Source organism: Phreatobacter sp. AB_2022a (assembly GCF_026847585.1).
Lineage (GTDB): Bacteria > Pseudomonadota > Alphaproteobacteria > Rhizobiales > Phreatobacteraceae > Phreatobacter.
The window spans coordinates 1-53,934 of sequence record NZ_JAPSET010000044.1 but is presented as its reverse complement, the minus strand read 5'-3'; the positions used below and the strand labels follow the sequence as shown (position 1 = coordinate 53,934).

The window sequence follows — 53,934 nt, the reverse complement described above, 5'->3', positions numbered from 1 at the left end:
ATGCGGGTCGGCGAGCGAGCGCCAGACCAGGACGGGCAGGATCAGGGTGAAGACGATGACCTCCTTCATGTCGCTGGCGAAGAACGAGGCGAGCGCCTCGACCACGCCGACCACGATGGCCGCCGCCGCGGTCAGCGGATAGCTGACGAGGCCGCCGATGATCGCGGCGACGAAGCCCTTCAGGCCGACCAGGAAGCCGGTATCGTAATAGAGCGTGGTCATCGGCACGATGAGGATGCCGGAGACGGCGCCGATCACCGCCGCCAGCGTGAAGGCGACCCGGCCCGACAGCGCGAGGCGGATGCCGACGAGCCTTGCGCCGACGCGGTTGATGGCGGTGGCGCGCAGCGCCTTGCCGGTCAGGGTCTGGCCGAAGAACAGGTAGAGCCCGACGATCAGCAGCACGGTGACCGCGTAGATCGCAAGACTCTGGCCGGTCGCGACGATCGGGCCGAGCGGCACGGCCGCGGCCGACAGCGGCGGCGCGCGCAGGCCCTCGGCGCCGAAGAAGACCAGGCCGAGCCCGGTCATGGCAAGGTGCACGCCGACGGCCGTGATCAGCAGCACCAGCACCGAGGCATCGGCGATCGGCGCGAAGGCGACGCGATAGAGATAGGGGCCGATGGGTGCGATGATGGCGATCGTCAGGACGACATTGATAAGCGTGCCCGAGCCGGCGCGTACCGCGACGAGGGTGATGGCAAGAATGACCAGTGGCAGAAGCAGCTTGGCGGCGACCTCGCGGGCCGTGGCCGCGAGCGTCAGGGCGCGCCGGCGCTGGGCGAGTTCGAGCGCCAGCGCGGCGATGCCGAACACGACCACCATATAGGCCGTGCCGGGGACCTTGCCGGCCTGCAGGAGCGCGAAGGTCATGCCGCCATAGGCGACGAATTCACCCTGGGGCACGAAGATGACGCGGGTCACCGCGAAGACGAGCACCAGGGCAAGCCCGAGCAGGGCATAGATCGCGCCGTTGGTGATGCCGTCCTGCAGGAGGAACAGGAGAATGGTGCTGTCCATTCAGACAGGGCTCCGGCCGGCCTTCGGCGCGGATCCGCGCCGGCCTGCGCCTCTTGGATGCCTCTGCATGGTCCCCTCCCGTGCCACCCGACCCGTTCCCGGTCGTTGGACAAGCTCTACAATCATTTGCAAGGTCGAGACAATTGCGCGGCTCGGACTGCATCCCGCCCCGGCACGCCGCGGCCGTTGACCCCTGGCGCTCTGGCGCTTAACTCAGGCGCGACACTTCCATCCGCCGTGGCGACGTCGTTCTCCTGCGGCTCCTCCGGTTGAAACGACACATTCATGGCCATTCGCACGATCATTTCCATTCCCGATCCGCGCCTCAGGCAGGTCAGCGAGCCGGTCGGGGAGATCGACGACGAGATCCGCACGCTCGTCGCCGACATGCTGGAAACCATGTACGCCGCGCCCGGCATCGGCCTCGCGGCGATCCAGGTCGCCGTGCCGAAGCGCATCGTCACCATCGATCTCGCCCGCAAGGACGAGGAGAAGAAGCCGATCGTGCTGATCAATCCGGAGATCACCTTCACGTCCGAGGACCATGCGGTCTACGAGGAGGGCTGCCTGTCGATCCCGGAATATTACGAGGAGGTGGAGCGCCCCGCCCAGTGTGGCGTGCGCTATCTCGACCTTGAGGGTCGGACTGTCGAAATGATGTGCGAAGGCCTGCTCGCGACCTGCGTCCAGCACGAATTCGACCATCTGAACGGCGTCCTGTTCATCGACTACCTGTCGCGGTTGAAGCGCGACCGGGTGATCAAGAAGTTCACCAAGCAGGCCAAGCGCGAGGCGATCGGGTGAGTTTGCGCGTCGTCTTCATGGGCACGCCGGATTTCGCCGTGCCGACCTTCTCCGAGATCATCGGCCAGGGCCACGAGGTGGTCGCCGCCTATAGCCGCGCGCCGAAGCCCGCCGGTCGCGGCATGGAGGAGCAGAAGACGCCGGTGCACCGGCTCGCCGACCGTTTCGGCATTCCGGTCTTCACGCCGAAGACCCTGAAGGATCCGGCGGCCCAGGCGGATTTCGCCAGCCTGGACGCCGATGTCGCCGTGGTCGTCGCCTACGGCCTGCTGCTGCCGCCGGCGGTGCTCGCCGCACCGAAGCTCGGCTGCCTCAATCTCCATGGCTCGCTCCTGCCGCGCTGGCGCGGCGCCGCGCCGATCCAGCGTGCCATCATGGCGGGGGATGCCGAGACCGGCGTCATGGTCATGAAGATGGAGGAGGGGCTGGATACCGGCCCCGTCGCCATGGTCGAGCGCATCCCGATTGCGCCCGACATGACCGCGCAGGAGCTGCACGACCGGATGGCGACGCTCGGCGCCGACCTGATGGTGCGGGCGCTTGCCGCCCTCGACCGCGGCTCGCTCGGCTTCTCGCCGCAGGCCGAGACCGGCGTCACCTATGCCGCCAAGATCGACAAGGCCGAGGCGCGCATCGACTGGTCGCGGCCGGCCGTCGACGTGCACAACCTGATCCGCGGCCTCTCGCCCTTCCCCGGCGCATGGTTCGAGGCCGATCTCGGCAAGGGACCGGAGCGGGTGAAGGTGCTGCGCGCAACGCTTGCCGACGGTGCCGGCGCGCCGGGCGCGGTCATCGACGCCGGGCTCGCCATCGCCTGCGGCTCCGGCGCGGTCCGGCTCCTCGAGGTGCAGCGTGCCGGCGCCAAGGCCATGCGCGCCGCGGATTTCCTGCGCGGCGCGCGACTCGACCCCGGCGCCCGGATCGGCTGATGCCGCGCTACAAGCTGACCATCGAATATGATGGCGGGCCCTATATCGGCTGGCAGATCCAGAGCGCGAGCTTCGGCAAGTCCGTGCAGGGCGCGCTGGTCCAGGCCATCGCCGCCTTTTGCGGCGAAGAGGTCAAGGTCAACGGCGCCGGCCGCACCGATGCCGGCGTCCATGCCCTCGGCCAGGTCGCCCATATCGATCTGACGCGCGACTGGCCGAACCGGGTGGTGCGCGACGCGATCAACCGGCACCTGAAGGACGAGGCGGTGGCGGTGCTCGCGGCCGAGCGCATGCCGGACGATTTCGACGCGCGCTTCTCCGCCATCCGCCGGCATTATCTCTACCGGATCGTCGATCGCCGTCCGCCGCTGACGCTGGAGGCGAGACGGGCCTGGTGGTCGCCGCGCCGGCTCGACCTGGCGGCGATGCAGGAAGCCGCGCGCCGGCTGGTCGGCCGGCATGATTTCACCACCTTCCGGGCGACCGAATGCCAGGCCAAGTCGCCGGTGAAGAACCTCGACCGGTTCGACATCGAGCGCCGGGCGGACGGCATTGCCTGCATCCTGTCGGCGCGCTCCTTCCTGCACAACCAGGTGCGCTCCATGGTCGGCACGGTGAAGCTGGTCGGCGAAGGCTTCTGGACGCCCGACGACGTCACCGCCGCGCTCGCGGCGCGCGACCGCAAGGCCTGCGGCACGGTCGGCCCGGCGCATGCGCTCTACCTGACGCAGGTGGATTATGCCGAGGAGTGGCGGCCCTTGCCGGATTTGGAGCGGGGCAAATAGCAAGTGGCGAATAGGGAGCAGGGATGAGGCGGCACGCTTGGCTGCATCCCCATTCGTCATTCGCCGTTCGCTACTCGCTCTTCGCAAAATACCGATCGATGATGCGCCGGTAGACGGCGGTCAGCGCCACCAGATCGGCCACCGGCACGCGTTCGTCCACCGCATGCATGGTCTCGCCGACGAGGCCGAATTCGACCACCGGGCAGTAGTTCTTGATGAAGCGCGCGTCCGACGTGCCGCCCGACGTGGAGAGCTGCGGCCGCGTGCCGGTCACCTCGGCGATGGCGCCGGCGACCATGTCGACGAAGGCGCCGGGCCGGGTCAGGAAGGATTCGGAATTGCCGCGGGCATAGCCGATCTCCGTGGTGATCGCCTCCGTCGCCGCCTTCGCCACCACGCCCTCGATCCAGGCCTTGAGGCTTGCGAGGCTGTGCTGGTCGTTGAAGCGGATATTGAGCCGGGCGACCGCCCGCTGCGGGATCACATTGGTGGCGCCGTTGCCGACGTCGATCGACGTGATCTCGAGGTTCGACCGGTCGAAATGGTCGGTGCCGGCATCGAGCGGCTTCGCCGTCAGCGCGGCGAGCACGGCAATGAGCGGCGGGATCGGATTGGCGGCGAGATGCGGATAGGCGACATGGCCCTGGCGGCCGGTGACGGTGATCACCGCCGACAGCGAGCCGCGCCGGCCGATCTTGATCATGTCGCCGAGCCGCGCCGGGTTGGTCGGCTCGCCCAGGATGCAATGGTCGAAGCGCTCGCCGCGCGCCGCGGCCCAGGCGATGAGCTTTTCGGTGCCGTTCACCGACGGTCCTTCCTCGTCGCCGGTGATCAGGAAGCTGATCGAGCCCTTCGGCCTGCCGCCCTGGGCCGCGAGATGGTCGAGAGCGGCCGCCATGAAGCAGCCGATGCCGCCTTTCATGTCGACGGCGCCGCGGCCGTAGAGTTGGCCCTCGTCGATGGTCCCGCTGAACGGATCGTGGCGCCAGGCGGCGGTCTCGCCCGGCGGCACCACGTCGGTATGGCCGGCGAACATCAGGTGAGGGCCGCCGGAACCGATGCGCGCATAGAGGTTCTCCACGTCCGGCGTGCCGGGCTCGGAGAAGGTGATCCGATGAACGGTGAAGCCGCCGGCTTCGAGCGTCCTTTCGATGACGGTGAGCGCGCCGCCCTCTGCCGGGGTGACCGAAGGACAGGCGATGAGGCGGGCGGTCAGTTCGATCGGATCTGCGGTCATGCGTTCTGCATTGTCAGCGGGTCGGGGCCATAGCGGTTCGGGCCGTTGGTGCCCTGGACGAAGCCGAGAAGGACCAGCGCGGCGACGGAGGCGAGGAGCATCACCGGCCAGAGCACCCAGAGCAGGAAGCCGGCCTGCGTCGCGAACATGAAGGCGATCGAGATCGCGACCAGCACCTGCACATAGATCTGCGGGTAGTCGAGATCGTTCGAGCGTTTCAGGCTGACGCAATAGACGGGATAGTAGAGCACCAGCATGACCAGCCAGGACAGGAACGAGCTGATCCAGCCGAGAATGCCGCCGACCACCAGATTGACGACGGCGATGGTGATCATGCCGATCCAGAAATCCTGGCGTCCGATCCGCCCCTCGAAGGTCAGGAGCAGCTTCTGGAACTGCGGGATGAGTTTCTGCGGGTCGAGATTCTGGAAGTCCATGCCGATCTCCTTGGCTCCGAGTCGCCCGGCGGGACACTCGCAACCGCGCGACGTTAGGTCAACGGCTCATTGCACTTCTGATTGTTTCAGTCGCGCCGGGCGCCGCCGCGATCCTTGTTTCATTCCAGCGGATTGCGGCCGAATCGGTTGGTTCCGGGCTCGCCCGGCAGCAGGCCGAGATCGATGACGAGGACGATCATCGCGGCCAGCACGGCGATGCCGAGCATGACGAGGGCCGCCCGCATATGGCCGGCCTCGTCCATATAGCCGAGCACCTGCAGGAAGCTGGTCAGGAAGGCCGGCAGGAAAAAGACCAGAAGATAGCTTTCCGAGCGGCCGCGATCGTGGCCGCGCTTGGCCGCCAGCGCCAGCGAAGGATAGAGGAAGGCGAGGCCGATGACCGCGGAGGCCGGATTGCCGCCGAAATCGAAGGCCAGCCGGTCCGCGACATAGGCGAAGATGTTGAGGACGACGGCGGCGATCCAGAACGGCAGGCGCGAGATCCGGCCCTCGAACGAGAACAGGAGATAGTGCCACGCCGCCGGCTGCAGCCAGATCCGCCTTTGGGTCCAGTCGACCTTCGCCATCAGCGCGGCGCCACCCTGTCGCCGGCCATCAATCGCGCAGCAGCTCGTTGATGGCGGTCTTTGAGCGGGTCTGCGCGTCGACCTTCTTGACGATCACGGCGCAGTAGGTCGACGGGCCCCAGTTCTCGCCCGGCAGCGCCTTGCCGGGCAGGTTGCCGGACACGACCACGGAATAGGGCGGCACCTTGCCGACATGGATCTCGCCGGTCGCCCGGTCGACGATCTTGGTGGAAGCACCAATGAACACACCCATGGAGATGACCGAGCCCTCGCCGACCACGACGCCCTCGACCACCTCGGAGCGGGCGCCGATGAAGCAATTGTCCTCGATGATAACCGGGCCCGCCTGCAGCGGTTCCAGGACGCCGCCGATGCCGACGCCGCCGGACAGGTGCACGTTCTTGCCGATCTGGGCGCAGGAGCCGACGGTAGCCCAGGTGTCGACCATCGTGCCTTCGTCGACATAGGCGCCGAGATTGACGAAGGACGGCATCAGCACGACGCCCTTGGCGATATAGGCCGAGCGGCGCACGACGCAGTTCGGCACGGCGCGGAAGCCGGCCGGGCCGAACTCGGCCGCGGTCCAGCCCTCGAACTTGGACGGCACCTTGTCCCACCAGGTGGCGCCGCCGGGGCCGCCGGAAATGGCGGTCATGTCGTTGAGGCGGAAGGACAGCAGCACGGCCTTCTTCAGCCACTGGTGCACGGTCCAGCCGTCCGGCCCTTTCGACGCGACGCGCGCCTCGCCGCGGTCGAGCAGCATCAGCGCGGTGTCGACCGCCTCGCGCACCTCGCCCTTGGTCGTCGCATCGATCGCGGCGCGATTGTCGAAAGCGGCCTCGATGACCGACTGGAGCTGTGCATGCGACATGGCGGTTTCCGTGCTCGAACAGGGATGGATTGATCGCGGTTGTCCCCGCGCGCTCAGGTCCTGTCAAGCCGCGCGTCCGCGCTCTCCCTTGCGCCGACGGCCGGCCGGGTTGCTCCGGCTCCCTTGCACCGGCGCACGAATAGCCTTGCCGGGCTCGCACTGGCGCAAAAGCCGGACCATCTTCTGCATCGACGCCGTTCCGGCAGGGTGCCGGTCGCTGGAGGAGTGTGACATGTCCGCCGACAAGATCGTCATGGCCGAGCCCGCCCGCGCGCCCGTCGCGGCCGGTACCCGCATCGGCCATGTCCACCTGAAAGTCGCCGATCTCGACCGCGCTCTCGCCTTCTATCGCGATGTGCTCGGCTTTTCGGTGACCCAGCGCTACGGCAGCCAGGCGGTCTTCCTGTCGGCCGACGGCTATCATCACGACCTCGGCCTCAACACCTGGGAGAGCAAGGGCGGCCACCCGCCGCCGCCGGGCTCGACCGGTCTCTACCACACGGCGATCCTCTATCCGGATCGGGGGTCACTCGGCGATGCCCTGCGCCGCCTCGTCGAGGCCGGCATCCGGCTCGACGGCGCCGCCGACCATGGGGTGAGCGAAGCGCTATACCTCACCGATCCCGACGGCAACGGCGTCGAGCTCTACCGCGATCGGCCGGAGGCCGAATGGCCGCGCAATCCCGACGGCACGCTCGCCATGTCGAACCGCCATCTCGATCTCGAGGCGCTGCTGCGCGACGCGAAGCCGAGGGCCGCCTGACCGTCAGGCGTGCAGGCGGATGAGCCGCTTGCCCCGGTTCTCGCCGCGATAGAGCCCGGCAATGGCGTCGGGCGCCGCCTCGATACCGTCGAGAATGTCCTCGGCATAGGCGAGGCGCCCCTCGCGCACCCAGGCGGCGAGCCGCGCGATCGCCTCGCCGTAGCGGGCCTGATAGTCGAAGACGAGAAGGCCCTGCATGCGCGCGCGCTTGACCAGGAGATGCCGCTCGACCCGCGGCCCCGTCGGCCAGGTCTCCCAGCTCGATACCGAGGCCGTGCCGCAGATCACGACACGCGCCCGCATGGCCAGATGCGGCAGCACCGCGTCGCTGACCCGTCCCGCCGTATTGTCGAAATAGACATCGACGCCGCCGGGGCAGGCCGCGGCGATCGCCGCGCCGAGATCGCCCGCAGCCTTGTAGTCGATCGCCGCGTCGAAGCCGAAGGCATCGCAGCACTGGGCCGCCTTGGCCGCGCCGCCCGCTATGCCGACCGTGCGGCAGCCGGCGATCTTGGCGATCTGGCCGACCGCCGAGCCGACCGCGCCGGCGGCGGTCGACACCACCACCGTGTCGCCGGCGCGCGGTTCGCCGACCTCGGTGAGGCCGAAATAGGCGGTGACACCGTTGAGGCCGAGCACGCCGAGCGAAAGCGACAGCGGCAGGTCCGTCTCGGTCACCTTGCGCGTCACCGCCGCGGGCGTCACCACGGCATAGTCCTGCCAGCCGAACAGGCCCGTCACCTTGTCGCCCGGGGCAAAGTCGCGGTGGCGCGAGGCGATGACCTCACCGCTTGCAAAGGCGCGCATGACCTCGCCGAGCCCGACCGGCGCGGAATAGTTGGCGACCGCGCTGACCCAGCCGCGCATGGCGGGCTCGACCGAAAGGAACTGGTTGCGGACGACGATTTCGCCCTCGCCGGGATCTGGCACGGCCGCCTCGGCCAGCACGAAATGTTCAGCCTGCGGGATGTCGGCCGGGCGTGCGCCGAGCCGGACCTGGCGGTTGACGAGGTTCTGCATGGGCGGGTGTCCTTCAGCTGGGGTGGGCGGGGATCAAAGCATGCGCGCCCCGCTCCGGGCAGGCTTAGATTGCGGCCTTTTCGTCCGGGCCGCGCAGAATGGCCTCGAACAGGCTCTCCTGCGTCGCGCCCTCGGGCGCATGCGCCACGATCTGGTCGAAGCGCCCGTCGAGCGAGAGCACGGCAAAGCCGTGCACCAGCGACCAGGCGGCCATGATCTGCGCCGCCTGCGCTTCCGTCAGCCTCGGACCGATCGCCTCCTCGCGCCTCTCGCCGACGGTGCCGGCGAGCACCAGATAGGCGCCGCGCATGGCGGCGGCGAGCGCTGGCCTCTGCGGGTCGAGCCGCTCGCTGCGGAACATCAGCTGGAACAGGCCGGGATGTGTACGGGCGAACCGCACATAGGCGCGGCCGATCGCGCTCATCCGCGCCTGCGGTCCGCGGCTCGCATCGAGGCCCGCCTGCATCGCGGCGCGGAAGCGCTCGAATCCGAGCGCGGCGAGCTCGCTGAGAAGGCCGGTGAGATCGCCGAAATGGTTCATCGGCGCGGCATGGGATACGCCGGCTTCGCGGGCGGCCGCCCTCAGGGTCAGGCCCTGGACCCCGTCGCGTTCCAGGATCCGTTCGGCCGAAGCGAGCAGAGCCTCGCGCAGGGCGCCGTGGTGGTAGCGCCCGCCGCGCGGCGCCTGCTTCTCCGGCTTGTCGCTGTCGTTCATGCCGTCCTCGATAGGCGAAGATATTGACGGTGTAAATATTTCGCTTGACCGCATGCCGCCCGGCGCGATACCGATATTGACATTGTCAATATGGCCGTGGGAGGTGGACATGGCAGATCCGGCGGAAGCCATGGCGGGGCTGAGCAATTTCGACCCGATCCATATCGAATGCGATGTCGAGGACCTCAGGATCAATGGCGCCCTGCCGCGCGAGCTGAACGGCAGCCTGATCCGCAACGGGCCCAATCCGCAATTCGACACGCCGGGCGCGCATTGGTTCGTCGGAGACGGCATGCTGCATGCCTTCACCCTCGCCGAGGGGCGGGCGAGCTACCGCAACCGCTGGGTCCGGACGCCGAAATTCCTCGCCGAGCACGATGCCGGACGGGCGATCTTTTCAGGCTTCGGCGGCCGCAGGCTGCCCGACGCGCCGCCGAGCCCGGTCACCGATACCGGCGTCGCCAATACCAATATCGTCTGGCATGCCGGCCGGCTGCTGGCGCTCGAGGAAGCGCATCTGCCGACCGAGATCGACCGCCGGACTCTTGCGACGCTCGGCTACCAGGATTTCGGCGGCGGCCTGCCGGGCGCCTTCACGGCCCATCCCAAGGTCGATCCCGTCACCGGCGAGATGATCTTTTTCGGCTACAACGCTTCGGGCCCGTTCTCCGCCGGCATGACCTGCGGCACGCTCGATGCCGCCGGCATCGTCACGCGGCTCGACCGGTTCGACGCCCCCTATGCCAGCATGGTCCACGACTTCATCGTCACCGAGCGGCACATCCTGTTTCCGATCCTGCCGCTGACCGGCAGCATGGAGCGCGCCCGCACGGGGCGGCCGGCCTATGCATGGGAGCCGGAAAAGGGCTCCCATATCGGCGTGATGAGACGTGGCGGCGCGGCGTCCGACATGGTCTGGTTCCGCGGCGAGGCGGTCTATGTCTTCCATGTCATGAATGCCTGGGAGGAGGGCGACCTGATCATCGCCGACGTCATGCAGACCGAGGAGGCACCGCTGTTCCCCCATGCCGACGGCTCGCCGCCGGATCCGGCCAAGGCGCGCGCCAGGCTCTGCCGCTGGACCTTCGACATGTCGGGCCGCACCGACCGTTTCGACAGCCGCTATCTCGACGATCTCGACGGCGAGTTCCCCCGCATCGACGATCGCCGCGCCGGGCTGGCACACCGCCACGGCTGGATCGCCTGCGCCAATCCGGCTTTCGAGCGGATCGGCATGTTCGGCGCCATCGCGCATTTCGACCGCCTCGCCGGGAGGCGCACCGTCCACGTGCTGCCGGTGGGCGACGCCACCTCCGAGCCGGTCTTCGTGCCGCGCGGACCGGATGCCGCCGAAGGCGACGGCTGGCTTCTCGCCGTCGTCTGGCGCGCCGCCGAAAACCGCAGCGACCTCGCCGTCTTCGAGGCGACCGATATCAGCGCGGGGCCCATCGCCACCGTCGAGCTCGGCCATCGCGTGCCCTTCGGTTTCCATGGCAACTGGGTCCCGGCCACCTGAGCCGCGGCCGGATCAGCGGGAGTTCGGCATGTCCATCCTCGTCAGCCTGACGCCTTTCATCCTGTTTGCCGTGCTGAGCCGCTTCGTCGCGGTCGAGCCGAGCCTCGTCGCGGCGGCCCTGCTCTCACTCGGCCTCATCGTCTCCGACCGCCTCAGGCGCGGCGGCGCGGTCAAGGTGCTGGAAGCCGGCACGGCAGTCCTGTTCGGCGGCCTCGCCGCCTGCAGCTGGGCGAGCGGCGCGCAGTGGGGCCTCGTCGGCGTGCGCCTCGCCGTCGATGCCGGCCTGTTCGCCATCGCGCTCGGCTCGATCCTGGTCCGCCTGCCCTTCACCCTGCAATTCGCCCGCGAGCAGACGCCCCGGGAGTTCTGGGACCATCCGCAGTTCTGGGCGATCAACTACGCGATCACCGGCGCCTGGACCGCTACCTTCGCCATCCAGGTCCTTGCCGATCTCGCGCTGATCCACGCGCCGGCGGTGCCGGCCTGGATCCCGGTCGCGGCCATTGTCGGATCCTTTGCCGGCGCAGTCTGGTTTACCGGCTGGTACCCCGCATGGCAGCGCCGCCGCGCCGAGGCTGCCGCCGAGGCCGGCAAGGCCTGACGCAGCGGATCGGCCTGCGCCGATCGGCAGCGCCCGTCGGTCGAAGTCCGCTTGGTCTTGGTGTGCCTTCGCGCTTTTCCGGAACAAACGTTTTTTTGATCGGACAGTGGTGCTCTTGTGTTCGCCGGAGCGGCCGATCCGTTTGACGAACCTGTCCTGATTGATGAAACGTCGCAGGCGCCGGGGCACCTTCGTCGCGGCGCCTCATATCCGTGCATTCAGTCACATTCAGCGCGATGCCTGCCGTCTCGCCGCCGAAAGCTTGGGCCGGTCGGACCGGTCCCCGGGGGGCGGCGCCCGGCAGGACTCCGTCAGCAACCCGGAAAGGTTCTCCACTATGCAGTTTCAATGGCTCAGCCCCTGGGCACCGCACATCCTCAGCGTGCTGCGTATCCTCGCCGCTCTGACCTTCCTGACCCACGGCACCATGAAACTGCTCGGCTGGCCTGCACCCTTCCCCTTCCCGCTGAACACCCTGACGACGACGGCCGGCGTCCTGGAGATCGTTGGCGGCGCCCTGCTCGCCGTCGGCCTGTTCTCGCGGCCGGTCGCCTTCATCCTGTCCGGCCTGATGGCCTTCGCCTATTTTCTCGGCCATGCCGGCCGCGGCTTCTTCCCCGTGCTCAATGGTGGCGAGCCGGCGCTGCTGTTCTGCTTCGTCTTCCTCTTCATCGCCGCCTATGGTCCCGGCCCGCTGAGCGTCGACGCCGCCCGCGGCGAGAAGTGACCGGGCGCCCGGAGCGCGGCGCTACCCCCGATTGAACAAGGGTCGCGGCTGCGGGGCCGGCCGTGCCGCGCTGCCGCGACCCATGCCGAATTGTTTGCCGGCGCGTCTCAGGCCGAGAGGCAGAGCCTCACCAGCCGGGCCAGTTCGTTCCGCACCGCCTGATCGCCGAGCATGCCGCGCCGCGCAGCATTGTGCACGACGCCGTCGATCGCATCCGAGACGATCAGGCTGACGGTCTCGTCGGAGGCATCGGTGCTCCGGCTCCGGTAGACCGCCACCGCCCGGGCGAAACACCGCAGATAGTCGGCCTCGAACCGATCGTTCAGGTCGAGATAGCCGTCCGGCACCGGCGCCTGGTCGAGCAGGGCGCGGTGCAGGCCGGGATGGACCTGATGCGCCGCGATGATCGCGTCGACCAGGTCCTCGGCAAAGCGGGCGAGGGATTTTTCCGGAGCGGAAGCGCCGTGCACGGCGGCAAGGCTATCCTCGAGATGCCGGCGCCTGATGGCGTCGACCAGCGCGACCTTGTCCGGAAAATACTGATAGAGCGAGCCGATGCTGACCCCGGCGGCTTCGGCGACCTTGTTCGTCGTGAAGCCGGCCCAGCCGTGGTCGCTGAGGATGCGAGCTCCCGCTTCGATCACGGCCTCGACGGTCGCGCGTGAGCGCGCCTGCCGCGGCGCTTTGCGCATCGCCGCCGGCGATCTGGCAATGCGAGTAGACAAGCCGGTCCTCCGATCCGGAAAATATGAAGAACTTACTCACATTTTCCGGCGACGAGGAATCCGCACGATGACCACCCTGATTCCCATGCTCTGCAGCTACCAGCAATGGGCCAACAATGCCCTGTTCGACAGGATCGAGCGCCTCGATCCGGCGGCACAGGGCGAGGAGCTTCAGGCTTGCTTGCGGCTGATCAACCATGCCTATGTCGTCGCGCGCATCTTTGCGGCGCACCTCACCGGCACTGCGCACGGCTATCGATCAGACACGACGGAGGAGACGCCGGCGCTGGGCGATTTGCGCGCGGCCTTCGCCGCTTCTGATCGCTGGTACGTGGACTATGCCGCCGCACGCTCCGCCGGAGAGCTCGCCGAATCCGTTTCATTCGCTTTCACCGACGGCGACCGCGGCGCCATGACCCGCGCGGAAATGCTGGTCCATGTCGTGGTCCATGCCTGCTATCATCGTGCCGAGGCCGGCCGCATTCTCGCCGCGGCCTCGGTGGCGCCGCCCTGGGACACGCTTGCCGTCTATCTGCACCAGCAGGAGCCCGCGCGCCGCGCGCAGCCGGCCCTTTCCGCGGCGGCGAGGCGGCCAGCCTGAGGCTCGCCGCCCGATCGTCCAGGCCCGCGCCGGGGCGCGGGCCTTGCGAGGCGCTTCGGCCCCCATGCGGCGGGCACGCCGTCAGAGCGAGCGGTTCGACGCCTTCACCGCTTCAGCCTCGACATAGACCTGGCCGCCCATCTCCAGGAACTTCTCGCTCATCGCGGCCATGCCGGCCTCGCGGTCGTTGAGCGTCGCGGCATAGTCGCGTACGTCCTGGGTGATCTTCATCGAGCAGAATTTCGGCCCGCACATCGAGCAGAAATGCGCGACCTTGTGGGCTTCCTTCGGCAGCGTCTCGTCGTGGAAGGCGCGTGCCGTGTCCGGATCGAGGCCGAGATTGAACTGGTCCTCCCAGCGGAAGTCGAAGCGCGCCCGCGACAGCGCGTCGTCGCGCAGCTGCGCCGCCGGATGGCCCTTGCCGAGATCGGCGGCGTGAGCCGCGATCTTGTAGGTGATGACGCCGGTCTTCACGTCGTCGCGGTTGGGCAGGCCGAGATGTTCCTTCGGCGTGACATAGCAGAGCATGGCGCAGCCGAACCAGCCGATCATCGCAGCCCCGATGCCCGAGGTGATGTGGTCGTAGCCGGGCGCGATGTCGGTGGTCAGCGGCCCGAGCGTATAGAAGGGCGCCTCGCCACAGGCCTTCAGCTGCTTCTCCATATTGACCTTGACCTTGTGGATCGGCACGTGGCCGGGTCCCTCGATCATCACCTGGCAGCCCTTGTCCCAGGCGATCCGGGTCAGTTCACCGAGCGTCTCCAGTTCGGCGAACTGCGCCGCGTCGTTGGCGTCGGCGATCGAGCCCGGACGCAGGCCGTCGCCGAGCGAGAACGACACGTCATAGGCGCGCATGATGTCGCAGATCTCGTCGAAATGCGTGTAGAGGAAGCTCTCCTTGTGGTGGGCGAGGCACCACTTGGCCATGATCGAGCCGCCGCGCGAGACGATGCCGGTGACGCGCTTGGCGGTGAGCGGCACATAGGCGAGCCGCACGCCGGCATGGATGGTGAAATAGTCGACGCCCTGCTCGCACTGCTCGATCAGCGTGTCGCGATAGACTTCCCAGGTCAGCTTGACCGGATCGCCATTGACCTTTTCCAGGGCCTGATAGATCGGCACCGTGCCGATCGGCACCGGCGAATTGCGGATGATCCACTCCCGCGTGTTGTGGATGTTGCGGCCGGTCGAGAGGTCCATGACCGTGTCGGCGCCCCAGCGGATTGACCAGACGAGCTTGTCGACCTCCTCCTCGATCGAGGACGACACCGCCGAATTGCCGATATTGGCGTTGATCTTCACCAGGAAGTTGCGGCCGATGATCATCGGCTCGAGCTCGGCATGGTTGATGTTGGCCGGAATGATGGCGCGGCCGCGGGCGATCTCGGAGCGGACGAATTCCGGCGTGATGAAAGCCGGGATGTCGGCGCCGAAGCTCTCGCCGTCGGCGATGGCCGCCTGGGCACGCTCCAGCATCGTCTTGCGGCCGAGATTTTCGCGCTCCGCGACGTAGATCATCTCCTTGGTGATGATGCCGGCGCGGGCGAACTCGTATTGCGTGATCGGCTGGCCGGCAAGGCCGCGCAGCGGCTGATGCGCCACGGGAAAGGCGCGCGCCAGGTGCTTGCCGGCATGGCCGTTGTCTTCCGGCTTGATCGCGCGGCCGGCATAGCGCTCGACTCCGCCGCGCTCCAGCACCCAGGCCTCGCGGGTGCGGGCAAGGCCTTTCTCGACATCGATCACCACGTCGGGATCGGTATAGGCACCGGACGTGTCGTAGACCGGCAGCGGCGGCTCGCCGGAGGCTTCGCTCAGGGCGATTTCGCGCAGCGGCACCCGCAGGTCGGGCGCGCTGTCGGGCGTTGCGAAGATCTTGCGCGAAGCCGGCAGGGGGCCGGTGGTGACCGCCGGCTTGATGGTCTTGACGGGCGCGTTCATGGCGGGGGCTCCCTCCAGGGTGCGAATGTGTTGGCTGCGGTCGGAAGACCGGTCGTCACTGCGACCCGGCGGCACCCGGCTTCGGGCTGGCTCGCCGCGCCGACACAGACCGCCCGCGCGCAGCAATGGCTGCGACGACGGACGCCCTGGCGTTGATACGCATCGTCGGCATGCTTCCCATCCCTCCGCCGGCATGACCCGGATCAGGTTCAAGGGTCGCCACGGTGCTTGGGAATGGGTCCCAGGCGTCGTGGCCTCTCAGCCCCCTCACGGGGCTCCCCTTGGAGCAGTTCCGAATGTGACGCCTCGCACGCGGAAGTCAAGCCGGCACCGCGCGCCGCGATGATCCGCGCGTGCAGGTGCCCCCTGCGGCGCGTGCGCCATCTTGGCCTTTCACCTTGGCCGTCAAATCGGCTAAGACGCGCGCGTCTTGTTGCGCCGGAAAGCCTCCGCGCCAAAATACCCCGCCGCCCGCGGCGACCGCTGGAGCCCCCGCCATGTCCGTTGATTCTCATGACATCGGCCGCGTCCTCAACGAGGCGCTGCCCTATATGCAGAAATACGACGACGAGATCATCGTGGTGAAATATGGCGGCCACGCCATGGGCGACGAGGAGGGCGCGCGGTCGTTCGCGCGCGACATCGTCATGCTCGAGCAGTCCGGCATCAACCCGGTGGTGGTGCACGGCGGCGGCCCGCAGATCGGCCAGATGCTGGCCAAGCTCGGCATCAAGAGCCAGTTCATCGACGGCCTGCGCGTGACCGACAAGCCGACCGTGGAAATCGTCGAGATGATCCTCGCCGGCTCGATCAACAAGCAGATCGTCGGCTTCATCAATGCCGCCGGTGGCAAGGCCATCGGCCTCAGCGGCAAGGATGGCGACATGGTCAAGGCGGTGAAGGTCAGCCGCACCGCGCGCGATCCCGATTCCAATATCGAGCAGGCGGTCGATCTCGGCTTCGTCGGCGAGCCCGACACGGTCGACACCAAGGTGCTCGACACGGTGCTCGGCAAGGAGCTGATCCCGGTGCTCGCGCCGGTCGCGACCTCGCGCGAGGGCGACACCTACAACGTCAACGCCGATACTTTCGCCGGCGCCATCGCCGGTGCGCTCGGTGCGAAGCGGCTGCTGCTCCTGACCGACGTGCCGGGCGTGCTCGACAAGGACAAGAAGCTCATCAAGGACCTTTCGGTGGAGGATTGCCGGCGCCTGATCGCCGACGGCACGGCCACCGGCGGCATGATCCCCAAGATCGAGACCTGCATCTATGCCATCGAGCGCGGCGTCGAAGGCGTCGTCATCCTCGATGGCAAGACGCCGCACGCGGTTCTGGTGGAGCTTCTCACCCATGGCGGCGCGGGCACGCTCATCCACGCCTGAGCCGGCCGGCGCCCGTTTTCGAGCGGCGGCCTGGGTCGCCGCCATGGCGGCGGGCTGGCTCGCCGCCCTCGCCCCGGCCGCCGCCGAAACCCGGCTGTGCAACCGGACGAGCCTCGTCACCGAGGCGGCGATCGGCGTGATCGCCAACGATACCGCCGCGACCCGCGGCTGGTTCCGACTCGATCCCGGCCAGTGCCGGGCGATCCTGACCACAGCCGAGCCCGCCGGAAAGCTGTTTCTGCACACCCGCGCAGTGACCGAGCCCGCCGATGCCGGCCTCGGCCCGGTCGGCGCCGTCAGGCTTTGCGTCGGCGAGGGGGATTTCCTGGTCGCCGCGGCGCTCGCCTGCCGGGATCCCCGCCATCGCCTTGCCGGCTTCACCGAAATGCGCCCGACCGTGGTCGACGGCATTGCCGTGCTGTTCCTGTCGGAGGAGGCCGACTACGACCTGCCGCAGGCGCGGCGGGCCGGCATCCAGCGGCTGCTGACACGCATGGGCTACGATCCCGGACCCATCGACGGCCTCGAAGGGCCGCGCAGCGAGCAGGCGGTGAAGGCTTTCCTCGCCGACCGCCATCTGGCGCCGGAAAGTGCCGGCGCGCCGGACTTTTTCGACATGCTCATCGCCGCGCTGAAGGCCGGCGAGGGACCGGGCTTTGCCTGGTGCAACGACACCGGCTTCCGCGTCATGGCTGCGCTCGGCGTCGAGGAGGGCGGACAGGTCATCACCCGCGGCTGGTACCGTGTCGAACCCGGAGCCTGCCTGAAGCCGCCGGTCGATCCGGCGGCGCAGCGCGTCTATTCCTATGGCGAGGCGGTGGATGCGCAGGGCCGGCCGGTGCTTATCAGCGGCAGGCCGCTGACCTATGGTGGCGAGGTCGGCGCCTGCATACGGCCCGCCGAGTTCGAGATCGCCGGCGCGAGCGATTGCGCCGCCCATGGCGCGACCCGGGCCGCTTTCCTGGAGGTCGGTTTCGACGGCCGCCGCCGCGCCACAGTCCGTTTCCGGGAGCCGCAATGACCGATCAGCAGCAATTGAGCCAAGAATTCGCCCATGTCGAGGCCTGGATCTTCGACCTCGACAACACGCTCTACCCGGCGCATCTGTCGCTGTGGGCGCAGATCGACGGGCGGATCAAGGACTACATATCGACCTTCCTGAAGATCACGCCGGACGAGGCGTTCAAGCTGCAGAAGGACTATTACCGGCGCTATGGCACGTCGCTGCGCGGCCTGATGATCGAGCACGGCATGAGCCCGGACGATTTCCTCGGCTATGTCCACGATATCGATCATTCGCCGCTGCAGGCCAATCCGGAGCTCGGCGCGGCGATCGCCGCCCTGCCGGGACGCAAGTTCGTGTTCACCTCGGGCACCCGCTCGCACGTCGCGGCGGTGACCCGCCGGCTCGGTTTCGAGAACCAGTTCGACGGTGTCTTCGACATCGTCGATGCCGGTCTTCTGCCGAAGCCGCATCACGAGACCTACGAGAAGTTCCTGCGCGATCACGGTGTCGCGCCGGAGCGCGCGGCCATGTTCGAGGATCTCGCCCGCAATCTGGAGGCGCCGCACAGGCTCGGCATGAAGACGGTGCTGGTGGTGCCGGAAAATACCCGGGAACTGTTCCGCGAGAGCTGGGAATTCGAGGGCCGCAACGACGACCACGTCGATTTCGTCACCGACGATCTCACCGCGTTCCTGATCCGGCTCAGGCTCTGATCGCGCGCCGCCAGGAGCGGATCAGAACCCGCCCTTGGTGCTGAAGCCGTCGTCGTCGCGGCCGCCGGACGAGCCGCCACCCCACGAGCCTCCGCCCGAGGAGCCTCCGCCGCCCCAGGACCCGCCGCTCGACGAGCCGCCGCCCCATGAGCCTCCGCCGCCCCAGGACCCGCCCCACGAGCCGCCGCCGTCGCCCCACCAGCCGCCACCTCCGGAACTGCCCGTCGGGAACGGCTGGCTCCAGCGCCGGCCCTGCTCCATGCGCGCCCAGTAGTCGGCGCCGCTGAGGGCGCCGGTGACGAGGCCGCGCAGCAGGTGGCCGATCACGTCGTTGTCGAAATAGGAGCCGTCCGTGTCGTAGCGCCGGTTGCGGAAGCCGGTCGCCACCTGCGAGAGTTCGGACCGCCGGCGCGAGATCTCGGCAAGTTCGCCGCGCACGCGCTTCACCATGTCGTCCAGCCGATCCTGGGCATCGCGGGCTGCGCTGATCGTCTGGACGATCCTCTCGTCGTCGGGCGAGGGGGTTGCCCGCGCCTCCTGGTAGAGCCGATTGAGGTCGGTGGCGCGCAGTGCCTCGGCGAGCAGGCTGACGGCCTCGCGGTAGCGCTGGTCCTCGCCGCGGCCGAAGGCCTCGATCTCGGCAGCGATCGCCGCCTGCGTCTTGTCGGCGCTCGCGCGGGTGGCATCGAGCGCCTCCAGGCGCCGCCGGTGATCCTCGATCTCGGCGTTGGCCTTGTCGCCGCCGCCGGCGGCGAAGGCGTTCATTTCCATGGTCTTGACGCGCTCGACCGCCTCGACGGCGAGCGCGGCGCTGCGATTGGCGTGCTCGCGCAGGCGCTGCGGGATCTCGGTCAGCATCGCATAGTTCGGCCGGGCATCCTGATAGCGGATGATCCGCGCCACCCAGCCGTCCAGCATGCGGGCGATATTGCCGGCCTGGTAATCCTGCGTGCCGTAGCCGCGGCGCCAGAGATAGGTGAACAGCGGGTCGTCCTCGTAGGGCTTGCGCTTGGCCTCCAGCTCGTCCTCGGCCGTCTTGGCCTTGCTCTCCGAGGCCTTGGCGACATTCACCGCCTGCTCGGCAGCGGCCTTGGCGGCGGCATAGTCGCCCTGTGCTGCGAGTCCCACCTGCGCCTCGTTCTCGACCGCCCGGCGCTTCTCCTCGGCCTCCGCGAGCTCGGCCGCGAAGGCCTGTCGTTCGGCCGCGATGCGGGCAATATCCGCCTCCGCCGCCGCCAGCCTCTTGTCCAGCGTGGTGCGGTCGTTGGCACGCAGGGCCAGCACCGCTCGGACCTTGGTGGCGATCGTGGTCAGCTGGCCGCCGAGCCCGTCGGCGCTCTTCAGCCGGAACGCGGCGAGGTCGCGATAGCCCTCGGCCTCGTCGGTGCGGGCTTCCGCCATCTTGCGCATGGCTTCGTCGAGGCGGCGATTGGCGTCCGCCTCGGCGGAACGCAGCTGGCCGAGGGCATCCTCGATACCGCCGAGGGCCGAATGTCCCGGGATCATCGTCGGTCCTGCTCCTACCAGCGCGTAATGGCCCCGCCCGGCAGCGGCACGCGCCAGGTGGGCTCGAGCTGGCCACGCGCCTTGCGGCCGAGCGTGGCGTTCTGGATGATACCGTCGTCGGCCTTGTCGCGCCGGATCTCGTCGAACAGGCTTTCCGGCACGCGCACCGCCCATTTGCTGACGACCGCGGTCGAGCCATCCTCCTCGGAGGTGATGCTGCGCGACAGCGGCCGGCCGTCGCGGCCGATCGCCTCGACGACGAGGTAGTAGTTGTTGGCGTTGCGGTTGCGGTTCGGCGCACGGATGATGCCGGTCAGCTCGCCCGGCCGCGACACCACCCTGACGTCATATTCCGACCGGACCTCGTCGCGCAGCAGCTGCAGGTCGGCCACCGCCTTGCGGGCAAGGTCGGCCTTGCCGTCGCGCGCCGCGGTCTGGCCGTCGGTCACGAGGGCGGCCACCCGCGCCTTGATCGCATCGGCGCTCGCGTCGCGGTTGATGTCGGCGGCGATCTGGGTCAGCGCCGCCGGAATGGTCGATGTCAGTTCGGTTCGCGCCGCCTGGTCCTGATAGACCAGCGTGCCGGTGCCGATGCCGAGCGCGGCGAGCGCGCCGAGCGCCCATTTGCCCCAGGCCTGCCGCCGGACATAGAGCCGCGCGAGCTTCACCCGCAGCGTATTGGCCGGCGGCTTGTAGACGAAGCGTTCCTCGCGCAGGGCCTTGACGCCCTGGCGCAGGATTTCGTCGGAAACCGGAATGCCCTGGTTGCGGTAGATCGTCCGCAGCCGCTCGATCAGGTCTTCCTCGCGGTCGCCCGCCGCCAGCTCTCGCTCGGTGAGCTGCTCGCGGTGGCGCAGCGTATCGACGACATCCATGGCGAGCATGACGTCGTCGAGCTGGGCGGGCGGCTTGGCGGGCGCTTGCGGCGCCGTAGGCGCCGCGGCTGCGGTATCGGTCATGGAACGGCGTTCCCCCTGTGGGTGGTCACAGTCCCAGCGCCGCGCCCTTTTCGGCGAGCGCCGCCAGGCGCTTCTTGCCGTCCTCGACCGCGTCGCGGATCTCCTGGCTGTTCTGGGTCGAGAGTTTGCGCATCTCCAGGATGATCTCGCCGGATTTTTCCTGGAACGAGACGACGGAGTCGACGAGCTTCTTGACCGCGTCGGCGCGGATGGTCGGCCCGTAGCCGGCACGCAGCGCTTCCTCCTGCACCTTGTCGCCGATCTCCGAGAGCGTCTCGAGCGATTTCGACACGCCCTCCTTCATCTCGTTCAGCGTCCTGGTCGATTCGTGCAGGCCCTGCAGGCCGGTGAACGAGGCCTTCAGCGCGGTCAGCACCGCGTCGTTGGTCGAGAAGAACGAGATCGCCTGGGCATAGACGCGTTCCTTGGCGGACGTCGTCTGCATCAGGCGCGCCATGATGACCTCGGACGTGTTGTAGCCGATGGTCAGGTTGTCGGAGAGGTCCTTAGCGATCTGGTAGCGCTTCTCCTCGTCCTGCATCTCGCGCAGCTTGGTGTCGCGGATGAGTTCGAGATTGGCCCGCTCGGCCGGCACCGTCCCGGTATAGGCGGCGACAGCGTCGGAGGCCGCCTTCAGCTCATCCTGCTTGGCCTTCAGCTTCTCTTCGGCCTTCTGCAGCACTTCGAGCGCCTGCACTTCGGACTGCTTCAGGGCGCCGCGGAAGTCGCGATAGGCATCGAGAATGGTCACCTCGCGCTGGATCTGGTCCTTGGTGGCCCGGGCGACGTCGAGATAGGTGGTGCGGATGCCGTCGAAGCGGGTGGCGATGTCGCCGCGGCGGACCTTGGTCCAGATGTTCTCCAGGCGCTCGAAGGTGGAGATCTTGCCGTCGGCGAGCTGCTCGACCATGCGCTTGGCATCGTCGCGGATCGAGTTGAACGAGGAGGTGATCTGCTCGTAGCGCTCGCCCACCTCCATGCCGGAAATCTGGTTGCGCACCACTTCGTTGAACACGCCGACCTGGTTCAGCGTCCGGGCGATCACCGTGATGCGCTCCTGGTCGAGGTCGGAAATCTTCTGCAGAAGCGGGATGATCGGCTGCTCGTCGATCTTCGCCGGCATCAGGCCGAGGTCGCGCAGCACGCCGGTTGCGCGGTCCAGATACTGCATCGGGGAGGGGACGACGGTCGTGGTGGTCGTGGGCGCGGGGGTGTTCATCTCAACGCTCGTTCGCCAGAACCGGCCCTCTGCCGGCCGGCACAATGTGATGGCGGCGGCAGGCAAAGGCAAGACGCCCGCCGGTGTATGCCTGCAGATAGTGACGTAGCGGCAGCCTGGCTCAGCGCCGCGCCGTGCCGAGGATGGTGCCGGCGACCTGCTCGGCCATGCAGGCATGACCTGCCGGGGAAAGATGCAGGCCGTCCCATGAGATCAGGCCGTCGAAGGCGCCGCGATTGGTCGTGGCCAGCCGCTGCATGGCGGCGAAGCGGCGGACGACGGGAACACCGTTGCGGGCGCCTTCCTCGGCGATGATCCGCGCCGCGACCGCGGTCGCGTTGCTGCCTTCGGCCCAGCGGGAGAACTGCGGGTCGACCAGCATGGCGTCGGCGCCGCCGGCGCGGATGGCGGCGAGCCCGCCGGCCACGGTCGCCCGCAGGCTTTCCGGCGAGACGCCAAAATTGGCGTCGTTGGTGCCGAGCTGCCAGATCACCAGATTCGGCCGGTGGGCGGCGATCTCCGCCTGCAGGCGCCGGGCCGCGCCGGATGCGGTTTCGGCCGGCACGCCCGACACGACCACCTCGATGCTCGCCTGCGGCACCCGGGCCTTGATCAGCGGGCCGATCTGCGTCGCGAAGCCGGCGCCGGCCGCGCCATATCCGGCCGTCGTCGACGAGCCGATGGCGAGGATCTTCAGGGTCTGATGGGCGCGCAGGCGCTGGGTCGTCTGCGGCAGCGCGCCGCCGGGCGTGGGCGTTGCGATGGAGGCGACAGAGCAGGCGGCCTCGGCGGCGGCGGGCACGAGAGCAGCGACGAGGGCGAGAGCTAATCTGCCGATCATGGAAGGCCTCGAAACATCGGGATACGGTTCACTAGCGGATCACCTGCCGTAAAGGCAATCCCGGCCGGATTCACTCGGCCGGTCCGAGCAGCAGGCGCGCGGCCAGCGGCAGCACCAGCGCGATGCCGACGAAGCGGACGATGTGATGGGCCCCGACGAAGGCCGGATCCATGTCGAGCACGAAGGCGAGGATCGCCATGGCCTCGATGCCGCCGGGCGCATAGGCGAGGATGACCTTGCCGACCGGCAGGCCGGCGGCGACGGCCACGAGGCTGGCGACGACGAGGGTCACGAGGGTCGCGATGACGAAGGCCCCGGTCGCCGGCTTGACCAACTGGCGCAGCTCGGCGAGCGCGGTGCCGCTGAAGCGGGCGGCGATCAGCACGCCCATGACGACGAGCGCGGCGAACATCAGCGCCGGCGGCAGGCCGGCGGTGACGAGGCCAGTGCCATGCAGCACCGCGCTTGCCAGCATGGCGCCGACGGTCGCGCCGCCGGGCACCTTGAGCCGCTCCATGCCGAGGCCGCAGGACACGGCCATGACCGCGAGCAGGGGATAGTCGAACCAGGTGGCGGGGCCGGCCGCGACGGCCGGTCGCGCGGCGGTTCCGCCGAGGCTGGCGAGGACGAGGAAGCTCGGCAGCACCGCGACCAGCAGGACCAGCCTGAGGCTGTGCACCATCACGACGGCGCGGGCATCGGCCTTCGAGCTCATGGTCAGCGCCATGACATAGCTCATCGCGCCCGGGATCGAGGCATAGAAGGCGGTCGGCCGGTCGAACCGCTCGAAGCGGATCAGGTAGATCATGATGGCCGCGACGGTCGCCGGCACCAGCACCAGGAGGCCGCCCATCGAGATCGGCCAGGACAGGGCGAGCCGCAGCGTCTCCGGCGTCACCGCCGAACCCATCACGGTGCCGAGCAGCAGGAACACGGCCGAGGTGATGCCGGTGGGCACGCGCACGTCGAGGCCGGCCAAGGCGGCGATCGACACCGCCACCAGCGAGCCCGACATCCAGGCCGCGGGCAGTCCGGCCCGGTCGAAGATGAAGCCGCCGACCGCCCCGATCAGGCAAGGCAGCAGAAAGGTCCGGGCGAACTTGAGGGCGTCGGCGCGCATCGTCATGGCACGGCTCTGCTGTCGCATGACCGCGCCGTTCCGGCCATGCCGGCCGGCGCATGGCAGCCGAACGGCCGGCCCGGGCGGCAGGTCACGGCTTCAGCTTCGCTTCCAGAGCCTCGATCCGGTCGGCCTCCGCTGGCGGCTTGTCCCAGCGGATGCGCGCGATGCGGGGAAAGCGCATGGCGATGCCGGATTTGTGCCGGGTCGAGCGCTGCAGGCCTTCGAAGGCGATCTCCAGCACCAGCCCTTCGCGCGGACCATGGACCACTTCGCGCACCGGCCCGAACCGGTTGACGGTATTGTTGCGCACGAACCGGTCGAGCTCGCGCAACTCCTCGTCGGTGAAGCCGAAATAGGCCTTGCCGACCGGCACCAGCTCGTCGCCGTCGGCTCCCGCCCGCCAGACGCCGAAGGTGAAGTCCGAATAGAAGCTCGATCGCTTGCCATGGCCGCGCTGGGCGTAGAGCAGCACGCAATCGACCACCATCGGGTCGCGCTTCCACTTGTACCAGAGCCCCTTGGGCCGGCCCGGCAGGTAGGGCGCGTCGCAGCGCTTCAGCATCAATCCTTCGATAGCCTCGGCGTCGCCGCCGACCGAGGCGGGGTCGATGCGCGCGGCGGCGAGCGCCTCCCAGGTCGTGAACGGCACCAGCGGCGACAGGCTGAGCCCCGACCCGGCATGGGCGGCGACGAAGGCCTCGAGGCGCGCGCGCCGCGCCGCGAAGCCGAGCGGGCGCAGATCTGTCTCGCCCTCGAACAGGAGATCGTAGACCCGGATATGGGCGGGGAATTCGGCCAGCATGGCGGCGGAGACCTGCTTGCGGTTCAGCCGCTGCTGCAGCACGTTGAAGCTCTGCACGCGCCCTTCGCGCAGGATCAGGAGCTCGCCGTCCACCGCGCCGTCGAAGGTCATGGCCTCGACGAGATCGGGAAAGCCGCCGGAAATGTCCTCGCCGGTGCGCGAATAGAGCCGGGCGACACGCCGTCCGTCCGGCCTGACGCCGGCGGCGGCCTGCACCCGGATGCCGTCCCATTTCCACTCGGCGGCGAAGTCGGCCGGATCGAGCTTGTCGAAATCGGTTTCTTCCAGCGCATGGGCGAGCATGGGCGGGCGGAACGGCGCGGGGTCGCGCGCCTGCGGCTTCTCGCCCCGTCCCTCGAGCCAGGCGAAGAGCTCCGCATAGGGCGGGGTGAGGCCGGGCCAGATCAGCTCGATCTCGTCGGCGTCGCGGCCGCCGAGCGTGGCGGCGGCGGTCTTGGCAAGGCGCGCGGAGACGCCGATGCGCATGGCGCCGGTGATCAGCTTCAGCAGCGCCCAGCGCCCGGTTTCGTCGAGCGTGTCGAGCCAGCCGGCGATCAGCTTCGGCAGCGCCAGCTTGCCTGAGGTCGCAAGTCCCTCCACCACCTCGGCAAGGCCCGGTCCATGGGCCGCGGCGGGGCTGGCCGCCGCCGGCTCCGTCGCCGGCCGCGGCCAGATCAGCGCGACCGTCTCGGAGAGATCGCCGACATAGTCGTAGGACAGCGCGAACAGAACCGGGTCGACACGTTCGGTGACCAGGGCGCGAATGAGGCTGGGCTTGGCATGCTTGAAGGTGAGTGCTCCGGTCATCGCGGCCAGCGCGAAGCCGCGGTCCGGATCCGGCGTCGCTGCGAGATAGGCCGAGATCAGGCGCAGCTTGCCGTTGCGCCGCGGCTCATAGGCCAGCCGGTCGATGAGGGCGGCGAAACGGTTCATGCCTTGCTCTCCGCCTCCGGGGAGGGGCCCGCGAGACCGGCTTCGTCCTCGTCGCCGTAGCCGACGAGGCGCAGCGGTTTCGCCTTGAGGCCGTTGAGGCCGCACCAGTGGACCAGCGCGTCCTCCTGGCCGTGGGTCACCCAGACCTCGGCCGCGCCGGTGTCGAGAATGGTGCGCCCGAGTTCGTCCCAGTCGGCATGGTCGGAAATGACCAGCGGCAGTTCGATGCCGCCCTGCTTCGCCCGGGCGCGCACCCGCATCCAGCCGGAGGCGAAGGCGGTGACCGGATCGGCGAAACGGCGGGCCCACAGATCCTTGGCTGCGCCCGGCGGGCCGATGACCAGGGCGCCGGCGAGCTCGGCCCGCTCGGCATCGCGGACCAGCCTGATGCTGCCGAAATCGAAACCCTCGCTCGCGTAGAACTGGGTCAGCTTCTCCAGCGCGCCGTGAATGAAGATCGGGCGGTCGTAGCCGGCGGTCCTGGCGAGCGCCATGACGCGCTGCGCCTTGCCGAGCGCATAGGCGCCGACCATGTGGGTGCGCTCGGGAAAGAGGCTGAGCGAGGCCAGCAGCTTGCCCACCTCGCCCTGGGCGTCCGGATGACGGAAGACCGGCAGGCCGAAGGTCGCCTCCGTGATGAAGACGTCGGCCGGCACCACCTCGAACGGCTCGGCGGTCGGATCGGCGGCGCGCTTGTAGTCGCCGGAGACGACGATCCGCAGGCCGCCATGGGCGACGGCGATCTGCGCCGAGCCGTGGATATGGCCGGCCGGATGGAAACTGAACCGGACGCCGTTGACGGCGACCGCCTCGCCCCAGCGCACGGCCTGGGTCGTGCCGGCGAAATCCTCGCCGTAGCGGATCGCCATCACCGCGAGCGTCGGCGCCGTTGCCAGGACGGCGCCGTGACCGGCCCGGGCATGATCGGAATGGCCATGGGTGACGAGCGCCTTGCCGACCGGGCGCAGCGGGTCGATATAGACGTCAGCGGGCGGGCAGTAGAGCCCGCGCGGCGTCGGTTGCAACAGATCCTCGGGGCGCAGACCGGGCAAGGCGATCCTATCCTCGGGTTGGCGCGGCTGGGCCGGCAGATGCCGCCGGGTGATCTCGGCTCCGTGTTTTGCTTCTGCGGCCCGCCTCGCCTAAATTAGAACGCATGAGCTTCGAAACCGCCAGCCCGTCCGTCGAACGGACGCCGCGCCTCGCCCGCTGGGCGACGGCCGGCGCGGTGGCGCTGCTGCTTGCGACCGCTGGCCTCCTGTGGTGGACGCAAGGGGCCAAGGTCTTCCTCGACACGCTGTCGGCGGGTCTGGCCTGGTGTCTCTAGAGGCATTGTCCAAACAGCAACCGACGAGACAAGAGCCGACATGACCCGCGCCGACCCGCCGGCCCCGCGCCGTCCCCGCTCCGCAGCGATCATCCTGTCCTTCGCGCTGCTGGTCGCCGGCCTCAGCGCGCTCGCGGCGGTGGTCTGGGTGACCATGCCACGCGGCGGCGCGGTGGCGACCGCGTCCTCGGCCGTGGGCGGGGCCTTCTCGCTTACCGACCAGACCGGCAAGGCCGTCACCGAGAAGGACTTCGTCGGCCGGCCGACCCTGGTCTTCTTCGGCTTCACCCATTGCCCGGACATCTGCCCGACCAAGCTGTTCGAGATGACGCAGATGCTCGACAAGCTCGGTTCCGATGCCGACAAGGTCAATGTCGCCTTCATCACCGTCGATCCGGCCCGCGACACGCAGGCGCTGCTTGCAACCTATCTCGGCAGCTTCCACCCGCGCATCCGCGGCCTGACCGGCAGCGAGGCCGACGTGGCCCAGGCGATGCGGGCCTATCGCGCCTTCGCCCGCAAGGTGCCTCAGGACGGCGGCAACTACACGATGGATCACACGGTCTTCGTCTATCTGATGGACCGCAACGGCCAGTTCGTCTCGACCTTCGACGTGCAGCGCGATCCGGAGGCCGCCGCGCGCGACCTGCGCCGCTACATGTGACCTGAGCGCCCGGCCGTTCTCTTTTCGTTCGCAAAGACCGCTGGAATCGGTTAGGTTGCGGGCGATGTCCGATACGCTCCTCGTCATTGGCGACAGGCCGGTCAGCTCGGGCGAGGTCGTGCTCGCGCTGCTCGGCCTTGCCGTCTTCCTCCTGGTCGTGCTGTTCGCCGCCATGCGCCGGCAGGCCGCGGCGCGAGCGATCGAAGCCGAACGGGCCGTCCTCCACGCGCAGGAGCTGGAGGAGCGGATGGGCGAGATGAACCGCGTTCAGGCCGAGCTGACCGGCCGGCTGCAGGCCATGGCGGAAGGCTTGCAGGCCCGCCAGTTCGACCTGACCAAGGCGCTCGGCGAGCGGCTCGACGGGCTCAGCGTCCGGCTTGGCCAGTCGCTCGAAGGCCAGACCCGCACGACGGTGGAGAATCTCGGGCGCCTGAACGAGCGCCTGGCCGTCATCGATTCGGCCCAGAAGAACCTGACCGACCTCGCCGGGCAGGTCGTGTCGCTGAAGGACGTGCTCGCCAACAAGCAGGCACGCGGCGCTTTCGGCCAGGGGCGGATGGAAGCGATCCTGAAGGACGCATTGCCGCGCAACGGTTACGAGCTGCAGCCGACGCTCTCGACCGGCAAGCGGCCCGACGCGGTGATCCGCATTGCCGGCGACCCGCGCGGCCTCGTCGTCGACGCCAAGTTTCCGCTGGAGGCGGTGACGCTCTGGCGCGAGGCTAAGGCGGAAGAGGTCAGGCGCATGGCGGCGCAGCGGCTGCGTCAGGATTTCGCGGTGCACGTCAAGGATATTGCGGAGAAGTACCTGCTTCCGGGCGAGACCCAGGACCTGGCGCTGCTGTTCGTGCCCTCCGAGGGGATCTATGCCGACCTCAACGAACATTTCGACGATGTCGTGCAGAAGGCCTTCCGTGCGCGGGTGATGGTGGTATCGCCCTCGCTGCTGATGCTGGCGGTGCAGGTCGTGCAGGGGCTTCTGAAGGACGAGCGGATGCGCGACGAGGCCCGCGTCATCCAGAAGGAGGTCGGGCTCCTGCTCGACGATGTCTCACGCCTTTCCGACCGTGTGCTCAACCTGCAGCGCCATTTCGGTCAGGCCCATGACGATCTCGGCCAGATCCTGACCTCGGCCGACAAGATCGCCAAGCGCGGCAGCCGCATCGAGGCGCTCGAATTCGACGAGGCGCCGTCGGCACCGGCCGGGCTTGCCAAATTGCCGCTGAAGGGCTCGCAGGCCGCCGAATAGGCCAATTGGGCGCTTCTGTGCCGCGGGTCGAACGAATGGTATAGGGGAATATCATGACCGCCGAGCCGGACAATCTCGTTCTTCATCTGCTGCGCGAGATGCGCGGCGAGATCACGCAAATGCGCGGCGAGATGACGGAAATGCGCGGCGAGATCACGCAAATGCGCGGCGAGATGACGCAAATGCGCGGCGAGATCACGGAAATGCGCGGCGAGATCACGGAAATGCGTGGCGAGATCACGGAAATGCGGGGCCAGATGGCGACCAAGGCGGACCTCGCCGGCGCCCGCAAGGAGTTCGGCGAGCAGATCGTCGGATTGCGGCGGACCGTGGTCGAATACCATTCGGTCGTGGTTGGCCATGGCTCACTCATCAGCGAGCTGGAGAGGCGCCTGCGGCGCGTCGAACAGCACCTCAACCTCGAGCCGTCCGACCACTGAAGCGATGGGCCTCAGGGCCCGTGGGTCCAACATCGGGTGTCGCCGGCCAAGCCCGCGGTCCCCGTGCCCGTTGCGACTCAGTTGTCCTTGCTCGCCAGCCCGTCCCAGAACGCTTTGGCCTTGGCGAAGAAGCCGGCCGTCTCGGGTTGCGTATCCTTCGAGCTCTCCTTCTCGAACTCGGCAAGCAGCTCCTTCTGGCGCTTGGTCAGGTTGCGCGGCGTTTCCACGTCGACCTGCACATAGAGATCGCCGACTACCTTGGAGCGGAGCACCGGCATGCCTTTGCCGGTCAGGCGGAAGCGCTTGCCGGACTGCGTGCCCTCGGGAACCTTCACCTGCGCCCGGCCGCCGTCGATGGTCGGCACCTCGAAGGTGCCGCCGAGCGCGGCGGTGACGAGGGAGATCGGCGCGCGGCAATAGAGATCCTGGCCGTCGCGCTGGAAGAAGGAATGGGGCTGGATCGAAAGGAAGATGTAGAGATCGCCCGAAGGGCCGCCGCGGAAGCCGGCTTCGCCCTCGTTGGCGAGCCTGATGCGGGTGCCGTCCTCGACGCCGGCGGGAATATTCACCGACAGGACGCGTTCCTTGGTCACACGACCGGAACCGCTGCAATTGGTGCAGGGATCCTCGATCACCTGGCCGCGCCCCTGGCAGGTCGGGCAGGTCCGCTCGACAGAGAAGAAGCCCTGGCTCGCGCGCACGCGGCCGTGCCCGGCGCAGGTGCCGCAGGTCTTCGGCTTGGAGCCAGCCTTGGCGCCGGAACCCGAGCAGACCTCGCATGTCGCCGTGGTCGGAATGCGCAGCTGGGCAGACTTGCCGTCGAAGGCCTCCTCCAGCGTGATCTCCATGTTGTAGCGCAGGTCGGCGCCGCGTTCGCGCCCGCCGGCGCCGCGCCGGCGGCCGCCGGCCATGCCGAACAGCTCCTCGAAAATGTCAGACATGGACGAGGAGAAATCGCCGCCGAAACCCTGCGGGCCGCCGCCGCCGTTCTCGAAGGCCTGGTGGCCGAAACGGTCGTAGGCCGCCCGCTTCTGCCCGTCGGACAGAACCTGATAGGCCTCGTTCAGCTCCTTGAACTTGTGCTCGGCCTCGGCATTGTTGGGGTTGCGGTCGGGATGATATTGCATCGCCTTCTTGCGGAAGGCCGATTTCAGCGCGGCATCGTCGGCATCACGGCTGCATCCCAGAATGTCGTAATAGTCGCGCTTGGACATCGTCGTTCTGATCACCAGGGGCTGCACGCCGCCGGAGCGGCAGCTGTTGTGTTCGCCCAGAGGCAAAGCGGCGAAGCGTGGCTCGTGTCAAGGCCTGCGGCCGCCGCGCCGTCGTGCGGAGCGGCAGGTGTAACCGCGACCGACGGGGCGGCAGGCAGCCCGAAAGCCGTCGCACCGGTCGCGGACGGCAGCCGGAAGGTCGCGTGAGAGACCGTGCCGCGTGGTTCAGCGCCCGGCGCCGCAGTCCCTGCCGGGAGCGGCTTTGCGCCCTGCGTCGCGGCGCGGTCGGCAATCGCCATCGCGGAGGCCCCTGATCGAACGCCCGGGACGCGGACGTCCCGGGCGGCAAGATGAAAGTCCCGTCAGGCGGACTTCTTGTTGTTCTTGTCGTCCTTCACTTCCGTGAAGTCGGCATCGACAACATCATCCTTCTTCGCGTCGGCGTCGGCGTCCGCCTCGCCGCTCTGGGCGGCATACATGGCTTCGCCGAGCTTCATCGAGGCCTGAGCCAGCGCATTGGCCTTTTCCTTCAGCGCCTCGGCGTCCTCGCCCTTGGCGGCTTCCTTCACCGCGGCCAGCGCGTCCTCGATGGCCTTGCGGTCGGCTTCGCCGATCTTGGAGCCATGCTCGGCCAGCGCCTTCTCGGTCGAGTGGACGAGGCCGTCGGCCTGGTTGCGGGCTTCCGCCAGCTCCTTGCGCTGCTTGTCCTCGGCGGCATGCGCCTCGGCGTCCTTGACCATGCGCTCGATGTCGCTGTCGGACAGGCCGCCGGAGGCCTGGATGCGGATCTGCTGCTCCTTGCCGGTGCCCTTGTCCTTGGCCTGGACGTTGACGATGCCGTTGGCGTCGATGTCGAAGGTCACCTCGATCTGCGGCACGCCGCGCGGCGCCGGGGGAATGCCCATGAGGTCGAACTGGCCGAGGATCTTGTTGTCCGCAGCCATCTCGCGCTCGCCCTGGAAGACCCGGATCGTCACCGCGTTCTGATTGTCGTCGGCGGTGGAGAACACCTGGCTCTTCTTGGTCGGGATCGTGGTGTTGCGATCGATGAGACGGGTGAACACGCCGCCCAGCGTCTCGATGCCGAGCGACAGCGGGGTCACGTCGAGCAGCAGCACGTCCTTGACGTCGCCCTGCAGAACGCCGGCCTGGATCGCCGCGCCCATGGCGACGACCTCATCCGGGTTGACGCCCTTGTGCGGCTCCTTGCCGAAGAACTGCTTCACCACTTCCTGGATCTTCGGCATGCGGGTCATGCCGCCGACCAGGACGACCTCGTCGATCTGACCGGCCGAGAGCCCGGCATCCTTCAGCGCCTTGCGGCACGGCTCGACCGTGCGCTGCACGAGGTCGTCGACCAGCGCCTCGAACTTGGCCCGGGTGAGCTTCAGCTGCAGGTGCTTCGGGCCGGACGCGTCGGCCGTGATGAACGGCAGGTTGATCTCGGTCTGGGTCGAGGAGGACAGCTCGATCTTGGCTTTCTCCGCCGCCTCCTTCAGGCGCTGCAGAGCCAGCTTGTCCTTGCGCAGGTCGATGCCCTGCTCCTTCTGGAACTCGGCCGCCAGATAGTCGACGAGACGCATGTCGAAGTCTTCGCCGCCGAGGAAGGTGTCGCCGTTGGTCGACTTGACCTCGAACACGCCGTCGCCGATCTCGAGGATCGACACGTCGAACGTGCCGCCGCCGAGGTCATAGACCGCGATGGTGCCGGAGCTCTTCTTGTCGAGGCCATAGGCGAGCGCGGCCGCCGTCGGCTCGTTGATGATGCGCAGCACCTCGAGGCCCGCGATCTTGCCGGCGTCCTTGGTCGCCTGACGCTGGGCGTCGTTGAAATAGGCGGGAACCGTGATCACCGCTTGGTCGACGGTCTGGCCGAGATAGGCCTCGGCGGTCTCCTTCATCTTCTGCAGCGTGAAGGCGGAGACCTGCGAGGGCGAATAGCTCTTGCCCTCGGCCTCGACCCAGGCGTCGCCGTTGCCGGCGCGGGTGATCTTGTAGGGAACCAGCTTCTGGTCCTTGGCGACCGTCGGGTCGTCGTAGCGGCGGCCGATCAGGCGCTTCACCGCAAAAATGGTCCGCTCGGGGTTCGTCACCGCCTGGCGCTTGGCCGGCTGGCCGACGAGGCGCTCCTCATCGGTAAAGGCGACGATGGACGGCGTGGTGTTGGCGCCCTCCGAATTGATGATCACCTTTGGCGTCGTGCCTTCCATCACGGCAACGCATGAATTGGTCGTGCCGAGGTCGATACCGATGACCTTGCCCATATTCTTCTCCTCACTCTAAGCGGATCGGCAGGGCCCGAAGCACCCTTGACGCACCAAGGCTTGGAAGGACCAATTCCGGTCTCTCCGGACTTAAGCGCGCCGACCCCTTATTCGTCCTGGGGGTTTGAAGCAAACGAAAGCAGCAAAACGCGCCGCTTTCATTGGTTGCTGGCGATATAGGGACAGGCTTTTCCGCATGCAAGAACTGCGCTTGCATCGCAGCCGGGAATTCACGATCCCTTCGGGCCTCCGCCGGAGCCCGGGACAGGGCGGTGGGCCGGCCCCTCCCAACGGACAACTGCGGCGCAACGGCAACAATACCCCGCCGACGCGCAGTCCTGCACCTCACGCGAGGTGACCCGGCTGTTCCGTCGCGCTATGTGACAAAGGTTCTCTGCTCTGTCGGACCCCTCGATGACGCGTCTCGTCCTCCTTCTGGCGATTTCCGCCCTGACCGCCTTCGGCGGCATGGAGGCGCACGCGCAGCTGCAATTGCCCGGCGCCACGGCGCCGACGCCGCGCGGCGGCGTCGCCCCGTCCAGCGCTCCGAGCCATCGCGGCGGCGGGGTCTCATCGGCGAACCGCGGCCCGGCCGGCCCGCCGCCGCGCCGCGGCGAGGAGACGCTGCCCGGCCGCACCCTGCGCTTCCTTGGCCAGCAGGGCTCCATGGTCATCACCCGCGGCGGCACGCCGGCCCAGCCGGTCTTCACCATCGCCGCGACCGGCGTCGGCCGGCGCGGCAACGACATCCGCAGCATGTGCACGCCGGATCTCAACGCCGGCCAGGTGGTGACCTTGACGCCGCTCGGCCGGCCCGAGGGCCTGTCGCGCTTCGAGGCGTCCTTCCCGGGCTGCACCATGGTGATCGACCTCTTGTCGGATGCCGCGATCGTCTCCGCGCCCGGCGGCGCCTGCCGGTTCTCCGACGATTGCCAGGTCGATCCGACCGGCCTCTGGGGGCCGGTCGACCGCGAAATGCCGCCCGAGGCCGAAGTCGAGCGGGCGCGCGGCGCCGCCGACCGCCGCCTCAACGCGGCGCGCCGGACGCTGCAGCAGCGGCTGAGGACGACGCCGGAGGGCCGCACCTTCCTCAGCGAGCAGGCCGGCTTCGGGGCCAATCGCGAGAGGGTCTGCCGCAATTACGGCACGACCGATGCCGGCCTCGGCTATTGCGCCCTGAAATATACCGAGGCGCGCGCCGCCGCGCTCGAAGCGCGTGTCGCGGCGACGCCGGAAACCCAGACCAGCCGGCGGCACCGCAACTGACGCGCTCAGGCCGCGGCGTTGGGCGCGGCCGCCGGGGTCAGCCAGCCGATGATCGCGCCGGCGGTATCGCTGACGATGGCGATCCGCCCGACGCCGGGAATATCGAAGGGCTCCTGCAGCACCTCGCCGCCGGCCCCCGCCACCCCGCGGCAGCGCTCGTCGACATTGTCGACCTCGACATAGCAGAGCCAGCCCGGCATTGCCTCGGGATCGTCCGGCGGCATCGACATGATGCCGGCCGCCGGCGTGCCGTCCGCCGCATGGGCGATCCAGTACTCGGCGTCCGGCATGGGGAATTTCTGGTAGGTCCACCCGACGGTCGCCGCATAGAAGGCCTTGGCCTTCTCGACGTCGTCGGTCATCAGCTCGTTCCAGTTGAACTTGCCGTGCATTCCGGCCTCCCGCGACACTGGCGCTGCCACGCTCACGCCGGCGGAACGCCGGCAGGCCATCGTCCGATCCCCGGCGGGCGGAAATGCGGCAGGTCAGCCGATCAGCCGGGACAGCACCTTGGCGGTATAGTCGACCATCGGCACGATGCGCGCATAGTTGAGCCGCGTGGGACCGATCACGCCGAGCACGCCGACGATGCGGCTCTGCCCGTCGCGGTAGGGCGCGACGATCATCGAGGACCCGGACAGCGAGAACAGCTTGTTCTCCGAGCCGATGAAGATGCGCACGCCGTCGGCCGTCTCCGCGCGGTCGAGCAGGTCGACGAGATCGCGTTTCGATTCCAGGTCGTCGAACAGGAGGCGGATCCGCTCGAGGTCCTCGATCGCCTTGAGGTCGCCAAGCAGATTGGCCTGGCCGCGCACGATCAGGCGCCGGTCGCCCGGATCGCCGCCCGACCAGGAGGCAAGGCCCGCCTCGACCAGCTTCTGGGTGAGCTCGTCGAGCTCGGCTCGCGCCGCCGCCAGCCCCTGCTGCAGTTCCAGCCGTGCTTCGGCGAGCGTGCGGCCGCGAATGCGCGCATTGAGGAAGTTGGAGGCTTCCACCAGGGCCGAAGGCGGCAGGCCCGGGGCGATCGGGACGATCCGGTTCTCCACCTGGCCATCCTCGGAGACGAGCACGACCAGCGCCTTTTCCGGCTCGAGCCGGACGAATTCGACATGTTTCAGCCGGGCGTTCGACTTCGAGGTGAGCACCACGCCGGCCCCGCGTGACATGCCGGAGAGCAGCTGGGAGGCGTCGGCCAGCACGGTTTCCAGCGACCGCTCGGCGCCGGAGGCCGCGACCTGCGCCTCGATCGCATTGCGCTCGGCTTCGGCGAGGTCGCCGAACTGCATCAGCGCGTCGACGAAGAAGCGCAGCCCGCTTTCGGTGGGCAGGCGGCCGGCCGAGGTGTGCGGCGCGAAGATGAGGCCGGCCTCCTCGAGATCGTGCATGACATTGCGGATCGAGGCCGGCGACAGGGTCATCGGCAGAAGGCGCGACAGATTGCGCGAGCCGACCGGCTCGCCGGTTGCAAGATAGCTCTCGACGATCTGGCGAAAGATCTCGCGCGAGCGCTCGTCGAGCTGGGCGAGCGTGGAGAGACTGGCCGGCAGATGCGGGATATCGGCGGACAAGGTTCGTTAGCCTCCTGACCCCCCGAATTTGGGCGGTTCGGCCGGCCGGATCAAGCCGCCCGCGGCATGTGGACCATGCCTCGTCCTTGTCCTTCGGGCCGGCTCGCCGTAAGAACCGCTGTTCCATTGATCCGAGAAAACCGCCATGCGTCCCTCCAAACGCGCGCCCGACGCGCTGCGCCCCGTCTCGCTCGAACGCGCGGTCGCCCGCTATGCCGAGGGCTCCTGTTTCGTGAAATTCGGCAATACCCACGTCCTGTGCACGGCGAGCCTCGAGGAAAAGCCGCCGGCCTGGCTGCGCGGCCAGGGCCGCGGCTGGGTCACCGCCGAATATGCCATGCTGCCGCGCGCCACGCTCGAGCGCACGCGCCGGGAATCGAGCGCCGGCAAGCCGACCGGCCGCACCATGGAGATCCAGCGCCTGATCGGCCGGGCGCTGCGCACGATCGTCGACCTGCCGGCGCTCGGCGAGCGCCAGATCACCGTCGACTGCGACGTGATCCAGGCCGACGGCGGCACCCGCACGGCGGCGATCACCGGCGCCTGGGTGGCGCTGCACGACTGCATCGCCTGGATGAAGGCCCGCGACATGGTGAAGGCCAATCCGCTGAAGGATCATGTCGCGGCCGTGTCCTGCGGCATCTATCGCGGCACGCCGGTCCTCGACCTCGACTATGCCGAGGATTCGGAGGCCGAGACCGACGCCAATTTCGTGCTGACCGGCGGCGGCGGCATCGTCGAGATCCAGGGCACGGCCGAGAAGACGCCGTTTTCCGAGAACGAGCTGCTGCAGCTGCTCGCGCTCGCCAAGGCCGGTTGCACGCGGCTCGTCGACCTGCAGAAGACGGCGGTGGCCTGACATGCGCAAGCTCGGCCCCGGCACCCGCCTGGTGGTGGCGACCCACAACAAGGGCAAGCTCAACGAGTTCCGCGACCTGCTCGGCCCCCATGGCGTCGAACTGGTCTCGGCGGGCGAGCTCGGGCTGCCCGAGCCGGCCGAGACAGGCACGCTCTATGCCGAGAACGCGCTGATCAAGGCCCGCGCGGCAACCGCCGCCACCGGCCTTGCTGCCGTCGCCGACGATTCCGGCCTCGCCATCGCGGCGCTCGACGGCGCGCCAGGCCTGTTCACCGCCGATTGGGCGGGCCAGCCGCGCGATTTCGCGGCGGCGATGGCGCGTGTCGACCGCGAGCTCGGCCTGCGCGGCGTCGCCACGGCCGGCGCCCGTGCCCACTTCGTCTCCGCCATCGCCTTGACCTGGCCGGACGGCGAGGAGGCCATTTTCGAGGGCCGCGTCTTCGGCACGCTCGCCTGGCCACCGCGCGGCGCGCAAGGTTTCGGCTACGACCCGATGTTCGTTCCCGACGGCTTCGACAAGACCTTCGGCGAGATCGACAGGCAGGTGAAACACGGCCTGCCGCCGCATGGCGAGGGGCTGTCGCACCGGGCCCGGGCCTTCCTGCGGCTCGCCGAAGCGGTCCTCGAAAAGTCCGGGGACAAGGCTTAACTTCGCGCCATGACGGCTTTTCGACCTCCCGGCAGCGGCGGCGCTGGCGACCCCGGTTTCGGCATCTATGTGCACTGGCCGTTCTGCGCGTCGAAATGCCCCTATTGCGACTTCAACAGCCACGTCCGGCATGTCGCGCCGGACCAGGAGCGTTTCGTCGCCGCCTTCGCGCGCGAGCTCGGCACGGCGGCGGCGCGCGTGCCCGGGCGGACCGTCTCCTCGATCTTCCTCGGCGGCGGCACGCCCTCGCTCATGCGGCCGGAGACGGTCGGCGCGATCCTCGACCGCATCGCGGCGCTCTGGCCGGTCGCCGCCGACTGCGAGGTGACGCTGGAGGCCAATCCGACCAGCGTCGAGGCCGAGCGCTTCCGCGGTTTTCGCGCCGCCGGCGTCAACCGTGTCTCGCTCGGCGTCCAGGCGCTCGACGATGCCGACCTGAAGAGCCTCGGGCGGATGCATTCGGTCGACGAGGCGCTGCGGGCGGTCGAGATCGCGCGGCGCCATTTCGACCGTTATTCCTTCGACCTCATCTATGCCCGGCCAGGCCAGACGCCCGAGGCCTGGGCGGCGGAGCTGGAACGCGCCATCGGCGAGGCGGCCGAGCATCTCTCGCTCTACCAGCTTACCATCGAGCCGGGCACCGTGTTCGAGGCGCTGCACAAGGCCGGCAAGCTCGCCATGCCGGACGCCGATATGGGGCGCACGCTCTACGACCTGACGCAGGACATCTGCATGAGCGCCGGCCTGCCCGCCTATGAGATTTCCAACCACGCCCGGCCCGGCGCCGAATGCCGCCACAACCTGATCTACTGGCGCTCGGGCGACTTTGTCGGGGTCGGCCCCGGCGCGCATGGCCGGCTGACCCTCGGCAATGGCCGCATCGCGACCTCGACCGAGCGGCATCCCGAAACCTGGGCGGCCCTCGTCGAAACCGAGGGCTCGGGCATCATCGAGGAGGAGCGCCTCGTCCAGGAGGAGACCGTCGACGAGTTCCTGGTCATGGGGCTGAGGCTTGCCGAAGGCATCGACCTCAAGCGCTACGAAGCCCTTTCCGGCCGGGTGCTTGATCCCGAGCGCATCGCTTTTCTGGAAGGCGAGGGCCTGGTCGCGCGGATGGCGGGCGACCGGCTGAAGGTGACGGCGCGGGGGTTTCCGGTGCTCGACGCCGTCGTTGCCGACCTTTCGATGTGATGGCAGCGGCGAGAGGTTCGGGCGCTATCCCTATGTCGCCCGCGAGCCGGGACATCACAATCCGTCAGGCCGCCGCGATATCGGTTTGGGAAAAATCATTGCCTTTGAACAGAAGCGGCGCCCGATAAGCTTTCGCGCATGCGTACGACATGCAGTCGGCGAGATTGAGTTGGGCCGGATGGCCGCGCCCTTTGCCATAGAGTGCGAAGGCTGCGACCGCCTGTCTGGCGATGCCTGCGTCGATAGCAACGACGGAAATGTTTGCCTCCGTGAGCAGACGCTGAATGTCGATCTCGACCTCTCTTGGGTCGATCTGGAGCAGGCTGGCGAGCCGCATGGCGGCCTCCCAATGACGAGCCCGGATGTGCAGCATTGCCCTGCCGCGGCGAGCTTGAGGGCAAAGAAATCGGCATCGGCTTCCTTTGCCAGGATCGCTACGATCGCCGAAGTGTCGACGAACATCAGTGGCCCCACATGTCGTCGGGCGGCCCGCTTTCGCAAAAAGGTATCCGCCGTCGTTTCCACTGCGACAAAAGGAGGCCGCTGCGCAGCTTGCCCGCACCTGCTAGATCTTGCCGATGCGCGTGAAGTTCGGCCTCAACCTTCTGACCGAGACCACCACCTGGCGGCGCAGCGTCCGGCTGGAGACGCTGATCCGGCTGCGCTGGTTCGCGGTCATCGGCCAGACCGCGGCCATCCTCTCGGTGTTCTGGGGCCTCGATTCCTCGCTGCCGATCGAGTGGTGCCTGATCGCGGTCGGCGCCTCGGCCTGGCTCAACGTCTCGCTGCGGCTGCGCTATCCGGCCAACCACCGCCTCGACGCGCCGGAGGCCGGCGCCTCGCTGGCCTGGGACATCCTGCAGCTCGCCTTCCTGCTGTTCCTCACCGGCGGGCTTGAAAACCCCTTCGCCTTCCTGCTGCTTGCGCCGGTGCTGATCTCGGCCACGTCGCTGCCGCCGCGCATGACGCTGATCATCGGCTTTCTCGCCATCGTCTGCGCGAGCTTCGTCGCGCTGGTGCATCTGCCGCTGCCCTGGGAGTGGCGCGACGACCTGCGCCTGCCGACGCTCTATCTCGTCGGCGTCTGGGCCGCGCTCGTGCTCTGCATCAGCTTCATCGGCATCTATGCGTGGCAGGTCGCCGAGGAATCGCGCCAGTTCACCGAGGCCCTGGCAGCGACCGAGCGCGTCCTGGCACGCGAGCAGCACCTGTCCCAGCTCGACGGGCTGGCGGCGGCCGCCGCCCACGAACTCGGCACGCCCCTCGCCACCATAGCCCTCGTGACCAAGGAGCTCGCCCGCGTCCTGCCCAAGGACGGCCCGGTCGGCGAAGACATGGCGCTGCTCGGCGACCAGGTGAAGCGCTGCCGCGATATCCTCGCCAAGCTGAAGAGCCTGTCGGGCGGTGATGCGCCCTTCGACACCATGCCGCTCGCCCAGCTGGTGGAGGAGGTGGTCCAGCCGCATCGGTTCTTCGATGTTCGCATCGATGTCGACCTGCCGGCGAACCGCGAGGGCGAGCCGGCGCTGCAGCGCAATCCGGCGGTGCTCTACGGGCTCGGCAACATCGTCGAGAATGCCGTCGATTTCGCCAGGTCGGCCGTGAAGCTGACCGCGCGATGGGACGAGCGCGACGTGACCGTGACGGTCGCCGACGACGGTCCTGGCTTTCCGTCCGACATCATCGACCGCATCGGCGAGCCTTACCTCACCCAGCGCAGCAAGGAGCGGGGCCGGCGTGCCAAGAAGGACCCGCTGCGGGATCAGCCCGGCGAGGAACCGTCGGGCATGGGGCTCGGCGTCTTCATTGCCAAGACGCTGCTGCAGCGCTCCGGCGCGCGCATCACCTTCCGCAACAGGCCGGCGCCGGAAACCGGCGCGGTCGTCGAGGTGGTCTGGCCGCGTGCGGCCTTCACCGAACGGCCGGCGGACCGGCTCGGCGCGACCTTGCCGGCCGGTGCGCCGGCCGGTCAGGCTTGAGCTGGGGCCGAAAATTCCTAAGTAAGAGAGATATGAGAGCCGCGGCGCCGCCGCGGTGCGAGGCCAAGAAGGAGGTGCAGGACATGCTGGAGACCGAATCCGCCGGTCAGACGTCACCGGTCGAATTGCCGGCGGATCGCACGCTGCTGGTCGTCGACGACGACAAGCCGTTTCTTCAGCGCCTGTGCCGCGCCATGGAGGCGCGTGGCTTCGACGTGACGCCGGCCGAGAGCGTCGCTCAGGGCCTCGCCGTCGTCGCCGCCCGGCCGCCGGCCTTCGCGGTCGTCGACATGCGGCTCGGCGACGGCAATGGCCTCGACGTCATTTCCGCGCTGAAGACGGCGCGCCCCGATGCGCGTGGCGTGATCCTTACCGGCTACGGCAACATCGCCACCGCGGTCACCGCGGTGAAGCTCGGAGCGGTCGACTATCTCGCCAAGCCGGCGGATGCCGACGACGTCTTCGCGGCGCTGCTGTCGGTCGCCCGGACCAAGAGCGACCTGCCGGAAAACCCGATGTCGGCCGACCGGGTGCGCTGGGAGCATATCCAGCGCGTCTACGAACTGTGCAACCGCAACGTCTCGGAGACGGCGCGCCGCCTCGGCATGCATCGCCGCACACTGCAGCGGATCCTCGCCAAGCGCGCGCCGCGCTGAGCGGCGCGGGCGCCGGTCACAGATCCCACATGCCGCGCGCCGCGGGGTCGTAGAGCAGGGTGAGCCGGCCGGCGCTGGCGCGCGCGAAACGCAGCAGCATGGCCTTGCGCGTCGCCGCCGCGAGCGGCGTCGCCGGACCCTCGCGCACGAGGTCGCCGCCATGGCCGTCGGCGAGGATCAGGCCGGCGTCCTCGGGCAGGATCTCGACCGGGAAGTCGGGCGCGACCGCGAACAGGACCCGGTCGGCGTGCAGACGGTAGTCCGGCCATTTGCGGTCGGCGCGGAAATCCTCGATCGACGACTTGATCTCGATGATCCAGAGCGCGCCGGCCGCGTTCAGCGCGGCGAGATCGGCGCGCCGCCCGGACGGCAGGGGCAGTTCGGGCACCACCGCGAAGTCGAGCGCAGCCAGAAGCCGCGTCGCGCCGCGCGCGATGGCGAGGGCGCGTTCCGACTGGCGGCCGTCGACCGGCGGCACCGGCGAGATTGCGAAGCGGTTCGGTTCCATCACGTCATCATGTGGTCGATTCCGGGCCGCGGGGGAAGGTCCGGGCTCGCCGCGCCGCCACGGCCGGGTTATGATGTCCACGCGCCCGGATCAAGGCTGCCGGCGCGCCGCGGACCGGGACCCATGGCCGACTTCTCCGTCGAAGTGCTGCTCAAGACCGAGACCATGTCGGTCCGTGACGTGGTGTGTGCAGGCAAATGCCGGCACCAGAGCGCCGAGGAGTGCGCCCGGTCCACCCATCTCGTCTTTCCCTATCGCGGGGTCTACGTGCGCCATGTCGGCCGCCAGGCGGCGGTGGCCGAGGCCAACCAGGTGCTGTTCTTCAATGCCGGCGAGAGCTATCGCGTCAGCCATCCCGTCGAGGGCGGCGATGCCTGCCTGTCGGTCTCGATCGACGAGGAGCTCCTGCGCGAGCTCGTCCCGCGCGAGCAGTTGCGGGACGGGCCGGAGCTCGCCTTCCGACGGGCGCGCCGGCGCATCGATCCCAGGGCCCAGGCCCTGCTGGCGCTGATCCGGCACGGTCTCAGCCGCAAGGTCGCCGAGACGCTCGAGGCCGAAACGCTGGTGCTCACTCTGGTGCGCCGGTCTCTCGGCGAGCGCACCTCGCAGGCCGCCGGCGCCAGCGCTGGCCGGCAGAAGCTGGTGGACCGCGCCAAGCTGGTGCTTGCATCCGACCTCGCCCGCCGATGGACGCTGGCCGAGGTGGCCCGCGAGGTCGGCGTCTCGCCGGTCTATCTCACCCAGGTGTTCCGCGAGGTCGAGGGCGTGCCGCTCTATCGCTATCAGCTGCGCTCGCGGCTCGCCCGCGCGCTGCACCTGCTCGATGATTACGACGATCTGACCGCCCTCGGGCTCGATCTCGGCTTTTCCAGCCACAGCCATTTCAGCGCGGCGTTCCGCCAGGCCTATGGCCGCACGCCCGCCGAGTTCCAGCGGCAGGTGAATCTGCGCTGACGCCGTCCCGCCGGCGATCGCTAAAGATTTCGACAGCGGCCTGCGGCGCCGGGTGGTGGAGTGTCTCCATCGATCCCCTCGGGGATGCCAAGGAGACAGGCCATGGCCCTCGCCATCGCAACATTCACGGCAGGATTCACCGTTTTGGCGGCGCGCACGGCGCAAGCGCTCGCTGCGGTCAGGGCCTGGCACCGGGCCCGCAGCGACTACCAGGCCCTGTGCGAACTGGATGACGGCGCGCTGCGCGACGTCGGGCTCAGCCGCGGCGATCTGCACGCGGCCTCGGCCGTGGATTTCTTCGACGATCCGACCGCCCTTCTCGCCGCGCGGGCTTTGGAGCGCCGCAGCGGCCGGCGGGTTTCGGGCGGCGACAGGAGCGTCGCCTGGCCGCCTCCCGCCGACAGGTCCCGTCCGGCCGATGCCCTCGACCTGCGCTGCGGCGCCTCCTGATCGTCTTCGGCGGCGGCGCAGGCCCCTCGTGCCGGTCCGCCGACGCCTCCAAAGCCGCCGTGCCCGCCACGGCGGCTTCTTTTTGTCGGTCGCGCCGACCGCCGCCGTGCAGGTCGCTAAAGAATCTGACAGCGGAAGAAGGCTTTCCGGGTGTCTGCTTCGGCCATGCCCGATGCCGGGCAACCCGTGAGGAGACACATCATGACCATCAGGACCTGCGCCGCCTGCGACTGCGAACTCGATGCCGTCACGATCAAGGTCAAGGTCGGCGGCAAGACGGTGGAAGTGTGCTGCGAGGCCTGCGCCGAGGCCTTGAACGAGGCCGGCGCGGCAGGTTCCGTCAAGCCGGCCGGAAAGGCCTGAGCCATGGCGACCGGCAATGCCGCGGCTTCGCCGGTCGTCACGCGCGGCAGCGTGGCGACCGCGTCCGGCCGGATCAGCTATGTCGAGCGGGGCTCCGGCCCCGTCGCGCTGTTCGTCCACGGCGTCCTGCTCAACAGCCACCTCTGGCGCCACCAGCTCGCCGCGCTGTCCGATATCAGGCGCTGCATCGCGCTCGACCTGCTCGCCCATGGCGACACCGAGATCGCCGGCGGCCAGGACGTCTCGGTGAGCGCCAATGCCGACATGCTCGTCGAGTTTCTCGATGGGCTCGGCATCGACGCGGTCGATCTCGTCGGCAACGACAGCGGCGGCGGCATCGCCCAGATCTTCGCGGCCCGCCATCCCCAGCGGCTGCGCAGCCTGACGCTGACCGACTGCGATGTGCATGACAACTGGCCGCCGGAGGCCTTCCAGCCGTTCCTCGCCGTGGCGCGGGCGGGCGGATTGAAGGAAACGCTCGAGGCCATGCGCGCCGACAAGGCCATCTACCGGTCGGAGGCCGCGCTCGGGCCGGCTTACGAGCGGCCGGGCGAGGTGAGTGATCGGACGATCGAGATCTATCTCGAGCCGCTGCTGCGCAGCCCGCAGCGCCTGCGCGATTTCGAGCGTTTCCTCGCCGCCTTCGACAACCGGCATACGCGCGCCGTCGAGCCGGAGCTGCTGCGCCTTGAGGTTCCCACCCTCATCGTCTGGGGCACCGACGACGTCTATTTCGGTATCGAATGGTCGCGCTGGCTGGCCGAAGCCATCCCCGGCACCCGCCGGCGCGTCGAATTCGCCGGCGCGCGCCTGTTCTTCCCCGAAGAGCGCGCCGAGGCCTTCAACCGCGAATTGCGGGCCCACTGGCTGTCGGTCTGACCAGCCACCATATGAAGCGACAGGGCGAGGCGGTGGTACCGGGTTCTCCGGTCGATCACCGTCTCGCTTCCCTTTGCGCCGATTTCGTGTATAAGCCGCGCCTTCGGCGGCATGTTTCATGTCGTCGTATCCGCTTGGGCGCGCATCATCCATTGGCCCGCGGATCCATCCGACCACGCTGGACGACATCCCGGCTTGGCCGCAAGACAACTCTCTCAACGCTAAGGATTGACCGATGTCGGTTTCCGATGCCCGCAAGGCCGAGATCATCAAGGAATTCGCCACCAAGGCTGGCGACACGGGTTCGCCCGAGGTGCAGGTCGCGATCCTCACGGAGCGCATCACCAACCTGACCGAGCATTTCAAGAGCCACGTCAAGGACAATCACTCCCGCCGCGGCCTTCTGAAGATGGTTTCGCAGCGCCGTTCGCTGCTCGACTACGTCAAGCGCAAGGATGAACCGCGTTACAAGGCGCTGATCGAGCGTCTCGGCATCCGCCGCTGATCTCCCAAAGGACCGGCCCCGCGCGTTCGAACAGCGTCCGGGGCCGTTCCGCATTCGAGGGGCTCGCCATTCCGGGAGCCTCCGCATCCGAAAGGACCGCGCCAGGGGGCGTCAGGTCCCGGCTCAACAAGGCCACACACTGGACAGACCGATCGCCATGGCAGGATCGCAAGGGGCTCGGGGCGCCTGAGGCGCCACGATGCGAGCCTCTTGCCGTCTTGCCCATGGCTATTCGCCGTCCGTAGGTCCGAGAAAGGAAAAAGCCATGTTCGACATTCATCGCGAGGAGATCACCTGGGGTGGTCGCAAGCTCGTCCTCGAAACCGGCAAGATCGCGCGCCAGGCCCATGGCGCGGTGCTTGCCACCTACGGCGAGACCACCGTTCTTGCCACCGTCGTCTCCAATTTCGAGCCGAAGCCCGGCCTCGACTTCTTCCCGCTGACGGTCAACTACCAGGAAAAATATTTCGCGGCCGGCCGCATTCCCGGCGGCTACTTCAAGCGTGAAGGCCAGCCCACCGAACGCGAGACGCTGGTCTCGCGCCTCATCGACCGGCCGATCCGCCCGCTTTTCGTCGAGGGCTACAAGAACGAGACGCAGGTGATCGTCACCACGCTCTCGCACGACATGGAGAATGATCCCGACATTCTCGCCATGGTCGCCGCCTCCGCCGCGCTGACCCTGTCCGGCGTGCCCTTCATGGGCCCGGTGGGCGCCGCCCGCGTCGGCTATATCGACGGCGAATACGTGCTGAACCCCTATGTCGACGACATCAAGGATTCCAAGCTCGACCTCGTCGTCGCCGGCACCACCGATGCCGTGCTGATGGTCGAGTCCGAGGCGCAGGAGCTGTCCGAGGAGGTCATGCTCGGCGCCGTCATGTTCGGCCACAAATATTTCCAGCCGGTGATCAATGCGATCATCGCGCTCGCCGAGAAGGCCGCCAAGGAACCGCGCGACTTCACCCCGCCGGACCATTCCGCGCTCGAGAAGGAGATGCTGGCCCTGGTCGAGAAGGACCTGCGCGCCGCCTATTCGATCCGCGAGAAGACCGCCCGCTACGCCGCCGTCGGCGAGGTCAAGAAGAAGGCCCTCGCCCAGTTCGCGCCCGAGGGCGAGGCCGCCCCGGTCTATGACAAGGTGGTGGTCGCCTCGGTGTTCAAGGAGCTCGAGGCCAAGGTCGTCCGCTGGAACATCCTCGACGACGGCAAGCGCATCGACGGTCGCGACCTGAAGACGGTCCGTCCGATCGTCTCGCAGGTCGGCGTGCTGCCGCGCACCCATGGTTCGGCGCTGTTCACCCGCGGCGAGACCCAGGCGCTGGTGGTGACCACGCTCGGCACCGCCGAGGACGAGCAGTTCATCGACGCGCTGCAGGGCACCTACAAGGAGAACTTCCTGCTGCACTACAACTTCCCCCCCTTCTCGGTGGGTGAAGCCGGCCGCATGGGCCGTCCCGGCCGCCGTGAAGTCGGCCACGGCAAGCTCGCCTGGCGCGCGGTTCATCCGATGCTGCCGGCGGCGCATGAATTCCCCTACACGATCCGCGTCGTCTCGGAGATCACCGAGTCGAACGGCTCGTCCTCCATGGCCACCGTCTGCGGCGCCTCGCTCTCCCTGATGGACGCCGGCGTGCCGATCAAGCGGCCGATCGCCGGCATCGCCATGGGCCTGATCCTGGAAGGCGACCGCTATGCGGTGCTCTCCGACATCCTCGGCGACGAGGATCACCTCGGCGACATGGACTTCAAGGTGGCCGGCACGGCCGAGGGCATCACCTCGCTGCAGATGGACATCAAGATCGCCGGCATCACCGAGGAGATCATGAAGGTCGCCCTCGGCCAGGCGAAGGACGGCCGCAACCACATCCTCGGCGAGATGGCGAATGCCCTGACCGCCGCCCGCTCCGAGCTCGGCGAGCACGCGCCGCGCATCGAGAGCTTCAAGATCCCGACCGACAAGATCCGCGAAGTGATCGGCACCGGCGGCAAGGTGATCCGTGAGATCGTCGAGAAGACCGGCGCCAAGATCAACATCGAGGACGACGGCACCGTGAAGGTCGCTTCCGCCAATGGCGAATCGATCCGTGCCGCCGTCAACTGGATCAAGTCGATCACCCAGGAGCCGGAGCTCGGCCAGATCTACGAGGGCACGGTGGTCAAGGTCGTCGATTTCGGCGCCTTCGTGAACTTCTTCGGTTCGCGCGACGGCCTCGTCCACATTTCCCAGCTCGCCAACCAGCGCGTCGCCAAGGTCACCGACGTGGTCAAGGAAGGCGACAAGGTGAAGGTGAAGCTGCTCGGCTTCGACGATCGCGGCAAGACCCGCCTGTCCATGAAGGTCGTCGACCAGGCGACCGGCGAGGACCTCGAGAAGAAGCCGAAGGAAGAGGGCGCGGCCGCCGAGTGACCGGCTGCTGAACGCTTTTCGGGCATTGACGACGGGCGGCCGCGCGGCCGCCCGTTTCATTTTGGGCGCGTTTCGCAGCCGCAATGGCGCGGGGCGCCGGGCGGCGGTGCATCGAAACACCGGCGTGATTGACAGGCAGGCGGCGGTGCCGTCAGTGCCGCCGGCAGCGCATGGATCGTCGCCATGACCGAGAGGATGTCCGAGCCGCAACCGGTCACCGTTCCCCGCCTGCTGGCCGGGGCCTGCCTGCTCGCGGCGATCCTCGTCATGGTGCTCGGCCAGTATCTCGAGCGCAGGGCGAACCGCGCGGCCGCCCGCTTCCAGGCGAGCATCGTGACCATCGATGCGGTCGCACCCGATCCCGCCCATGACGGCCGGCTGGTCTTCCTCACCGGTCCGGTGCGGACAACCGGGCCGGTGACTGACGCCGATACTGGTTTTGCGACCGAAGGCCTCTCGCTCATCCGCGAGGCCGCGATGTTCCAGTGGATGCCGGACAGCGCCGGCCGTGGCTTCCGGCGGCAATGGCTGAGCTTCCCGGCCTGGGACGTGCTGCTGGCCGCCGGCAATGGCGCGGACGCGCCGCGCAATCCGCCGATGCGGCTCGACTACAGGCGGTTCGTCGCTCCAGGCCTCGCCATCGGCGCCATGCCGCTCGATGCCGGTTTCGCCGGCTCGCTGCCGGCGGCCGGGCGTCGGGTCGTGACCGCCGAGGCCTTGCCGCGGGTGGCCGCGGCGCTCGGCCGAAGCGGCGTGAGGCTCGACGGCGAACAGATCGTGTCGGCCGCGCCCGGCGCGGAGCCCGAGGTGGGCGATGTCAGGATCAGCTATGTCGCGGTGATGCCGCCGGCGGGGCCCGTCAGCCTCCTGGCGCGCCAGACGGACGGCCGCCTCGTGCCGTTGCCGCCGGAGGACGGCGGAAGGTTGAGGACAACGGTGGTCGGCGGCGCAAAGGACCTGCCGGCCTTCCTCGCGGCGGCGCGCGACACCAACAAGGTCGGGTGGCTCTGGACGATGCGGTTCTGGGGCCTGGCGCCGATCCTCTACGGCGCGGCGGTGCTGATCTTCTGGGGACGGGACCTGCCGAGCTGGCTCTGGCGCAACGACGTCATCGGCCTGGTCATGGCGCTGCCGGTCTTCGCCATCGCCCTGCCCGCCTGGTTCCTGGCCATGCTCGTCGCGCTGGTGATCGCCGCCAGCTGGTGGACCCTGGCGCTCGGCATGCTCGCCTGGCTTGTCGCGGCGGCGGTCCTGGCACGGCTGTGGCTGAGGCGCGGGCTGGCGCCTGCCACGTGATCTCCGCAGCGGGATGCTGGCCCGGCGCCGTCAATTGGCGGCGAAGCAGTAGAACAGGCCGTTGCCGCCGGTCGCCTTCAGGGCGTCCAGGCTGCAGCCGCGCGAGGGATGCGAGGTGTTCCAGGACAGCGCCGGCGGCTCGGTGTTGAGGCCCTGGCGGTCGTGGTGGCCGACCATGGCCGAGCCTTCGCCGCTTCGCGTCCAGTTGCCGCAGGTCCGGTCGTCGGTGCCGGCGAACGCCGTGCCGTCGGCCTGGCTGCCGGTCAGGATGTCGTGCATGTTCGGCGTGTCGCCGCGGCCGTTGACCGGCTCGCCGCGCTCGGTCAGCGCGGTCTGCTTGTTGAGATTGTTGGTGCCGTGCAGCTCGGCGACGTCCTTGGCGATCACCGTGCCGCGGGCATTCTGCCAGGGACCGCGGCCGATCCGGTCGCGGGCATTCACCGCGCCCGCCCCTTGCGTCGAGAGATAGGCGCGCCACGTGCGGTTGCCGGCACCAGCGGCCTGGGCGAGAGCCTGGCAGTGCCGGTCGGCGCCTTCCAGCCCGCCGAGATCGCCGCCGCGGCCGGGCCCGGCGGAGGTGATGAAGAAGCTCATATTGGCCTGCTGCGCCAGGGCCGGCGCGGCGGTGAGCGCTGCGGCAAGGGCGATGGCGAGAGATCCTGTGCGGCCGATCGGGCTCAGGGGCATGGGCGTTCCTCCGGATCGTTGTGTCGAACCACGTGTTGCTGCGTGGTTCCGTCCGGAGCCTAGGATCGGGGCCGGCGAGCCGCCAAACACGGCTCTGTGAGACATGTAATCCTGTTGCGGCCGGGCGCCGGCTCAAGCCTTGGCGGCGGCGAGCTTCTTGACCGCCGGGCTCACCACCACCTGGCGCCGCTCGGCATAGGCCTCGTGGTTCTCCTCGATGCGCGAGAGGTCGTAGAGATAGTTGACCATCACGCCATGCGACTGCTTCAGGCCCGAGGCCGACAGGTCGGCGCCGGGATTGATCCGCTCCAGCCGTGCGCCATTGCCGAGATGGAAGCGCGCGACCGGATCGCGCGGCCGGCCGCCGCCCGCCTTGGCATGGACGAAATAGCGCGCCGCCGCGCGGGCGAGCACCTTGTCGGTCCGCTCGGCGATCGCCGCATCCGCGCGCCAGTCGGGTGTGTCGAGCACGGCAAGCGCGGCCTTGTCCTCGGCCGACAGGCTGGACGTTTCCGCCGTCAGCTCCTCGGCCAGCCAGCGGGCGAAGCCCGGCACCGGCGACAGGGTGACGAAGGTCGACAGCTTCGGCAGCTCGCGCTTCAGTTCCTCCACCACCTGCTTGATCAGGAACGAACCGAAGGAAATGCCGGCCAGCCCGTCCTGGCAGTTCGAGATCGAATAGAAGACGGCGACGCGCGCCTCGTCGGCGGCCACCGGCTGGCCGCCGTCGGCGATCAGCGGGCCGATCGCGTCGGGCATGTCGGCGGTGAGGGCGACCTCGACGAAGATCAGCGGCTCGTCGTCGAGCTGGGGGTGGAAGAAGGCGAAGCAGCGCCGGTCTTCGGGCTGCAGCCGGCGCCGCAGGTCGTCCCAGTCGCGGATCGCATGCACCGCCTCGTAGCGGATGATCTTCTCCAGGATGTTGGCGGGCGTCGACCAGTCGATGCGGCGGACCACCAGGAAGCCGCGGTTGAACCAGGAGGAGAAGAGGTGGACGAGATCGCCGTCCAGCACCTTCAGGTCCGGCTGGCCGGCAAGGCGCTTCAGCAGATCCTCGCGCAGCCGCACCAGCGACAGCGTGCCCCGGGGAGCGAGGTTCAGCCGCCGGATCAGCTCCTGACGGCGCGGCTCGGCGGCGACGCTCAGCCGGGCTGCTGCGGCCGCGGTCGGGTCGGCCTCATAGTCGGCGATCGCCGCCTTCAGCTTGTCGTGGTCGGCGCCGAACCGCTCGGCGAAGGCGGTCAGCACCGCCGTGCGGCCCTTGGCGTCGAGCGCGCCATAGCTCGACAGGATGTCGCGGGCGAGCGCGACGCCTGAAGCCTCGCCCCGCCGCGACAGGAGCTGGTCGGCCAGCGCTACGATATCGGCCGGCGTGCGCCGCGTCGTGTCCTGGTCCCAGCCGATCCATTGGCGGCTGCGCCGGGTGACGGTGGCGAGCATGTCGGAAACGAAGGTCATGGGCAGGCCTTGGCGCGCGGGGACGGACGAAAGCGTGTCGCCCGCGATGCTGCCACGGAATGCTGCGCTGCCGCGAGTGGGCATATCGTCTGGGTTGCATCACAAGGCCGCGCGCCGCCCGCGGGCCACATCGATCCTCAGGCCGCCGGGCGCCACTCGAAATGCAGCTCCTCGCGGAAGGCGAAACGTTTCAGGTGATCCTCGACCACCTGTTCGAGCGTCTGCAAACGTTCCGCGGGCGCATCCAGGCGCAAGGACAGGATATCGCCATTGGCGGTCAGCACCAGTTGTGCCGTCTCGTTGAACGGGACCGTGCCGGTATGGGCGTCGAACTTCACCTCGAACTTATGGCTCCAATGCTTGCAGAGCTGCTGCAGGTAACGGCTGGCATTGGCCGTGGTGACGTCGGCGAGTGAAACAGGCATATGAATACTCTTCAGGGAAACTTGCCCCGATCATGACCGCTCGTGCGGCGATGAAAAGGCACCTGGGCATGCGGAGCCGCAAGGCTCCCGCGCGTCAGGGGTATGGCGCGGCGCGACTTCAGCAAAATGACCGTGTCGGCGCGCCGTGCCTCTCGGCAAGCCAGCCCTGCGCCACCCCTGGCAGCGGCGCGAGGCTGCCGCGATCCGCGTGACGCGCCGTGCCGTCGTCCGCGATGCGGGATCGCGGATGGCCGTGGCGCGCCGGCGGGGCGTCACCGGTTCTTGAAGCTCGGCTGGCGCTTCTCGATGAAGGCGGTCATGCCTTCCTTCTGGTCTTCGGTGCCGAAGGTCGACTGGAACACGCGCCGCTCGAAGCGGATGCCCTCGGCGAGCGTCGTTTCGTAGGACCGGTTGACCGATTCCTTGGCCATCATGACGATCGGCAGCGACATGTCGGCGATCTGGGCGGCCACCTTCAGCGCCTCCGGCAGAAGCTCGGCGAGCGGCAGGACGCGCGAGACGAGGCCGCAGCGCTCGGCTTCCGCCGCATCCATCATGCGGCCGGTCAGGCACATTTCCATGGCCTTGGACTTGCCGACGAAACGGGTCAGCCGCTGGGTGCCGCCGGCGCCGGGAATGACGCCCAGCTTGATCTCCGGCTGGCCGAACTTGGCATTGTCCGCGGCCAGGATGAAGTCGCACATCATGGCGAATTCGCAGCCGCCGCCCAGCGCATAGCCAGCGACCGCCGCGATCATCGGCTTGCGGCGCTGACCGACCCGGTCCCAGGGCGTGATGAAGTCGTCGACATAGCTCTGCGGGTAGGACAGGCCCTTCATCTCGGTGATGTCGGCGCCGGCCGCGAAAGCCTTGTCCGAGCCGGTGATGACGATCGCGCCGACCGCCGGGTCTCGCTCGAAGATGTCGAGCGCGCCATTGACCTCGGCGACGAGCTGGCTGTTCAGCGCGTTCAGGGCCTTCGGCCGGTTGAGCGTGATCAGGCCGACCTTGCCCCTGGTCTCGACGAGGATGGTTTCATAGGACGCGGGCGTCGTCATGGCGGTTCCCTTGAAGCTGTGGGCGGTTCCAAGGAGAGCTAGCGGTCCGCGCACGGCTTGTCATCCCGTCCGATGGGAGGGGCTGTCCGCACGGTCCCGGCCCGTCGCCCGCGCCTGAGGCTGATGCTTTCGATGCGGTGGCTCTCGCGCGCGTCACACGCGCCGGAGGCTGACGCTTTCGATGCGGTGGTTCGCGTCCTTCTTCAGGATCAGCCTGGCGCGCTGGCGCGTCGGCAGGATGTTGTCGCGCAGATTGACGAGATTGATGCCGTACCACAGCGCCAGCGCCGTCTTCATCGCCTCGAAATCGGTCTTTTCGGCATAGCGGCGGAAATAGCTCTGCGGATCGCGGAAGGCGGTCTCGCGCAGGCGCATGAAGCGCTCGAGATACCATTGTTCCAGCACGTCCTCCTCGGCGTCGATGAACACCGAGAAGTCGAAATAGTCGGAAACGTAGGGGATGGCCTTGCCGTCGCGCGGCGGCCGGCCGGTCTGCAGCACGTTGAGGCCTTCTACGATCAGGATGTCGGGCCGGTCGACGGTGACATGACCGCCGGGCACCACGTCATAGACGAGGTGCGAATAGACCGGCGCCTTGACATGGCGCTTGCCGGCTTTGACGTCGGCGAGGAAATGCAGCAGCGACTTGGTGTCGTAGCTCTCCGGAAAGCCCTTCTTCTTCATCAGGCCTTCGCGTTCCAGATAGGCGTTCGGAAACAGGAAGCCGTCGGTGGTGACGAGATCGACCTTCGGCGTGTTCGACCAGCGTGACAGCAGCGCCTGCAGCACGCGCGAGGTGGTCGACTTGCCGACCGCCACCGAGCCGGCGACGCCGATGACGAAGGGGATCTTCACATCGGTCGCGCCGAGGAAGGTCTGGCTGGCGCGCGCCAGCTTCTGCTGCGCGGCGACGTAGAACGACAGCAGGCGCGAGATCGGCAGGTAGATCGCCTCGACCTCGTCGATCGACAGCTGGTCGGTGAAGGATTTCAGCCGCGTCACCTCGTCGGGGTTCAGCGTCATCGGCGTGTCGGCGCGCTTGGCGGCCCATTCGGCGCGGGTGAACACCCGGTAGGGCGACGGCGCGTCCACGTCCTGCACCATTGCGGCTCCGATCGTCTCGTCGGCCAGCAAGGGATCGACCGGTCCCTCGTTCATCGTCCGGCTCCCGCGGCGGGGGCGCCGCGCGCGGCCTTTTCCTGGTGGCCCGACTGCGCGGTGCGGCGGGCGAGCTCGCCGAGCACTGCGTCCAGCGTGACGCCGCGGCTCTTCCACACGACGAGGAGATGGAACAACAGATCGGCGCTTTCGGCAACGAGCGCCTTGGGTTCGCCCTCGGTCGCGGCAATCACGGTCTCGACCGCTTCCTCGCCGAATTTTTTGGCGCAGTGGACCGGGCCCTTGGCAATGAGAGAGGCTGTGTAGCTCTGCTCGACCGGGGCGGCGGCGCGCGCCGCGACGGTGGCTTCGAGATCGGCGAGCGTGAAGGAACTCATCGGCACATCGCTCTGGGCGGCCCCGCCTCGAACGCGGCGGAAGCTCAGGATCGCGGCATCTTGCAGAAATCAAGGCAAATGTCACGGGTGGCGGTTCGGGGGATGGCGCGCGATGCGCGCCGCCTCGCTCAGACCCGCAGCAGCGCGGCAAGGGCCGCGGCGAGCGCGATGCCGATGCCGTTCGCGGCGATGACGAGGGCAAGCCCATGGCGGCGCAGGTCCGCGCCGGGCGGCCGGCGGACCGGCACGAGGGTCTCCGGCGGATGCTGATGGCGCATGGCGATCACAGGGGATGGAGGGCGGCGAACAGGCCGGCCACGCTCGCGATGACGGCAAGGCTGGCGGCGGCGAAGCCGGAC

At 68.6% G+C, this 53,934-nt stretch carries 57 protein-coding genes and 1 riboswitch (1 of these 58 only partly in view); of the genes, 28 read left to right on the top strand and 29 right to left on the bottom strand.

Annotated elements, in window-relative coordinates:
• Positions 1–1,020: the 5' portion of a branched-chain amino acid ABC transporter permease gene (locus tag OZ671_RS25280; protein WP_268863277.1), read on the bottom strand. The gene continues 18 nt to the left of window position 1, outside the view; the window shows 1,020 of its 1,038 coding nt (coding positions 1–1,020); the start codon lies at positions 1,018–1,020; the stop codon falls past the left edge of the window.
• Between the two features lie 285 nt (positions 1,021–1,305).
• Between OZ671_RS25280 and def the strand changes: the two genes are divergently transcribed.
• The 3 genes from def to truA are packed head-to-tail and all read left to right on the top strand — an operon-like array spanning position 1,306 to position 3,538.
• Entirely contained in the window at positions 1,306–1,824 is a 519-nt protein-coding gene (gene def / locus OZ671_RS25275; RefSeq protein WP_038301970.1) for a peptide deformylase, read from the top strand.
• Positions 1,821–2,753: a methionyl-tRNA formyltransferase gene (fmt, locus tag OZ671_RS25270; RefSeq protein WP_268863276.1), complete on the top strand. Its 933-nt coding sequence runs from the start codon at positions 1,821–1,823 to the stop codon at positions 2,751–2,753. The genes def and fmt overlap by 4 nt, the downstream gene beginning before the upstream one ends.
• Positions 2,753–3,538 (top strand): tRNA pseudouridine(38-40) synthase TruA, encoded by a 786-nt coding sequence (gene truA, locus OZ671_RS25265; protein WP_268863275.1) that lies wholly within the window; start codon positions 2,753–2,755, stop codon positions 3,536–3,538. Before fmt ends, truA begins: the two co-directional genes overlap by 1 nt.
• Positions 3,539–3,608: 70 nt before the next feature.
• On the opposite strand, the gene dapE is transcribed toward truA, so the two are convergent.
• From dapE to dapD, 4 genes are all read right to left on the bottom strand, one after another.
• Positions 3,609–4,775 carry a succinyl-diaminopimelate desuccinylase gene (gene dapE / locus OZ671_RS25260; RefSeq protein ID WP_268863274.1) on the bottom strand — a complete coding sequence of 389 codons (1,167 nt, stop codon included), beginning with the start codon at positions 4,773–4,775 and terminating at the stop codon, positions 3,609–3,611.
• Positions 4,772–5,212 (bottom strand): DUF805 domain-containing protein, encoded by a 441-nt coding sequence (locus tag OZ671_RS25255; protein ID WP_268863273.1) that lies wholly within the window; start codon positions 5,210–5,212, stop codon positions 4,772–4,774. The genes dapE and OZ671_RS25255 overlap by 4 nt, the downstream gene beginning before the upstream one ends.
• 119 nt (positions 5,213–5,331) lie before the next feature.
• Positions 5,332–5,799: a DUF805 domain-containing protein gene (locus OZ671_RS25250; RefSeq protein ID WP_268863272.1), complete on the bottom strand. Its 468-nt coding sequence runs from the start codon at positions 5,797–5,799 to the stop codon at positions 5,332–5,334.
• Positions 5,800–5,827: 28 nt separating this feature from the next.
• Entirely contained in the window at positions 5,828–6,670 is an 843-nt protein-coding gene (gene dapD, locus OZ671_RS25245) for a 2,3,4,5-tetrahydropyridine-2,6-dicarboxylate N-succinyltransferase (RefSeq protein ID WP_038301964.1), read from the bottom strand.
• Between the two features lie 232 nt (positions 6,671–6,902).
• On the opposite strand from dapD, the gene OZ671_RS25240 reads away from it, so the two are divergent.
• Complete coding sequence (locus OZ671_RS25240) at positions 6,903–7,433, top strand: VOC family protein (protein ID WP_442957127.1); 531 nt, start codon at positions 6,903–6,905, stop codon at positions 7,431–7,433.
• Between the two features lie 3 nt (positions 7,434–7,436).
• On the opposite strand, the gene OZ671_RS25235 is transcribed toward OZ671_RS25240, so the two are convergent.
• Positions 7,437–8,453 carry an NADP-dependent oxidoreductase gene (locus OZ671_RS25235; RefSeq protein WP_268863271.1) on the bottom strand — a complete coding sequence of 339 codons (1,017 nt, stop codon included), beginning with the start codon at positions 8,451–8,453 and terminating at the stop codon, positions 7,437–7,439.
• A 64-nt stretch (positions 8,454–8,517) separates the two neighbouring features.
• Positions 8,518–9,168 (bottom strand): TetR/AcrR family transcriptional regulator, encoded by a 651-nt coding sequence (locus tag OZ671_RS25230; protein ID WP_268863270.1) that lies wholly within the window; start codon positions 9,166–9,168, stop codon positions 8,518–8,520.
• A gap of 109 nt (positions 9,169–9,277) precedes the next feature.
• On the opposite strand from OZ671_RS25230, the gene OZ671_RS25225 reads away from it, so the two are divergent.
• From OZ671_RS25225 to OZ671_RS25215, 3 genes are all read left to right on the top strand, one after another.
• Entirely contained in the window at positions 9,278–10,684 is a 1,407-nt protein-coding gene (locus OZ671_RS25225) for a carotenoid oxygenase family protein (protein ID WP_442957126.1), read from the top strand.
• Positions 10,685–10,712: 28 nt separating this feature from the next.
• Positions 10,713–11,285: a hypothetical protein gene (locus tag OZ671_RS25220; protein ID WP_268863269.1), complete on the top strand. Its 573-nt coding sequence runs from the start codon at positions 10,713–10,715 to the stop codon at positions 11,283–11,285.
• A 337-nt stretch (positions 11,286–11,622) separates the two neighbouring features.
• A complete protein-coding gene (locus tag OZ671_RS25215; protein WP_268863268.1) occupies positions 11,623–12,012 on the top strand; it encodes a DoxX family protein in 390 nt (129 codons plus the stop codon).
• A 107-nt stretch (positions 12,013–12,119) separates the two neighbouring features.
• Here OZ671_RS25215 and OZ671_RS25210 read toward each other — a convergent pair whose 3' ends face one another.
• Positions 12,120–12,704 carry a TetR/AcrR family transcriptional regulator gene (locus OZ671_RS25210; RefSeq protein ID WP_268863267.1) on the bottom strand — a complete coding sequence of 195 codons (585 nt, stop codon included), beginning with the start codon at positions 12,702–12,704 and terminating at the stop codon, positions 12,120–12,122.
• A 100-nt stretch (positions 12,705–12,804) separates the two neighbouring features.
• Between OZ671_RS25210 and OZ671_RS25205 the strand changes: the two genes are divergently transcribed.
• On the top strand, positions 12,805–13,338 hold the full coding sequence (locus tag OZ671_RS25205; RefSeq protein WP_268863266.1) for a DinB family protein: 534 nt from the start codon (positions 12,805–12,807) through the stop codon (positions 13,336–13,338).
• Positions 13,339–13,419: 81 nt separating this feature from the next.
• Here OZ671_RS25205 and thiC read toward each other — a convergent pair whose 3' ends face one another.
• Complete coding sequence (gene thiC / locus OZ671_RS25200) at positions 13,420–15,276, bottom strand: phosphomethylpyrimidine synthase ThiC (protein WP_268863265.1); 1,857 nt, start codon at positions 15,274–15,276, stop codon at positions 13,420–13,422.
• A 163-nt stretch (positions 15,277–15,439) separates the two neighbouring features.
• Positions 15,440–15,568: riboswitch (TPP riboswitch) on the bottom strand.
• Between the two features lie 205 nt (positions 15,569–15,773).
• Between thiC and argB the strand changes: the two genes are divergently transcribed.
• The 3 genes from argB to OZ671_RS25185 are packed head-to-tail and all read left to right on the top strand — an operon-like array spanning position 15,774 to position 18,377.
• Positions 15,774–16,658: an acetylglutamate kinase gene (gene argB, locus OZ671_RS25195; protein ID WP_038301959.1), complete on the top strand. Its 885-nt coding sequence runs from the start codon at positions 15,774–15,776 to the stop codon at positions 16,656–16,658.
• A 43-nt stretch (positions 16,659–16,701) separates the two neighbouring features.
• Positions 16,702–17,679 (top strand): DUF1036 domain-containing protein, encoded by a 978-nt coding sequence (locus tag OZ671_RS25190; protein WP_268863264.1) that lies wholly within the window; start codon positions 16,702–16,704, stop codon positions 17,677–17,679.
• Positions 17,676–18,377 carry a pyrimidine 5'-nucleotidase gene (locus tag OZ671_RS25185; RefSeq protein ID WP_268863263.1) on the top strand — a complete coding sequence of 234 codons (702 nt, stop codon included), beginning with the start codon at positions 17,676–17,678 and terminating at the stop codon, positions 18,375–18,377. The genes OZ671_RS25190 and OZ671_RS25185 overlap by 4 nt, the downstream gene beginning before the upstream one ends.
• Positions 18,378–18,398: 21 nt before the next feature.
• On the opposite strand, the gene OZ671_RS25180 is transcribed toward OZ671_RS25185, so the two are convergent.
• The 7 genes from OZ671_RS25180 to OZ671_RS25150 all read right to left on the bottom strand — a co-directional run bounded on the left by OZ671_RS25180 (position 18,399) and on the right by OZ671_RS25150 (position 26,803).
• Entirely contained in the window at positions 18,399–19,883 is a 1,485-nt protein-coding gene (locus OZ671_RS25180) for a hypothetical protein (RefSeq protein ID WP_268863262.1), read from the bottom strand.
• Positions 19,884–19,897: 14 nt separating this feature from the next.
• On the bottom strand, positions 19,898–20,842 hold the full coding sequence (locus OZ671_RS25175; RefSeq protein ID WP_038301956.1) for a DUF6384 family protein: 945 nt from the start codon (positions 20,840–20,842) through the stop codon (positions 19,898–19,900).
• Positions 20,843–20,867: 25 nt separating this feature from the next.
• A complete protein-coding gene (locus OZ671_RS25170; RefSeq protein WP_268863261.1) occupies positions 20,868–22,061 on the bottom strand; it encodes a cell surface protein in 1,194 nt (397 codons plus the stop codon).
• Positions 22,062–22,182: 121 nt separating this feature from the next.
• Positions 22,183–22,902 (bottom strand): SGNH/GDSL hydrolase family protein, encoded by a 720-nt coding sequence (locus OZ671_RS25165; RefSeq protein WP_038301955.1) that lies wholly within the window; start codon positions 22,900–22,902, stop codon positions 22,183–22,185.
• A 70-nt stretch (positions 22,903–22,972) separates the two neighbouring features.
• Positions 22,973–24,028: an AbrB family transcriptional regulator gene (locus OZ671_RS25160; RefSeq protein ID WP_268863260.1), complete on the bottom strand. Its 1,056-nt coding sequence runs from the start codon at positions 24,026–24,028 to the stop codon at positions 22,973–22,975.
• An 85-nt stretch (positions 24,029–24,113) separates the two neighbouring features.
• Positions 24,114–25,760 (bottom strand): cisplatin damage response ATP-dependent DNA ligase, encoded by a 1,647-nt coding sequence (locus OZ671_RS25155; protein ID WP_268863259.1) that lies wholly within the window; start codon positions 25,758–25,760, stop codon positions 24,114–24,116.
• The gene (locus tag OZ671_RS25150; protein ID WP_268863283.1) at positions 25,757–26,803 is read right to left on the bottom strand and encodes a ligase-associated DNA damage response exonuclease; all 1,047 of its coding nucleotides are present in this window, start codon (positions 26,801–26,803) and stop codon (positions 25,757–25,759) included. The genes OZ671_RS25155 and OZ671_RS25150 overlap by 4 nt, the downstream gene beginning before the upstream one ends.
• 113 nt (positions 26,804–26,916) lie before the next feature.
• On the opposite strand from OZ671_RS25150, the gene OZ671_RS25145 reads away from it, so the two are divergent.
• The 4 genes from OZ671_RS25145 (at position 26,917) to OZ671_RS25130 (ending at position 29,440) form a co-directional block, all read left to right on the top strand.
• On the top strand, positions 26,917–27,087 hold the full coding sequence (locus OZ671_RS25145; protein WP_268863258.1) for a hypothetical protein: 171 nt from the start codon (positions 26,917–26,919) through the stop codon (positions 27,085–27,087).
• 40 nt (positions 27,088–27,127) lie between these two features.
• Positions 27,128–27,751 (top strand): SCO family protein, encoded by a 624-nt coding sequence (locus tag OZ671_RS25140; protein WP_268863257.1) that lies wholly within the window; start codon positions 27,128–27,130, stop codon positions 27,749–27,751.
• A 64-nt stretch (positions 27,752–27,815) separates the two neighbouring features.
• Positions 27,816–29,000, top strand: coding sequence for a DNA recombination protein RmuC (locus OZ671_RS25135; protein WP_268863256.1), 1,185 nt, complete (start codon positions 27,816–27,818; stop codon positions 28,998–29,000).
• Positions 29,001–29,053: 53 nt separating this feature from the next.
• Positions 29,054–29,440 carry a hypothetical protein gene (locus OZ671_RS25130; RefSeq protein WP_268863255.1) on the top strand — a complete coding sequence of 129 codons (387 nt, stop codon included), beginning with the start codon at positions 29,054–29,056 and terminating at the stop codon, positions 29,438–29,440.
• 77 nt (positions 29,441–29,517) lie between these two features.
• Here OZ671_RS25130 and dnaJ read toward each other — a convergent pair whose 3' ends face one another.
• Positions 29,518–30,654 carry a molecular chaperone DnaJ gene (dnaJ, locus tag OZ671_RS25125; RefSeq protein ID WP_038301951.1) on the bottom strand — a complete coding sequence of 379 codons (1,137 nt, stop codon included), beginning with the start codon at positions 30,652–30,654 and terminating at the stop codon, positions 29,518–29,520.
• A 362-nt stretch (positions 30,655–31,016) separates the two neighbouring features.
• Positions 31,017–32,918, bottom strand: a complete 1,902-nt coding sequence (gene dnaK / locus OZ671_RS25120; protein WP_268863254.1) for a molecular chaperone DnaK — start codon at positions 32,916–32,918, stop codon at positions 31,017–31,019.
• Positions 32,919–33,332: 414 nt separating this feature from the next.
• On the opposite strand from dnaK, the gene OZ671_RS25115 reads away from it, so the two are divergent.
• Complete coding sequence (locus OZ671_RS25115; RefSeq protein ID WP_268863253.1) at positions 33,333–34,184, top strand: hypothetical protein; 852 nt, start codon at positions 33,333–33,335, stop codon at positions 34,182–34,184.
• A gap of 5 nt (positions 34,185–34,189) precedes the next feature.
• Here OZ671_RS25115 and OZ671_RS25110 read toward each other — a convergent pair whose 3' ends face one another.
• Positions 34,190–34,576 carry a VOC family protein gene (locus tag OZ671_RS25110; RefSeq protein WP_268863252.1) on the bottom strand — a complete coding sequence of 129 codons (387 nt, stop codon included), beginning with the start codon at positions 34,574–34,576 and terminating at the stop codon, positions 34,190–34,192.
• A gap of 93 nt (positions 34,577–34,669) precedes the next feature.
• Positions 34,670–35,752, bottom strand: coding sequence for a heat-inducible transcriptional repressor HrcA (gene hrcA, locus OZ671_RS25105; protein ID WP_268863251.1), 1,083 nt, complete (start codon positions 35,750–35,752; stop codon positions 34,670–34,672).
• A 145-nt stretch (positions 35,753–35,897) separates the two neighbouring features.
• Between hrcA and rph the strand changes: the two genes are divergently transcribed.
• The 3 genes from rph to hemW are packed head-to-tail and all read left to right on the top strand — an operon-like array spanning position 35,898 to position 38,451.
• Positions 35,898–36,611, top strand: coding sequence for a ribonuclease PH (gene rph / locus OZ671_RS25100; protein ID WP_268863250.1), 714 nt, complete (start codon positions 35,898–35,900; stop codon positions 36,609–36,611).
• Between the two features lies 1 nt (position 36,612).
• A complete protein-coding gene (locus OZ671_RS25095; RefSeq protein ID WP_268863249.1) occupies positions 36,613–37,260 on the top strand; it encodes a non-canonical purine NTP pyrophosphatase in 648 nt (215 codons plus the stop codon).
• A gap of 9 nt (positions 37,261–37,269) precedes the next feature.
• Complete coding sequence (gene hemW / locus OZ671_RS25090; protein ID WP_268863248.1) at positions 37,270–38,451, top strand: radical SAM family heme chaperone HemW; 1,182 nt, start codon at positions 37,270–37,272, stop codon at positions 38,449–38,451.
• A 64-nt stretch (positions 38,452–38,515) separates the two neighbouring features.
• Here hemW and OZ671_RS25085 read toward each other — a convergent pair whose 3' ends face one another.
• On the bottom strand, positions 38,516–38,788 hold the full coding sequence (locus OZ671_RS25085) for a type II toxin-antitoxin system VapC family toxin (RefSeq protein ID WP_268863247.1): 273 nt from the start codon (positions 38,786–38,788) through the stop codon (positions 38,516–38,518).
• Positions 38,789–39,029: 241 nt separating this feature from the next.
• Here OZ671_RS25085 and OZ671_RS25080 point away from each other — a divergent pair, with 241 nt between their 5' ends.
• Both OZ671_RS25080 and OZ671_RS25075 read left to right on the top strand, forming a co-directional pair.
• Positions 39,030–40,430, top strand: coding sequence for an ActS/PrrB/RegB family redox-sensitive histidine kinase (locus OZ671_RS25080; RefSeq protein WP_268863246.1), 1,401 nt, complete (start codon positions 39,030–39,032; stop codon positions 40,428–40,430).
• An 83-nt stretch (positions 40,431–40,513) separates the two neighbouring features.
• Entirely contained in the window at positions 40,514–41,086 is a 573-nt protein-coding gene (locus OZ671_RS25075) for an ActR/PrrA/RegA family redox response regulator transcription factor (protein ID WP_038301983.1), read from the top strand.
• A 16-nt stretch (positions 41,087–41,102) separates the two neighbouring features.
• On the opposite strand, the gene OZ671_RS25070 is transcribed toward OZ671_RS25075, so the two are convergent.
• The gene (locus OZ671_RS25070) at positions 41,103–41,594 is read right to left on the bottom strand and encodes an MmcB family DNA repair protein (protein WP_268863245.1); all 492 of its coding nucleotides are present in this window, start codon (positions 41,592–41,594) and stop codon (positions 41,103–41,105) included.
• A gap of 123 nt (positions 41,595–41,717) precedes the next feature.
• On the opposite strand from OZ671_RS25070, the gene OZ671_RS25065 reads away from it, so the two are divergent.
• The 7 genes from OZ671_RS25065 (at position 41,718) to OZ671_RS25035 (ending at position 48,451) form a co-directional block, all read left to right on the top strand.
• The gene (locus OZ671_RS25065) at positions 41,718–42,548 is read left to right on the top strand and encodes a helix-turn-helix transcriptional regulator (protein WP_268863244.1); all 831 of its coding nucleotides are present in this window, start codon (positions 41,718–41,720) and stop codon (positions 42,546–42,548) included.
• 102 nt (positions 42,549–42,650) lie between these two features.
• Positions 42,651–42,998 carry a DUF1127 domain-containing protein gene (locus tag OZ671_RS25060; protein ID WP_268863243.1) on the top strand — a complete coding sequence of 116 codons (348 nt, stop codon included), beginning with the start codon at positions 42,651–42,653 and terminating at the stop codon, positions 42,996–42,998.
• Between the two features lie 201 nt (positions 42,999–43,199).
• Positions 43,200–43,361, top strand: coding sequence for a hypothetical protein (locus OZ671_RS25055; protein ID WP_268863242.1), 162 nt, complete (start codon positions 43,200–43,202; stop codon positions 43,359–43,361).
• 3 nt (positions 43,362–43,364) lie between these two features.
• Positions 43,365–44,240: an alpha/beta fold hydrolase gene (locus OZ671_RS25050; protein WP_268863241.1), complete on the top strand. Its 876-nt coding sequence runs from the start codon at positions 43,365–43,367 to the stop codon at positions 44,238–44,240.
• A 235-nt stretch (positions 44,241–44,475) separates the two neighbouring features.
• On the top strand, positions 44,476–44,745 hold the full coding sequence (rpsO, locus tag OZ671_RS25045) for a 30S ribosomal protein S15 (RefSeq protein WP_038301938.1): 270 nt from the start codon (positions 44,476–44,478) through the stop codon (positions 44,743–44,745).
• A 265-nt stretch (positions 44,746–45,010) separates the two neighbouring features.
• Positions 45,011–47,155, top strand: coding sequence for a polyribonucleotide nucleotidyltransferase (gene pnp / locus OZ671_RS25040; protein ID WP_268863240.1), 2,145 nt, complete (start codon positions 45,011–45,013; stop codon positions 47,153–47,155).
• A 183-nt stretch (positions 47,156–47,338) separates the two neighbouring features.
• On the top strand, positions 47,339–48,451 hold the full coding sequence (locus OZ671_RS25035; RefSeq protein ID WP_268863239.1) for a TMEM43 family protein: 1,113 nt from the start codon (positions 47,339–47,341) through the stop codon (positions 48,449–48,451).
• A gap of 30 nt (positions 48,452–48,481) precedes the next feature.
• On the opposite strand, the gene OZ671_RS25030 is transcribed toward OZ671_RS25035, so the two are convergent.
• From OZ671_RS25030 to OZ671_RS25000, 7 genes are all read right to left on the bottom strand, one after another.
• A complete protein-coding gene (locus OZ671_RS25030; protein WP_442957125.1) occupies positions 48,482–49,138 on the bottom strand; it encodes a lectin in 657 nt (218 codons plus the stop codon).
• Between the two features lie 132 nt (positions 49,139–49,270).
• Positions 49,271–50,596: a malonyl-CoA decarboxylase gene (locus tag OZ671_RS25025; RefSeq protein ID WP_268863238.1), complete on the bottom strand. Its 1,326-nt coding sequence runs from the start codon at positions 50,594–50,596 to the stop codon at positions 49,271–49,273.
• 137 nt (positions 50,597–50,733) lie between these two features.
• Positions 50,734–51,021 carry a DUF2218 domain-containing protein gene (locus tag OZ671_RS25020; protein WP_038301934.1) on the bottom strand — a complete coding sequence of 96 codons (288 nt, stop codon included), beginning with the start codon at positions 51,019–51,021 and terminating at the stop codon, positions 50,734–50,736.
• A 272-nt stretch (positions 51,022–51,293) separates the two neighbouring features.
• The gene (locus OZ671_RS25015; protein ID WP_038301933.1) at positions 51,294–52,079 is read right to left on the bottom strand and encodes an enoyl-CoA hydratase; all 786 of its coding nucleotides are present in this window, start codon (positions 52,077–52,079) and stop codon (positions 51,294–51,296) included.
• A 153-nt stretch (positions 52,080–52,232) separates the two neighbouring features.
• Entirely contained in the window at positions 52,233–53,183 is a 951-nt protein-coding gene (gene coaA, locus OZ671_RS25010) for a type I pantothenate kinase (protein WP_038301980.1), read from the bottom strand.
• Positions 53,184–53,233: 50 nt separating this feature from the next.
• Positions 53,234–53,575 (bottom strand): phosphoribosyl-ATP diphosphatase, encoded by a 342-nt coding sequence (locus OZ671_RS25005; RefSeq protein WP_268863237.1) that lies wholly within the window; start codon positions 53,573–53,575, stop codon positions 53,234–53,236.
• Between the two features lie 128 nt (positions 53,576–53,703).
• Positions 53,704–53,853, bottom strand: coding sequence for a hypothetical protein (locus OZ671_RS25000; RefSeq protein WP_268863236.1), 150 nt, complete (start codon positions 53,851–53,853; stop codon positions 53,704–53,706).
• Positions 53,854–53,934 lie beyond the last annotated feature (81 nt).

Bases quoted from the DNA above. Each gene is read 5' to 3' on its own strand.
- OZ671_RS25055 (WP_268863242.1), top strand. From the start codon at position 43,200: ATGACCATCAGGACCTGCGCCGCCTGCGACTGCGAACTCGATGCCGTC.
- hemW (WP_268863248.1), top strand. From the start codon at position 37,270: ATGACGGCTTTTCGACCTCCCGGCAGCGGCGGCGCTGGCGACCCCGGT.
- OZ671_RS25250 (WP_268863272.1), bottom strand. From the start codon at position 5,799: ATGGCGAAGGTCGACTGGACCCAAAGGCGGATCTGGCTGCAGCCGGCG.
- OZ671_RS25175 (WP_038301956.1), bottom strand. From the start codon at position 20,842: ATGACCGATACCGCAGCCGCGGCGCCTACGGCGCCGCAAGCGCCCGCC.
- rpsO (WP_038301938.1), top strand. From the start codon at position 44,476: ATGTCGGTTTCCGATGCCCGCAAGGCCGAGATCATCAAGGAATTCGCC.
- OZ671_RS25075 (WP_038301983.1), top strand. From the start codon at position 40,514: ATGCTGGAGACCGAATCCGCCGGTCAGACGTCACCGGTCGAATTGCCG.
- OZ671_RS25190 (WP_268863264.1), top strand. From the start codon at position 16,702: ATGGCGGCGGGCTGGCTCGCCGCCCTCGCCCCGGCCGCCGCCGAAACC.
- OZ671_RS25115 (WP_268863253.1), top strand. From the start codon at position 33,333: ATGACGCGTCTCGTCCTCCTTCTGGCGATTTCCGCCCTGACCGCCTTC.
- OZ671_RS25185 (WP_268863263.1), top strand. From the start codon at position 17,676: ATGACCGATCAGCAGCAATTGAGCCAAGAATTCGCCCATGTCGAGGCC.
- def (WP_038301970.1), top strand. From the start codon at position 1,306: ATGGCCATTCGCACGATCATTTCCATTCCCGATCCGCGCCTCAGGCAG.
- OZ671_RS25155 (WP_268863259.1), bottom strand. From the start codon at position 25,760: ATGAACCGTTTCGCCGCCCTCATCGACCGGCTGGCCTATGAGCCGCGG.
- OZ671_RS25085 (WP_268863247.1), bottom strand. From the start codon at position 38,788: ATGCGGCTCGCCAGCCTGCTCCAGATCGACCCAAGAGAGGTCGAGATC.
- OZ671_RS25225 (WP_442957126.1), top strand. From the start codon at position 9,278: ATGGCAGATCCGGCGGAAGCCATGGCGGGGCTGAGCAATTTCGACCCG.
- OZ671_RS25060 (WP_268863243.1), top strand. From the start codon at position 42,651: ATGGCCCTCGCCATCGCAACATTCACGGCAGGATTCACCGTTTTGGCG.
- OZ671_RS25005 (WP_268863237.1), bottom strand. From the start codon at position 53,575: ATGAGTTCCTTCACGCTCGCCGATCTCGAAGCCACCGTCGCGGCGCGC.
- OZ671_RS25160 (WP_268863260.1), bottom strand. From the start codon at position 24,028: ATGACGATGCGCGCCGACGCCCTCAAGTTCGCCCGGACCTTTCTGCTG.
- OZ671_RS25235 (WP_268863271.1), bottom strand. From the start codon at position 8,453: ATGCAGAACCTCGTCAACCGCCAGGTCCGGCTCGGCGCACGCCCGGCC.
- OZ671_RS25080 (WP_268863246.1), top strand. From the start codon at position 39,030: ATGCGCGTGAAGTTCGGCCTCAACCTTCTGACCGAGACCACCACCTGG.
- OZ671_RS25015 (WP_038301933.1), bottom strand. From the start codon at position 52,079: ATGACGACGCCCGCGTCCTATGAAACCATCCTCGTCGAGACCAGGGGC.
- dnaK (WP_268863254.1), bottom strand. From the start codon at position 32,918: ATGGGCAAGGTCATCGGTATCGACCTCGGCACGACCAATTCATGCGTT.
- OZ671_RS25070 (WP_268863245.1), bottom strand. From the start codon at position 41,594: ATGGAACCGAACCGCTTCGCAATCTCGCCGGTGCCGCCGGTCGACGGC.
- OZ671_RS25050 (WP_268863241.1), top strand. From the start codon at position 43,365: ATGGCGACCGGCAATGCCGCGGCTTCGCCGGTCGTCACGCGCGGCAGC.
- OZ671_RS25165 (WP_038301955.1), bottom strand. From the start codon at position 22,902: ATGATCGGCAGATTAGCTCTCGCCCTCGTCGCTGCTCTCGTGCCCGCC.
- OZ671_RS25215 (WP_268863268.1), top strand. From the start codon at position 11,623: ATGCAGTTTCAATGGCTCAGCCCCTGGGCACCGCACATCCTCAGCGTG.
- truA (WP_268863275.1), top strand. From the start codon at position 2,753: ATGCCGCGCTACAAGCTGACCATCGAATATGATGGCGGGCCCTATATC.
- OZ671_RS25240 (WP_442957127.1), top strand. From the start codon at position 6,903: ATGTCCGCCGACAAGATCGTCATGGCCGAGCCCGCCCGCGCGCCCGTC.
- OZ671_RS25180 (WP_268863262.1), bottom strand. From the start codon at position 19,883: ATGATCCCGGGACATTCGGCCCTCGGCGGTATCGAGGATGCCCTCGGC.
- OZ671_RS25140 (WP_268863257.1), top strand. From the start codon at position 27,128: ATGACCCGCGCCGACCCGCCGGCCCCGCGCCGTCCCCGCTCCGCAGCG.
- pnp (WP_268863240.1), top strand. From the start codon at position 45,011: ATGTTCGACATTCATCGCGAGGAGATCACCTGGGGTGGTCGCAAGCTC.
- OZ671_RS25205 (WP_268863266.1), top strand. From the start codon at position 12,805: ATGACCACCCTGATTCCCATGCTCTGCAGCTACCAGCAATGGGCCAAC.
- OZ671_RS25170 (WP_268863261.1), bottom strand. From the start codon at position 22,061: ATGAACACCCCCGCGCCCACGACCACCACGACCGTCGTCCCCTCCCCG.
- OZ671_RS25210 (WP_268863267.1), bottom strand. From the start codon at position 12,704: ATGCGCAAAGCGCCGCGGCAGGCGCGCTCACGCGCGACCGTCGAGGCC.
- coaA (WP_038301980.1), bottom strand. From the start codon at position 53,183: ATGGTGCAGGACGTGGACGCGCCGTCGCCCTACCGGGTGTTCACCCGC.
- OZ671_RS25110 (WP_268863252.1), bottom strand. From the start codon at position 34,576: ATGCACGGCAAGTTCAACTGGAACGAGCTGATGACCGACGACGTCGAG.
- OZ671_RS25145 (WP_268863258.1), top strand. From the start codon at position 26,917: ATGAGCTTCGAAACCGCCAGCCCGTCCGTCGAACGGACGCCGCGCCTC.
- rph (WP_268863250.1), top strand. From the start codon at position 35,898: ATGCGTCCCTCCAAACGCGCGCCCGACGCGCTGCGCCCCGTCTCGCTC.
- OZ671_RS25065 (WP_268863244.1), top strand. From the start codon at position 41,718: ATGGCCGACTTCTCCGTCGAAGTGCTGCTCAAGACCGAGACCATGTCG.
- OZ671_RS25220 (WP_268863269.1), top strand. From the start codon at position 10,713: ATGTCCATCCTCGTCAGCCTGACGCCTTTCATCCTGTTTGCCGTGCTG.
- OZ671_RS25130 (WP_268863255.1), top strand. From the start codon at position 29,054: ATGACCGCCGAGCCGGACAATCTCGTTCTTCATCTGCTGCGCGAGATG.
- dnaJ (WP_038301951.1), bottom strand. From the start codon at position 30,654: ATGTCCAAGCGCGACTATTACGACATTCTGGGATGCAGCCGTGATGCC.
- OZ671_RS25000 (WP_268863236.1), bottom strand. From the start codon at position 53,853: ATGCGCCATCAGCATCCGCCGGAGACCCTCGTGCCGGTCCGCCGGCCG.
- thiC (WP_268863265.1), bottom strand. From the start codon at position 15,276: ATGAACGCGCCCGTCAAGACCATCAAGCCGGCGGTCACCACCGGCCCC.
- OZ671_RS25035 (WP_268863239.1), top strand. From the start codon at position 47,339: ATGACCGAGAGGATGTCCGAGCCGCAACCGGTCACCGTTCCCCGCCTG.
- OZ671_RS25255 (WP_268863273.1), bottom strand. From the start codon at position 5,212: ATGGACTTCCAGAATCTCGACCCGCAGAAACTCATCCCGCAGTTCCAG.
- OZ671_RS25020 (WP_038301934.1), bottom strand. From the start codon at position 51,021: ATGCCTGTTTCACTCGCCGACGTCACCACGGCCAATGCCAGCCGTTAC.
- dapE (WP_268863274.1), bottom strand. From the start codon at position 4,775: ATGACCGCAGATCCGATCGAACTGACCGCCCGCCTCATCGCCTGTCCT.
- argB (WP_038301959.1), top strand. From the start codon at position 15,774: ATGTCCGTTGATTCTCATGACATCGGCCGCGTCCTCAACGAGGCGCTG.
- OZ671_RS25095 (WP_268863249.1), top strand. From the start codon at position 36,613: ATGCGCAAGCTCGGCCCCGGCACCCGCCTGGTGGTGGCGACCCACAAC.
- OZ671_RS25230 (WP_268863270.1), bottom strand. From the start codon at position 9,168: ATGAACGACAGCGACAAGCCGGAGAAGCAGGCGCCGCGCGGCGGGCGC.
- OZ671_RS25135 (WP_268863256.1), top strand. From the start codon at position 27,816: ATGTCCGATACGCTCCTCGTCATTGGCGACAGGCCGGTCAGCTCGGGC.
- OZ671_RS25025 (WP_268863238.1), bottom strand. From the start codon at position 50,596: ATGACCTTCGTTTCCGACATGCTCGCCACCGTCACCCGGCGCAGCCGC.
- dapD (WP_038301964.1), bottom strand. From the start codon at position 6,670: ATGTCGCATGCACAGCTCCAGTCGGTCATCGAGGCCGCTTTCGACAAT.
- OZ671_RS25030 (WP_442957125.1), bottom strand. From the start codon at position 49,138: ATGCCCCTGAGCCCGATCGGCCGCACAGGATCTCTCGCCATCGCCCTT.